We start from the raw sequence: 56,783 nt of genomic DNA on the forward strand, positions 1-56,783 counted from the left end.
TTTGACTGGGCGCGGCTTGTGCGGCCCGCCCCGGCCGCGCCGTTCCCCTTGCCCGGCCGCGCCGCCGCCCGCGCGGGCGCAGCAGCCACCCGGCCCGGGCCGCATGGCGTTCGTACTTTTCGGATTTATCGTTGGCTGGGCGAGAAGTCCGACATGCTCCGCATGTCGGTTCCTGGGCGGCCGGGCGCGGGACGTGCGGCGTGGCGTTGGAGCGCGTGCGGGGCCGAGGCCGGGCACGCCGCAAATTGGCGCGTTCGACATGCGCGACGCGCGCGGCAGCGCGTGCAGCGCGTGCGCGACACGTGCGCGGCAGCGCGTCGGCCGTGCGCGTGCGGCATACGGCGCGTCCGGCGTGCGGGCCGTTCCGGGAAGGAGCAACCCGACGCCACCGCGCACGCCGACGCTGAGAACGCGACGCGGCAGCGCACGCCGACACAGCCGCAACCCCGGCACCGACGCCGATCCGACAGCGCGGCGCCACCGCACGTCGGCACGACCGCAGCCCCGATGCCGGCAACGCGATGTCACGGCGCATGCCGGCAGCGTCGCGGCGCCGGCCGCGGTGCGGACGAGGAGCGCGTTGCCAGGCGTTCAGGACTCGTTGATGGCGGCCAGGAGTTGCGCGGGGGTCAGGGCGCCGGGGGCCTTGGCGGTGCGGGCGGCGTCCACCACCAGGCGGCGGACCGTCTCGTTGGCCGGGGCCGGGACGCCGTGGAGGCGGCCCAGCAGGACGATCTCGCCGTTGAGGTAGTCGGCCTCGACCGTGCCCGTGCGCCGGGTCAGGCTCTGCCACGTCGAGCCGCCGCCGCGCATGCTGCCCGCCACCGGGACCAGCTGGAGGATGTCCCCGCGCCGGGCCTTGTCCTCCTCCAGGGTGGCGAAGTCGATGCCCGCGGCCCTCAGGACCGTCTCGCCCTCGGCGCGCAGGATCGCCGCGGGCTCGTCGGCGCCCTCGACCTGGCCGCACAGGGCCTCGACGGCATTGCCCAGGTTCATCAGCAGTTTCGCGTACTTCTGGCGCATGATGTCCGGCCGCGCCTGCGACACGAAGCCGGCCTTCGACAGGTGGGCGGCGATCTCCCGGCCGGTGTCGTCGACGCCGCCCGGGAAACGGCCGATGTCGAGGATGCCCGGCACCGGGGCGCACTGGGCCACGACCACGCCGGGCTCCAGGTGGGCCGACGGGAGCATGACGCAGATGGCGTACACGTCGGGGAACAGGCGCAGGGCGGCGCGCTCGTTGGCCACGCCGTTCTGCAGGCAGACGACGGGGACGTCGCGCGGGAGCTGTTCCAGGACCGCCTGGGTGTCGTTGCTCTTCACGGCCAGGACCGCCACGTCGCCGGGTTGCCAGTCGACCTCGGCCGGGGTGGCGTGGGCCGGCAGGTGGTGCCTCGAGTCGCCGCCGGCCTCGCGCAGCAGCAGGCCGTCGCGGCGGATGGCGTCCAGGTGGGGGCCGCGGGCGACCAGCGCCACGGGCGCGCCCGAGCCGGCCAGCCGGCCCGCGACCACGCCGCCGACCGCGCCCGCTCCGATGATCACGAATCGCACGCCCCCGACGGTACCCACTGAACCGGCCGCAGCCACGTACGACCGTCGTTCGTAGTGGGCAGCCCGGCTGGCACGAATGGGGGACTCCGTCTACGAGATTGGCTAGTAGTGTTCCTCGCATCTGATCCACCTCCCTTCAGCTACAGCACCGAGAGGAATACGACAATGAGCGAGTACGGCGACTTCTCCATGGGCCAGGAGTCCAGCGAGCTGGAGCAGCTGCACCAGGCCTCCGGCGGCGAGCAGGACTTCCAGTCGCAGTTCGGGGTGTTCGAGGCCGACCACTCGGCGGCCGAGTCGACCGACTTCGAGACCGGCCGGCACGTCGAGTTCGAGGGCGCGGACGGCACCCGCTTCGAGTCGACCGACTTCACCAACTACTCGCACGACACCGAGGAGTCGGACCACGTCTTCGCCGCCGAGGGCAGCGAGTCGATGCACAGCGCCCAGTTCTCCGAGATCGACGCGCTGCGCGCGCAGATGGGCAGCAGCTTCGCGCAGGGTACGCAGATCAGCACCGGCGGCGACGGGTTCTCGATCGCCGGAAACTGACGATCGTCGCGCCACGCGGGCGCCGTGCCGCATCAGCCCCGGCCGGCGTCCGCGCGGCGTTGCGTGACAACGCGACAAACAGGACCAGGAATCGACGACCGTCGCGCCGCGTTCCGCGCGACGAGCAGAACTGGGAACTGACGACTGTCCCGCCCGGCCGCATCAGCTCCGACCCGCGTCCGTGCCACGTTGCGCGACGGGCAGGAGTCGTGACGGTCCGTTCTTGCCACCGCGGAGGCCGGGATTCCTGGCGGGAGCGACGGTCCGCAGGTGACGCGGGCCCGAGCCATGAGCTTTCTACAACGCCAGGAGCGTGCGCTCCAGGATCGCCAGCACCGGCGGGGCGGTCAGGGTCGCGCCACAGAGCGTGACGATGGCGGCGCGCGGGAGCCGGCGCAGGGGGCGGGGCGGGTCCAGCAGGCGGTGCATCCGCTCCAGGGCGTCGCCGCCGTGCAGGGGCAGGCCGGGCGCCGGTCCCGCCGAGCCGGCCATCGCGGCCAGGGCCCGGGCCAGGTCCACGCGCCGGGCGGTCCGCGCCGCGGTGTCGTCCGCGCACAGCTCGACCAGGCGGTCGACCTGCCGCGCGCCGAGGCGGAAGCAGGGCGCCCACGGGAACGCCTGGGCCAGCATCCGCATCCAGCGGGTCGCCTCGAAGTGGCGGCCCTCGTGGTGGCCGCGCTCGTGGGCGAGGACGGCCGACAGCTCCGGCGCGGCCAGGCGGTCCACGGCGGCCGACGTGATGACGATGTCGGCGGCGCGCCCGGGCAGTCGCGGGCCGGGCACCAGGTAGGCGGCCGGCTCGGGGTGCGTCACCACGGTCGCGCCCGGCACCCGCTGGCCGGTCCCCGCGGCCCGCACGAGCAGCCGCAGCCGGCTGCGCAGCGTGCGATGGGTGGCGTACAGCCGCCCGGCGCTGAGCACCAGCCGCACCCCGAGCGCCAGCAGCACCACGAGCCCCGCGAACGCGATGGCCCGCGCGCGGTGGTGGTCGTGGCGGCCCAGGAGCGCGTCGAGGCACATGTGCCAGGCCCCGGCCGCGAGGTCGTGCGCGCAGTCCCAGTAGAGCAGCAGCGTCAGCGCGGCCAGCAGGGCCGAGGCCAGAATCGCGGCGCTCAGCACCAGCCAGGCCGCGACGCCCAGCCGCGGCGAGCGGGTCACCCATCCGGCCGCGGCCAGCCGCGGGGCGCCGAGCGCGGCCAGCGCCAGCGCGAACCCGACCAGCAGTAACGGGCTCATCGCCCGGCGATCTTGCGCTCGTACGTGCTCAGCGCCGCGCGCAGGGCCGCGGCCTCGTCGAGGGTCATCCGGCCGACGAAGTGCGTGAGGGCCTCGAGGCGGTCGCCACTGTCGACGAGGACCTCGTGCATGGTCTGGGCCACGTACTGGTCGCGGGTCAGGGCCGGGCTGTACCGGTAGGCGCGGCCGTCGGGCTCGCGGGTCAGCCAGCCCTTGCGGAAGAGGGTGTCGAGCACCGTCATCACCGTCGTGTACGCGAGCTCGCGGTGCCAGGTCAGCTCCGTCATCGCCTCCCGGACGGTGGTCGGCCGCTCGCGCTGCCACAGCAGCTCCATGAGCGCCGCTTCCAAGTCCCCGAACCCCTGCACCGCAGCCCCTCCCCTGGCCCGCCCAACTATCGCGAATCGTACCCACGGGCGGCCCGGGCGCCAGTCGGCCGCGGGGCCACATCCTGGGAAGTGGCTACCGTCGCGGTTGCCGGCGAGTCGTAGGGTGCCTGCATGCAGGTGACTCAGTCCGCGAAGCTGGCCAACGTCTGTTACGACATCCGCGGGCCGGTCATGGCCGCCGCCAAGCGCATGGAGGCCGACGGCCACCACATCCTCAAGCTCAACATCGGCAACCCGGCGCCGTTCGGCTTCGAGGCGCCCGAGGAGATCCTGCAGGACGTGATCCTCAACCTGCCGGCCGCGCACGGCTACGGGGACTCCAAGGGGCTGCTGTCGGCCCGGCGGGCCGTGGTGCAGTACTACCAGCAGAAGGACGTCACCGGCGTCGACATCGAGGACGTGTACCTGGGCAACGGCGTCTCCGAGCTCATCGTCATGTCGCTGCAGGCGCTGCTCGACAACGGCGACGAGGTGCTCATCCCCTCCCCCGACTACCCGCTGTGGACGGCGTCGGTGTCGCTGTGCGGGGGGCGGCCCGTGCACTACGTGTGCGACGAGTCCAACGACTGGATGCCCGACGTCGAGGACATCGCGGCCAAGGTGACCCCGCGCACCAAGGCGATCGTGGTCATCAACCCGAACAACCCGACCGGCGCGGTCTACAGCCGGCAGATGCTGGAGCGCATCGCCGAGGTCGCCCGGCGCCACGACCTCATCGTGTTCTCCGACGAGATCTACGACAAGATCCTCTTCGACGGCGCCGAGCACGTCTCGACCGCGGCCGTCGCGCCGGACCTGCTCACGATCACGTTCAACGGGCTGTCCAAGGCGTACCGGGTGGCCGGCTTCCGCACCGGCTGGATGGTCCTGGCCGGGCCGAAGGCGCACGCGACGAGCTACATCGAGGGCCTCGACATACTGGCCAACATGCGGCTGTGCCCGAACGTGCCGACCCAGCACGCGGTGCAGACGGCCCTGGGCGGCTACCAGTCGATCAACGACCTGGTCCTGCCCGGCGGGCGGCTCCTGGCACAGCGCGACATCGCCTGGAAGATGCTCAACGACATCCCGGGCGTGTCGTGCGTGAAGCCGCAGGGGGCGCTCTACATGTTCCCGCGCATCGACCCCGGGGTGCACCCGATCAAGGACGACCTGCGCTTCGCCCTGGACTTCCTGAAGGCGGAGAAGGTGCTGGTCGTGCAGGGCACCGGGTTCAACTGGCACCACCCGGACCACTTCCGCATCGTGACGCTGCCGCGGGTGGCCGACCTCGAGGACGCGGTGACGCGGCTCGGGCGGTTCCTGAGCACGTACGTGCAGGACTGACGCGGCTTTCCGGGCGCACGAGCGCCCGGAACTTCTCGTTCCGGACATGTCGCCCGGCGAGGGATAAGTCCGAAATGCCGGCCGGTTCGGCCGCGAAGCGGCCGACATTTCGTCAGCGGAAGCGGTCTACCAGGCCCCGGTCGCCGACGGGCCGGCCTGGCCGCCGCGGCGGCGCAGGTATTTCTCGAACTCCTGCGCGATCTCGTCGCCCGTCAGCGGCTGCAGCCCCGCGTCGCCGGAGCGCTCCTCCAGCTCCCGCACGTATTCGGCGAGCTCGGCGTCCTGCTCGGCGGCCTGCTTGAGCCGCTCCTCCCACTCCGCGGACTCCTTGGCCAGGTCGCCGGTCGGCACCGGCAGGTCCAGGATCTCCTCGAGGCGGTGCAGCAGCGCCAGGGTCGCCTTCGGGCACGGCGGGTTGTTCGCGTAGTGCGGCACGTGCACCCAGAACGACACGGCCTCGAGGTCGGCGCGCACGCTCGCGTCGTGCAGGACGCCCACGATGCCGGTCGGGCCCTCGTAGCGGGTCGGGATCAGGCCGAGGCGCTCGATCGTCTCGGCCGAGGCGCCGGACGGGGCCGAGCCGCTCACCGGCAGCGGCCGCGTGTACGGCACGTCGGCGAGCAGCGCCCCGAGCAGCACCACGCGGCTGACCTCGAGGGAGTGGCACACCTCGAGGACCTCCTCACAGAAGGTCCGCCAGCGCATGCTCGGCTCGATGCCGCGGATCAGCACGATGTCGCGCTCGGCGTCGGGCGGGCTCGCCACCGAGAAGCGGGTGGTCGGCCACTCGATGCGCCGCGTCTCCCCCTCGGACATCACGACCGTCGGCCGGTTGACCTGGAAGTCGTAGAAGTCCTCGGGGTCGAGCGAGGCGATGGTCTCGGCACCCCACTCCTGCTCGAGATGCTCGACCACGGCGGTCGACGCATCGGCGGCGTCGTTCCACCCTTCGAACGCGGCAATCGCGACAGGGGAGCGCAGCACGGGCAGGCCGTCGAACTCGGTCACGGGTCCCAGCCTACGTGGATGCCCGCGCAATGGCTTGTTGGCCGCGCTGGGGAACCCAGATGAGAGTGGATACCCACCGCCGCCGGCGCCGGGGTGAGATGTCACGCCCAGTAGCAGGGCACTCAAGATCTCTCGGTAGCATCCGGGAATGCGAAACGGTCGCAGGTCCTGGCTGCTCGCCTTCTCGGCGTTCTTCCTCGTGTTCGGTGCCTGGTGCTTCGCGGCCCCCTTCGACGGGCCGGCCGACGAGGTTCAGCACACCATCCGGGCCGCCGGGGTCGCCTCCTTCGACCCGGGGCAGATCTTCGCCCGGCCGGCGACCGTCCCGGACGCGTTCGAGAAGCCCGGGATGGGGGCCTACCAGCGCGTACCGGTCGGCATGGACGCCCACGCCGTGTGCTTCGGCTTCAAGCCCAACGTGTCGGCGGCCTGCGCCGAGGGGCTCAAGGGCGGCCCGATCGGCGAGGTCAGCACCAGCGCAGGGCGGTACAACCCGCTCTACTACTTCGCCGTCGGCGTGCCGCTGCGGCTGTGGCCGAACTGGGGCGGCCTGGTCGTCGCCCGGCTGATCAGCGCGGCGATCTGCGCGGCCCTGCTGGCCTCGGCGTTCGTGTCGCTGCTGCGCTGGTCGCGGTTCGGGCTGGCGGCGGCGGCGCTACTCGGCGTGGCCACCCCGATGCTGGCCCACCTGGCCGGCGGCGTGAACCCGAACTCGGTCGAGATCGCGGCCGGCATCGCGTTCTTCGCCGCGGGCATACCGCTGCTGCTGGAGCCGCCCGACCTGACGAACAAGCGCTCGCTCGTCACGCTGCTGGGCATCAGCGCGGTGCTGCTGCTGACCCTGCGCTCGGCCGGGCCCGCCTGGTTCGCGTTCGCGTTGTTCGCGCTCGCGGTGCCGGTGCGGTGGAAGTGGCTGCGGGAGTACTGGGGGCTGCTGCGCGTCAAGCTGTGGACCGGCGGCGTGATCCTCGCCGCGGTGCTGTCCGCCGCGTGGATCGTCGGCATGAAGACCGGCGAGCTCGTCCCGCCGCCGCCCGGGCTGTACCAGTACAAGACCGGCGAGGCCATCGCGATCTACGCGAACAGCTGGTGGGTGTACATCGAGGGCATGATCGGCGTCGCGGGCTGGTTCGACGTGCTCATGTGGGCGCCGTTCTACGTGGTCTGGGCGCTGCTCGTGGGCGGGCTGGTCTTCCTCGGCGGGATCTTCGGGGACTGGACGACGCGGTGGCGGTACCTCGTCATCCTCCTCGGCGGCGTCGCGCTGCCCGGCATGCTCCAGGTGAGCCAGGCCAACATGACCGGATTCATCATCAACGGGCGGTACATGCTGCCGCTGCTGGCCGGCCTGCCCCTGCTGGCCGCGTGGACGCTCGAACGGCGGCTGTTCGACGCCGGGCAGACCCGCACCCTGACCCGCACGATGATCATCTTCCTGCTGCCGATCCACTTCGTGCTGCTCGTCTGGGCGATGGTGCGCTGGCAGCGCGGCCTGCCCAACAACGCCGGCGTCGGCTGGTTCAACCCCCTCGCCGGCAAATGGCACCCGCCGACCGGCTCGATCACCCCGCTGCTGATCATGGGCGTGGCGCTCATCTTCCTGGCCGTGGTGTTCTGGCGCGTCCCCCACGAGGAGGCGCCGGCCGCCCAGCCGGCCCCGAAAAGTGATGCAGGCGGTGACCTCCTGACCACGGAGGTTCCCACCCAGCGGGAGATCAGTACCGATACGTGGCGGGAATCGCGTCTGCCCGGGGCGGATTCGACGCCGGGCGCCCGATAGCCTCTGGGGTATGCCGGATCTACTGAAGACCCTCGCTGAGCGCGTGCTCCTCGCCGACGGCGCGATGGGCACCATGCTCCAGGCGGCCGAGCTCACCCTCGACGACTTCGAGGGGCACGAGGGCTGCAACGAGGTGCTCAACGTGACCCGCCCCGACGTCGTGCGGCAGGTCCACGAGGAGTACTTCGCGGCCGGGTCCGACGCCGTCGAAACCAACACGTTCGGGGCGAACCTGGCCAACCTCGGCGAATACGGCATCGAGTCGCGCATCCGCGAGCTGTCCCAGGCCGGCGCCCGCCTCGCCCGCGAGGCCGCCGACGCCCACAGCACCCCCGAGCGGCCCCGGTTCGTACTCGGCTCGATCGGCCCCGGCACCAAGCTGCCCACGCTCGGCCATGCCCCCTTCGCCACCCTGCGCGACGCGTACTTCGACAACGCCGCCGGGCTCATCGAGGGCGGCGCCGACGCGCTGATCATCGAGACCTGCCAGGACCTGCTGCAGACCAAGGCGGCGATCATCGGCGCCCAGCGGGCCTTCGAGTCCACCGGGCTCACCGTGCCGATCATCTGCCACGTCACCGTCGAGACGACCGGCACCATGCTGCTCGGCTCGGAGATCGGCGCCGCGCTCACCGCCCTGGAGCCGCTCGGCATCGACCTCATCGGCCTCAACTGCGCCACCGGGCCCGCGGAGATGAGCGAGCATCTGCGGTACCTCGCCCAGCACGCCCGAATCCCCGTGTCGGTCATGCCCAACGCCGGCCTGCCCCAGCTGACCGCGAACGGCGCCTACTACCCGCTCACCCCGGACGAGCTCGCCGAGGCGCTGCAGCGTTTCGTGCTCGACTACGGCGCCGGGCTCGTCGGCGGCTGCTGCGGCACGACCCCCGCCCACATCAACGCCGTCGCGAACCGGCTCGGCGCCCAGCACCCGGTCACCCGCCACCCGCAGATCGAGCCGGGCATCGCCAGCATCTACCACCACGTGCCGTTCCACCAGGACGCCAGCGTGCTCATGGTCGGCGAGCGGACCAACGCCAACGGTTCCAAGGCGTTCCGCGAGGCGATGCTCGCCGCCGACTACCAGACCTGCCTCGAGATCGCCCGCCAGCAGGCCCGCGACGGCTCGCACATGCTCGACCTCAACGTCGACTACGTCGGCCGCGACGGCGCCCAGGACATGCGCGAGCTCGCCGGCCGCTTCGCCACCGCCTCCACCCTGCCGATCATGCTCGACTCCACCGAGCCCGAGGTCATCGAGGCCGGCCTGGAGATGCTCGGCGGCCGCTGCATCGTCAACTCCGTCAACTTCGAGGACGGCGACGGCCCCGGCTCCCGCTACGCCCGGATGATGCCGCTGGTCCAGGAGCACGGCGCCGCCGTCGTCGCGCTCACCATCGACGAGGAGGGCCAGGCCCGCACCGCCGAGTGGAAGGTCCGCGTCGCCGCCCGCCTCATCGACGACCTCACCACGAAGTGGGGCATGCACGTCTCCGACATCCTCGTGGACTGCCTGACCTTCCCGATCACCACGGGCCAGGAGGAGGTCCGGCGCGACGGCATCGAGACGATCGAGGCGATCCGGGAGATTACCCGGCTGTACCCCGGGATCAACTTCACCCTGGGCATCTCCAACGTCTCGTTCGGCATCAACCCGGCCGCGCGCCAGGTGCTCAACTCGGTCTTCCTGCACGAGTGCCAGGAGGCCGGCCTCACCAGCGCCATCGTGCACGCGTCGAAGATCCTGCCGATGAGCCGCATCCCCGACGAGCAGCGCGAGGTCGCCCTCGACCTCGTCTACGACCGCCGCCGCGAGGGCTACGACCCGCTGCAGCGCTTCATCGAGCTCTTCGAGGGCGTCGACGTCGCCTCGGCCAAGGCGTCCCGCGCCGAGGAACTCGCCGCGCTGCCGCTCGAGGAGCGGCTCAAGCGGCGGATCATCGACGGCGAGCGCAACGGCCTCGAGGATGACCTTCTTTCCGCATTGCAAGAGCGAAGTGCGTTGTCGATCATCAACGACGTCCTCCTCGACGGCATGAAGACCGTCGGCGAGCTCTTCGGCTCCGGGCAGATGCAGCTGCCGTTCGTGCTGCAGTCCGCCGAGGTGATGAAGACGGCCGTCGCCTACCTCGAACCGCACATGGAGAAGTCCGAGGACGACGCCGGCAAGGGCCGCATCGTGCTGGCCACCGTCAAGGGCGACGTACACGACATCGGCAAGAACCTCGTCGACATCATCCTGTCCAACAACGGGTACGAGGTCGTCAACATCGGCATCAAGCAGCCGATCTCCGCGATCATCGAGGCCGCCGAGGAGAAGCAGGCCGACGCGATCGGCATGTCCGGCCTCCTCGTCAAGTCCACGGTGATCATGAAGGAGAACCTGGAGGAGATGAACACCCGCGGCGTCGCCGAACGCTGGCCGGTGCTGCTCGGCGGGGCCGCCCTCACCCGCGCCTACGTCGAGGACGACCTGCGCGCCCTCTACCACGGCGACGTGCACTACGCCCGCGACGCCTTCGAGGGCCTCGCCCTCATGGACCGGGTCATGACCGCCAAGCGCGGCGGCGCCCCCGTCATCGACGCCGAGCGCGAGGCCGCCCTGGCCGCCCGCCGGGAGCGCCGCGCCCGCACCGTCGAGGTCCGCGAGGACCTGCCGGCGCTGGACGACGCCTCGGTGAAATCCGACATCGACTACACCGCGCCGGTGCCGGTGGCCCCGTTCCTCGGCACCCGGGTCGTCAAGGGCATCCCCCTCGCCGACTACGCGGCCCTGCTCGACGAGCGGGCCACCTTCCTCGGCCAGTGGGGCCTGCGCGGCGCCCGCGGCGGCACCGGCCCCTCCTACGAGGAGCTGGTCGAGACCGAGGGCCGGCCCCGGCTGCGGTACTGGATGGACCGCCTCGCCTCCGACCGGGTCCTCGAGGCCGCGGTCGTCTATGGGTACTTCCCCTGCTACTCCGAGGGCAACGACCTCGTCGTGCTCGACGAGAACGGCCACAGCGAGCGGGCCCGGTTCTCCTTCCCGCGCCAGCGCCGCGACCGCCGCCTGTGCATCGCCGACTTCTTCAAGCCCCGCGACGCCGGCGAGCTCGACGTCATCGGCATGCAGCTGGTCACCGTCGGCCAGCCGGTGTCGGACTACACCGCGAAGCTCTTCGCCGAGAACGCCTACCGCGACTATCTCGAGGTGCACGGCCTGTCGGTGCAGCTGACCGAGGCCCTGGCCGAGTACTGGCACCGGCGCGTGCGCGAGGAGCTCGTCCTGCCCGGCGACCGCCCGATGGCCGACGAGGACCCGAAGGACCTCGACGGGCTGCTGCGCACCGAGTTCCGCGGCTGCCGGTACAGCTTCGGCTACCCGGCCTGCCCCGACCTGGAGGACCGCGCGAAGACGGTCGCCCTGCTGCGGCCGGACCGCATCGGGGTCTCGCTGTCGGAGGAGTTCCAGCTGGTGCCGGAGCAGGCTACCGACGCGATCATCGTGCACCACCCCGACGCGTCGTACTTCAACGCCAAGTAGCACCAGCCCTTTTCGAAGCCGACGCGCCCGGGGTCCACCGCGACCCCGGGCGCGTCGGCTGCTCGGGCGATTGCCGTTGCCGCGAGTCAGTTCACTCGAACACGTTGCGCACGGCATCCTAGGAGGCTAGGTTGAGCCCTATGACCATCAACCCGGGGGCGGCGGAGTTCCCGCATCGGCAGATCGGCGCCCAGATCCGCGCGCAGATCCAGCGCGGCGACTGGGCCCCCGGCGAGCGACTGCCGTCGATCCCAGCCCTGGCCGCGCAGTACGGCGTGGCCAAGCAGACGGTCCAGCGCACCATCGACCAGCTGCGCATCGAGGGCCTGCTGATCACCCGGCCGGGCTCGGGCACGTTCGTGCGCGGCACCAAGCGCCGGATGAACCGGCTCTCCCGCGGCCGCTACGGTTCCCAGCGCGGCTACCACGCGGAGCTCGCCGCGCGGTACCGTCAGCATCTCATGATCGTCGCGCAGCTGCCGGCCCCCGCGGACGTGGCCGAGGCGTTCGGCCTCGACGCGGGCGCGCCGCTGCTCGTGCGGCGGCACCTGGTGCGCACCGGTGACTCCCCGGTCGAGGTCGGCGCCTCCTGGTTCCGCCCCAACGACGTGCGCGGGACGTCGATCGAGCGCCCCGACGTGTTCGACCGGCCGCTGTTCCAGGAGGTCGAGGAGGAGCTCGGCCGCCGCTACGCCAGCGCCCGCGACCAGGTCAGTGCCCGGCTGCCGTCGCGGGAGGAGGCGGAGCTGCTGCAGATCCGGCCCGACACGCCGGTCCTGGTGCTGCTGCACGTGGCCTACGACGACGACCACAAGGTCATCGAGGTCGCCCAGGCGGCCTGGCCCGGCCCGATGACCCAGCTGACCGAGGAGTACCGCATCCCGGCCCCCCGCCCCGGCCTGCCCGACGACGAGCCCGGCCTGGCGCTGGGCTGACCACGAGTGCTGGTCGGACGCGATTCGCAGTGGGCGCGGCTGCACGCCGTGCTGCGCTCGGCCGCCCGCGACCAGGGCGGCGGACTGGTGCTGCGCGGCGAGGCCGGCATCGGCAAGACGGCGCTGCTGGCCCAGGCGGCCGACACGGCCCGGGCCGAGGGAATGCGGGTCGTCACGGCGGCCGGGGTCCAGGCCGAGGCCCGGATCCCCTACGCGGTCATCCACCAGTTGCTGCGCCAGGTCGGGGTGCGCTTCGACCCGGACGGGGAGTCCTCGCCGTACCGGATCGGCATGCGGGCCCTCGACCGGCTCGGGGACCTCGGCGAGCCGGTCCTGCTCGCCGTCGAGGACGCGCACTGGGCCGACGCGCCGAGCTGGGATGCGCTGACGTTCCTGGGCCGCCGCCTGGAGTCCGACCGGATCGCGCTGGTGATGACGATCCGCGACGGCGATGACGTCGAGCGGCGCCTGGCCGCCGCCGGGCTGCCCGAGATCCGGCTCGACCCGCTCGGGCCGGAGCCCGCCGCGGAGCTGCTCGACCGGATCGTCCCCGGCCTCTCCCCCGCCCTGCGGGCCCGGGTCCTCGACGGGGCGGCCGGCAACCCGCTCGGCCTGGTCGAGCTGGGCGAGGCCGCGGCCCGCTCCGGGGCCGCCGCGCTGCTGCCGGCCGCGCTGCCGCTGAGCACCCGGGTCGAGCGGACGTTCTCGGCCCTGGTCGCCGAGCTGCCGGAGCCGACCCGGGCCCTGCTGCTGACCGCCGCGCTCGACGACGGCGACGCGCTGGACGAGGTGACGGCCGCGACCGCGATCGTCTGCGGGCGGCCGGTCACGGGGGCCGACGCGGAGCCGGCGGTGAGTACGCGGCTGATGGCCGTCGATGAGCAGTACCGAATCCAGTTCCGTCATCCCCTGCTGCGCTCGGCGCTGGCGGGATCGGCCGCGGCGGAGGTGCGCCGGGCCACCCACGCCGCGCTGGCCCGGGTGCTCGCGGCCGAGCCGGACCGCCAGATCTGGCATCGCGCCGCGGCCGCCGCCGGCCCGGACGAGGCGATCGCGCGGGACCTGGCCAAGACCGCGATCCGGGCCCACCGCAGCCAGGCCGCCGGGGTCGCGCAGGCCGCGCTGGAACGGGCCGCGCAGCTCAGCGAGGACCACACCGAGCGCGTCCTGCGGCTGCTCTGGGCCGCGGAGATGGCCAGTCAGCAGGGCGACGGCGACACCGTGCGGCGGCTGCTGGCCCAGGTCGGCTCCGAGGAGCTGCAACCGGCCCACCGGGCGCGCTACTCGTGGCTGCACGAGTCCTTCGCCGGCGCGGGCTTCACCGGCACCACCCGGCTCGGGGTGTACCTCGATCTCATCGACGACATGCGCCGGACCGGCGACGCCAACCTCGCCCTGAGCTCGCTGATCGACCTGAGCCTGCGCATGCACTGGTCCAACCCGGGCGACGCGCTGCGCCGGCGCTACGTCGAGATCGCCGAGGCGCTCGACACGCCCGGCGACGACTACCGGGCCCTGGCCGCGATGGCCACCGCCGCCCCGATCGAGTGCGGCGTGGCGAGTCTGGAGCGGCTCGAGCGGCTGCGCCACCGGGTCGGCCTGAGCGCGGTGGCGCTGAGCGAGCTCGGCGTCGCGGCCTCCGGCGTCGGCGCGTTCCCGCTGTCGAATCACCTGCTGATCCCGAGCATCGCCGACCTCAGCCGGCAGGGCCGGCTGGGCCTGCTGGTGCACGTGCTCAACAGCCTCGCCTTCAACGCGGCCGCCCTGGGCGACGCCCGCTCCGCGCTGCGGCACGCCGAGGAGACGGTGAGCCTGGCCGCGGAGATCGGCCTGGGACAGGTCGGGCTGACCGGCCGGCTCAGCCTGGCGATGGCCGCGGCCCTGCGCGGCGACGGCGAGCGGGCCCGCGCGCTGGCCGACGGGGCCGAGGCGGTGTTCATCGCGGCCGGCACGCATCCGCTCGTGTCGCAGGTCCTGCGCGTGCGCGGCGTCGAGGCCCTGGCCGCCGGGCGCGCCGAGGAGGCGTTCCGCGAGCTGCGGCGCATGTTCGACCCGGCCGATCCCGCGTACCACCCGTACCTACGCCTTACCGCCGTCGGCCACCTCGCCGAGGCGGCCCTGCTCGCGGGCCTGCGGGCCGAGCTGGCCCCGGTCGTCGCGGACCTGGAGCCGGTGGCCGAGCAATGCCGCAACCCCGCGCTGCTGGCCGGGCTGCACTACGCCCGCGAGGTCCTGGCCGACGACCCCGCCACCCGGCCCGGCGACGACGCCGGGCCGGACCTCGCCGCGTGGCCGTTCGAGCGGGCCCGGCTGGCGCTGACCCGCGGGACCCGCCTGCGCCGCGGCCGGCAGAACCTCGAGTCCCGGCCGCACCTGCGGGGGGCGGCGGCCACGTTCGACGCGCTCGGAGCGACGCCGTGGGCGGACCGGGCGCGGGCCGAGCTGCGGGCCTCGGGCGAGTCGCTGCGCCGGCCGGTCGACGCGACGGCCGCCCTCACCGAGCACGAGCTGCAGGTCGCGCACCTGGCCGCGGCCGGGCTGAGCAACCGCGAGATCGGCGAGCGGCTGTTCCTGTCGCCGCGGACGATCTCCACCCACCTGTACCACATCTTCCCCAAGCTCGGCGTGAGGTCGCGGGGCGAGCTGGCCAAGGTGCTGCTGGATCCCTAGACCGGCTTGGCCTTCTGGGGCTGGAAGGTCTCGTGGCGGGCCAGCATCGCCACGAACTCGGCGATCTTCCGCTCGCGGGTCTCGGCCCGCTTGACGGCGTTGAGGCGGTAGATGAGCGCGAACCGGTTCGCCTTGGTGAGCACGTCGAACATGGCCTGGGCGGCCGGCGCCGCGGCGATCGCGGCCAGGAGATCGGCCGGTACCTCGGCCTCCGACGGCGGGGCGTAGGCGGCCGCCCACCGCCCGTCGGCCTTGGCCGCGTCCACCGCCGCGCGGCCCGCCGGTCGCATCCGGCCCTGCTCCTCGAGCCGGGCCACGTGCCCGACGTTGCGCTGCGACCAGGAGCTGCGGGCGGTACGCGGCGTGAAGCGGATCCAGGAGTGCTGCTCGTCGCCCTTGCGCGCCTGCCCGTCGATCCAGCCGACGCACAGCGCCTCGTCCACCGCCTGCTGCCAGGTCAGCGTGGTGATCGTCCCGCCCTTGCGGGTCAGGGCCAGCCAGACCCCCGCCGACACCGCGTGGTGCTCGGCCAGCCACGCCCGCAACGCCTCGGCGTCGGCGACGATCAGCTCCTGCAGTTGCGCTCCCGGCATCCCTGCAGGCTAGCGGCGCCGGCCACGGATCTCCGCGACCGGCGCCACACCTTCCTCAGGTGATCGGGTCCGGGGCGGCCGTCGCGGCCGGGGCCGGGGACGTGGGGGCGTCGGAGATGCGCGGGTCGCCCTCGTCGGCGAAGTAGTCCTCGCGCGTGGTGTCGTCGCCGCCGTCCGTCACCGAGGAGGCGCGCAGGATCAGGGTCACGATCGCGGCCACGGCCAGGTTGACGATCACCGCCACGAAGCCGACGTAGATGGTCTTCTTGGTGTCGAAGCCCCACTCGCTCAGCGGGAAGGCCGAGCCCGCGAAGTGCCGGTGCGTGGTCGGGTTCACCACCTTGTAGAGCATCCACAGGCCCAGGCCCATGCCGGCGACCCAGCCCGCGACCAGGGCGCCGCGGTGGAACCAGCGGGTGAACAGGCCCAGGGCCACCGCCGGGAGGGTCTGCAGGATGATGACGCCGCCGATGAGCTGCAGGTCGATCGAGAACTGCGGGTCGATGAAGACGACGAAGAGCAGGGCGCCGAACTTGACCAGCAGGCTCATCACCTTGGAGACCGTGGCCTCCTGGGCGGGCGTGGCGTCGCGCTTGAAGTACTCGCGGTAGATGTTGCGCGTGAAGAGGTTCGCGGCGGCGATGGACATGATGGCCGCCGGGACCAGGGCGCCGATGCCGACGGCGGCGTAGGCGACGCCCGCGAACCAGTCCGGGAAGATCTTGTCGAACAGCAGCGGTACCACGGTGTTGTTGTCGTTGGTGCCGTTGGCGTTCTTCAGCGGGGTCACGCCCGCGGCGATGGCCGCGAATCCGAGCAGCGCGATGAGGCCGAGCAGGAAGCTGTACGCCGGCAGCGCCGACATGTTCCGCTTGATCACGTCGCGGTTCTTGCTGGCGAGCACGCCGGTGATGCTGTGCGGGTACAGGAACAGGGCCAGCGCCGAGCCGAGGGCCAGCGTGAAGTACTGGATCTGGTTGTCGCCGGTGAGCAGGATGCCGTCGGCGGGCGACGGTGTCTTGGCGAACTTCGCGTCCGCGGCGTCGAAGATCGCGCCCCAGCCGCCGAGCTTCGCGGGCAGGTAGAAGACCGCGACCAGGATGACGACGTAGATCAGGATGTCCTTCACGAACGCGATCAGCGCCGGGGCGCGCAGGCCGCTGGAGTACGTGTAGGCGGCCAGGATCGCGAAGGCGATGATGATCGGCAGGTGCCGGGCCAGCGTGCCGGACCCGGTGACGCCCATCGTCTTGAGCACCGACTCGATGCCGACGAGCTGCAGCGCGATGTACGGCATCGTCGCCACGATCCCGGTGATCGCGATGACCAGGGCGAGCGTGGGCGACTGGAACCGGGCCCGCACGAAGTCGGCCGGGGTGACGAACCCGTGCCGGTGCGACACCGACCACATCCGCACCAGGACGAGGAACACGAGCGGGTAGATGATCACCGTGTACGGCACCGCGAAGAAGCCCGCCGCGCCCGAGGCGAACAGCAGGGCGGGCACGGCGACGAACGTGTAGGCGGTGTACAGGTCGCCGCCGACCAGGAACCAGGTGACCCAGCCGCCGAAGCTGCGGCCGCCGAGTCCCCACTCGTCGAGATGGTTGAGCGTGTCGGGGCGCCGCCAGCGGGCCGCGACGAAGCCCATCGCGCTCACGGCGAGGAACAGCACGACGAAGATGACGATCTCGGTGACATGATCACGCCACATGGCCGCTCACCGCCGCTTCGTCATCTGGTAGACGAGCGTGGTCACGCCGACGCCCAGCAGGATGAAGGCCAGCTGGAGCCAGTAGAACCGGGGGAAGCCGAGGATGCGGGGTCCGTCGGCGTTGAACACGAAAGTCAGCAGCGGTACCACGATCGGGATGAACAGCAGCCAGTTCCACGGGCTGCGGTCACTCGCCGGGGCCTTCCGCTCTTCAGGACCGGTCATGGCAGACCTCTCCTTCGACGGGGGTGTCCGGACCTGGGCGGCAGGTCCGTAATGATCGACGTAACCTGATCCCTGCCGCTCCCCGAGGGCCCGCGGGCCGCGAATCGGCGAGCGGTACGAACGATGCGCCTAACGGGCAAGCTCCAATTCGGACGCGTTGGCCCCCGTGACGACCACCCCGACGGCTGAGCCCATGAGCCCGGGCCGCGCGAGCACCGCCGCGAGGGCCGCCGCGCCCGCGCCCTCGGCCTGGGTGCCGGCGAGCCGGGCGAGCAGCCGCCGCGCGTCGCCGATGGCCGCGTCGCCGAGCAGGACGAAGTCGGCGAGGTGCTCGCGGAGGATCGCCTGCGGGCCGGCGAAGCCCCGCCCGGTGGCCAGTCCGTCGATCTCGGTGAGGTTTGCGCGGTACTGGCACGTGCCCGCCCGCCACGAGTCGTGCGCGGCGGGCGCGGCCTGGGACTGGACCGCGATCACCCGGCAGCCGGGCGCGAGCGCGGCGGCGACGAGGCAGGCGGCCGCGGCGCCGGTGCCCGAGCCGACGGGGACGACGAGCGTGTCGAGGTAGGGGTGGCGTTCGAGGAGCTCGCAGTACAGCGTGGCGACCCCGGCGATGAGGGCCGGCTCGTCGCCGGGGCTGACCAGGCGGCCCGGCAGGGTCCCGGCGTACTCCTCGGCGTCGCCCATGTTCGCGCCGTGGCGCACGACCGTCGCGCCCAGCGCCTCGACGGCCCGGACGCGCAGCTCGGCGGCGTGCTCGGGCATGACGATCGTGGCCTCGCGGCCGTACTCGCGCGCGGCGTACGCGATCGCCCGGGCGTGGTTGCCGGTGGAGTAGGTGACGATCGGGTCGTCGCCGTCGAGGGTCGCGAGGAGGTTCAGGGCGCCACGGACCTTGAAGGCGCCGGTGGGCTGGGCGTTGTCGTGCTTGACGACGACGCGGCGGCCGGCGGCCTCGTCCAGCAGCGGGTAGGACCAGGACGGGGTGGGCGGGAGGTGGCGGGTGACGATCTTCCGGGCCTCGAGCACGTCGCGCATGGTGAGCATGGGGTGAGCTTTCACCGGTACGACATATTGGTCCAATGCTTGTTCGACCGCTTTCTCATAGACATCATTGATGTGTGCTCGATGTGACGCGCCTGCGGGTGCTCGTGGCGGTGGCCCGGCACGGGTCGGTGACGGCGGCGGCCGAGGCGCTGCACTATGCGCAGCCGTCGGTGAGCCACCACCTCGCCCGGCTGGAGGCGGAGACCGGGGCGCAGCTGCTGCAGCGGGCCGGCCGCGGGGTGCGGCTGACGCCGGCCGGGCGGCTGCTGGCCGAGCGGGGCGAGGAGATCCTGGGCCGCCTCGACGCGGCGGAGGCGGAGCTGGCCGAGCTCAGCGGCCTGCGGGCGGGGCGAGTGCGGCTGGCGGCGTTCCCGTCGGCGCTGGGGTCGTTCGTGCCGCGCGCGGCGGCCCGGTTCACGGCCGCGCATCCGGACGTGGTGCTCGAGTTCGTGGAGGCGGAACCGCCGGCGGCTTTGGCCCTGCTGCGCACCGGGGAGGCCGACCTCGCCGTGGTGTTCGACTACGGCTCCACCGACGGCTCCGCCGACCGCGAGGTGCGGCTGACGCCGCTGTTCACCGAGGGTCTGCACCTGGTGACGAGGCCCGGCGCCGAGGGGCCGCTCGAGTCCTTCGCGCGCGCCCGGTGGATCGCGGGGTGCGCGCGGTGCCGGGAGAGCCTGGTGCGACGGTGCGCGGCGGCCGGGTTCGTGCCGGACATCGCGTTCACGACCGACGACTACGTCGCGGTGCAGGCGCTGGTCGCGGCCGGGCTGGGCGTGACGATCCTGCCGTCGCTGGCCTTGCGGGCGCACCGCTCGGCGTCCGTGTCGACGGCACCGCTGGCGGGCGAGGGGCGGCGGGTGAGCGCGGCGGCGTACGGTGTTCCCCCGGACCCACCCGCAACCGCGCGCCTCCTGGAGTTCCTGGTCACCACGGGTGACGAGGAAATGCGGGGAGTGACGACGGAAACGTGAATTTATCTCACGGGTGTATGGTGTCAAGAAGACGGAACGGCCACCACAACTAGGTAATCCGACTCACGGCGGCTGAGTTGCGCGGCGGATCCGATCTCCTCCCGGCCCGGCTGGAATGTTCCGCATGGGACAGACGGTCTACATCACAGGGTGCGGGTCGTTCCTGCCGGGAGCGCCGGTCGGCAACGACGAGATCGCGGACCGGCTCGGCGGCTCGGATCGGGCCACGGCCCGGCGGCGGGCGCGGGTGCTCGCGGCCAACGGGATTCGGCAGCGGTACTACGCGGTCGGCTCGTCATCCGGCGGCGCGGAGGCGGACGGTGAGCTTGACGGGACGCGGGAAGGGTTAGGCAACCGCGAGGCCGGACCGGGGCTGAGCAACGAGGAGCTCGCCGCCGCGGCGGTCGAGCGGGCCGTCAAGGACGCCGGGCTCGCGCTGGGCGAGATCGGGATGCTCGCGACCGGCACGACGATGGGCGACCAGCTCGTGCCCGGGTTCGCCGCGATGGTGCACGGGCGCGTCGGCGGCGGGCCGATGGAGCTGCTCAGCGCGGGCGGGGTCTGCGCCTCCGGGATGGCCGCGCTCAAGGCGGCCGCCGCGACCGTGGCGCTCGGGGAGCACGACGCGGCCGTCGTGGTCGGGTCGGAGCTCGTCAGCCGCGTGCTGGCCGAGCCGCGGTTCGGGGCCGGCGGGCGGGTCACGGCCGACGCCGAGTTCCTGCGGTGGACGCTCTCCGACGGGGCCGGGGCCGTCGTGCTGTCGTCGCGGCCGCGCACCGATCGGGCCAGCCTGCGGGTCGAGTGGGTGCGCAGCGTGTCGTACGCGCACGAGTATCCGGCCTGCATGCGCGCCGGCGAGGGGTGGCTCGACGCCGCCAGCGCCGCCGAGGCCGAGGCGGCGGGGGCGTTGCGGCTGCGGCAGGACGTCGGCGGGCTGCCCGGGCTGGTGCGGCTGGGAGTCGAGCAGCTGCGCGAACTCGTTGACATCCGAACGATCGATCACGCGCTGGTGCACTACTCGGCGAACACCTTCCGAGACCGGATATTTCGTGAAATGCCGGAAATCGCCGCCATCTGCTTCAGCAACCTCGACCAGTGCGGCAACACCGGCGCGGCCAGCATCTTCGTCATGCTCGAGGAGGCCTGGCGCACGCAGAAGTTCAAGCCGGGGGACAGAATTCTGCTCGCCGTGCCCGAATCCGGGCGGTTCACGATCGCGTTCGCGCTGCTCACCTGCGTCGGGCCGGCCCAGCTGCTCGACGACCTCGCCGAGGTCTGGGGCGAGCTCGAAGAGCGGCTTGCCGGCGTCCCGCTGGTCCGCCGGATCGAGGACGGCACGGCCACGATCAGCGACTATCGTGCCCTGCTCGTCAACCTCCGCCAGCAGGTGGTCGAGGGCGGGCGGTGGATCTCGCGGGCCGCCTCCAGCTTCTCGGCCGAGCGGTTCGAGCTGCGCAGCGCCGCGATCCGGCACGCCGCCGAGGAGCACCGGGACTTCCGGTTGCTCGAGCGCGACTTCGTCGCCGTCGGCGGGGACCTCGCCGAGATCACGGCGGCCGCCAAGAACCCGGGGTCCGAGGCGTTGTCCGCGTTCATCCTGCAGCAGGCCTCGCTGCCCGATCCGGTCGACCTGCTCGGCGCGATGTTCGTGATCGAGGGGCTGGGCGGCGTCAAGGCGCTCGGGTGGGCGCGGATGCTGCAGGAGCGGCTGGGGCTCACCGACGAGCAGGTGAGCTTTCTGCGGTACCACGGGCAGCACGACGGCGACCACCTGAGCGAGATGCATCGGCTGCTCGGCCCGGTCATGGCCGATCCCGCCGACTGTGCGCGGATCGTGCGCACGGCCCGGATCACGGCGCGGCTGTACGCCCTGCAGCTCGAGGAGATCCAGTGACCGACGACGGGATCTGGGACGAGCTGGCCGCCCGGGAGCCGATGGACCCGGCCACGCTCCGGCTCGTCATCGAGGACCAGCGGTCGGCGTCGCGGCGGTGGCTGTACCCCCTCCTGCGCCCCGTCTGCGGCGTGCTCGTCGCGGTCGTCGTCGTGGTGCGCCGGCTCGTGCCCGGGCGGCTCACCGCGCACGGGCTCATGGACGCGCTGTGCGTGTGGTTCCTGCGCCGGTGTGTCAGCCCGGCCGCGGGTGAGCTGCTCGTGCGGCACTTCATCGTCGAGACGAACCTGCTCGTGTTCGTCGCGCGCAACACCGGCCAGCCGCACGAGGTGACGCTGCGGCCGCGGGCGCTGCGCGAGCTCGGCGACCGCGCGGTCATCGAGCACGACGCGAACGTGTACGAGGTGCTCAAGGCCGTCGGGCAACGCCGGTCCGCGCTCGACACGAGCATGCTGAGCGTCGGGCCGGTCGACGCCGAGCCGGGCACCCGCCGGATCATGCGCCTGGACATCCAGTCGGCGCTGTGCCTGATGAACATCCCGTTCGCGTTGTGCCTGAGCGCGGCCGAGTACCGGCGGGCCGTGCACTCGCTGCGCCTCGACGCGCACCTCATGGCCGTGCTCGCCGACGTCACCGGCGATCCGGTGTTCCGCACCTGGGCGCCGGCGGGCGTCGCGGTGCGGGTCGACAGCCGGCTCGACGTGCCGCGGGCGGTCTATGAGCACGCGGTCGTCTGCGAGTACGCCCACGAGAGGTTGCGGCGGCCGGCCACCGTCCGACTGGTGGCCGGCGCCGCCGGCTAGAGGCGGACGCCCAGCAGGGCGTCGACCGCGGAGGCCATGATCGCCGGGGCCTCGCGGTCGTCGCCCGCGTCGGCGAGCGTCGCGTCGACCCAGGCGTCGACGGCGGCGAGGGCGCCGGGCGCGTCGAGGTCGTCTCCGAGGCGCTCGCGCAGCTGGGCGACGAGCTCCGCGCCCGACGGGCCGATGCCGGCCCGGGCGGCCTCGCGCCAGCGCGACAGGCGCTGCTGGCCGGCCTTGAGGACGTCGTCGGTCCACATGCGGTCGTTGCGGTAGTGGTCGGCGAGCAGGGCCAGGCGCACCGCCATCGGGTCGACGCCGTCGCCGCGCAGGCGGGACACGAAGACGAGGTTGCCCTTGCTCTTGGACATCTTCTCGCCCTCGAGGCCGATCATGCCCGCGTGCACGTAGTGGGTCGCGAACGGCGCCTTGCCGGAGAGGGCCTCGCCGTGGGCGGCGGAACACTCGTGGTGCGGGAAGAGCAGGTCGTTGCCGCCGCCCTGCACGTCGATGGTGTCGCCGAGCAGGCTCTGGGCGATGACCGTGCACTCGATGTGCCAGCCGGGGCGGCCGGGGCCGAGCTCGCCGCCGTTCCAGGCCGGCTCGCCGTCGCGGGCGCCGCGCCACAGCAGCGGGTCGAGCGGGTCGCGCTTGCCGGGGCGCTGCGGGTCGCCGCCGCGCTCGGCCGCCAGGCGCAGCATCTCGGTGCGGGACAGGTTGGACTCGGAGCCGAACCCGGGCGCCGTGGCGACGGAGAAGTACACGTCGCCGGTGCCGTCCTCGAGGGCGTAGGCGTGGCCGGAGGCGATGAGCGAGGCGACCTTGCGGGCGATCTGCGGGATGGACTCGACCGCGCCGACGTACCGCTTCGGCGGGATGATCCGCAGCGCCTCCATGTCCTCGCGGAACAGCGCCGTCTCGCGCATGGCGAGCACGATCCAGTCCTCGCCGTCGCGCTCGGCCCGCTCCAGCAGCGGGTCGTCGACGTCGGTGACGTTCTGGACGTAGTCGACCTCGTGCCCGGCGTCGCGCCACACCCGGTTGGCCAGGTCGAACGCGATCATCGTGGCCGCGTGCCCCAGGTGGGTGGCGTCGTAGGGGGTGATGCCGCAGACGTACATGGTCGCGGGGCGGCCGTCGAGCTCGACGGGGGCGATCTCCCGGCGCGCCGAGTCGAACAGGGCGAGCGGCGCGGCATCGCCGGCGGGGCGGGGCAGCGTGGGCAGCGCCGGTGCGGTCCAGGAGTCCATGACCAACAGCGTATCCGGGCTCACGCTTCCCGAGGGATGTGACGATCGTTGCCCTTGCGCTTGCACTTCCCGTAGCTGGAAGGGGTTCACTGGTGCCCATGACGACGGGCGTCCCGATCGGGGAGTTCTCGCGGCTGAGTCATCTGTCCGCGAAGACGCTGCGGTACTACCACGACATCGGCCTGCTCGTGCCCGCCGAGGTCGACGGGGAGACCGGGCATCGGCGGTACCAGCCGGGCCAGGTCGGCGACGCGCACCTCATCCGGCGGCTGCGCGGGCTGGACCTGCCGCTGGCCGAGATCCGCACGGTGCTGGCCGCGCCCGATGCCCGGGCCGGGACGCTGCGTCAGCACCTGGAGCGCATGGAGGCGGAGCTGGCGCGGACGCGGGACGTGGTCGCCTCCCTGCGGCGGCTGCTGGACGCGGCGCCGGCGGTCACGGTGCTGTACCGCACCCATGCCCCGGCGACTGTCCTGCGGGTCGCGGCCCGGGTCGCCCGCCCGGACGTGGAGGCGTGGTGCGGGGCGGCGTTCGGGGAGCTGTTCGGGGTGCTCGCGCGGGCGGGCGCCGATCCGGCCGGCCTGTCGGGCGCCACCTACTCGGCCGAGTTCTTCGAGCAGGACGCCGGGGAGATTTCGGCCTTCGTACCGGTCGTGCCCGGCGCCTTCGCCGGTGACCCGCGCCTGGGCACGCTGCCGGGGCGGCGGTATGCCGTGGCGGTGCACGCGGGGCCGTTCGGCGACTGTGACCTCACGTACGGGGCGCTGGGCGCGCACGTGGCGGTGCATGACACGGCGCTGGCGGAGCCGATTGTGGAGCAGTACCTGGTCGGGCCGCAGCACACGGACGACGAGGAGCGATTCCGCACCGAGGTGTGCTGGCCGGTCGCCTGAAACGGCCGCTCGGTCGCCTGCACGGCGGCCAGGTCGCCTGAAACGCCGGCCGGGCGCCCGGAACGCGAGCTGGGCTTGCCGGCGAGCGCTGGCCCGTCGAACAAACACCGGCCGAGCGCTGGCCCGTCGAACAAACACCGGCCGCCAGCCGGTCAAGCAAAGCACCGGCCGCCAGTCGGTCGAACAAGCACCGGCGCCGGCTGGCCGCATAAACGCTGGTCGCACGAAAGCGCTGGCCGGGCGCGTCGAGAACAGCGGCCGGTCGAGCAAACCGCCTTACCCCAGGACGAAAAGTCCGACACTCCGTGATCGGACTTTTCGGACTTATGCCCCGTCAGGAGATAAATCCGATATGTCGTGGCGCGCCAGCGCCCGACATATCGTTCGCAACCGAACGAAGGAGAGAGCACCGCAATGCCCGACATCACCCTCGCCAACGTCACCGTCGACTGCACCGGCAGCGCCAAGGACCTGGCCGCCTTCTACGCCGAACTCCTCGGCCGCGACCTGAACCCGGGCGCGTCCGAGTTCTTCGCCACCGCCGGGGACTCCCCCACGCTCATGTTCATCCGCGTGCCCGACCGCACGCCCGGCAAGAACAGCGTCCACCTCGACCTGCACACCGACGACATCGCGGCCGGCGTCGAACGGGCGGTGGCGCTCGGGGCCAGGCACGTGGGGGACTTCGACGAGTACGGCGCGGCCTGGGCCACGCTCGCCGACCCCGAGGGCAACCTGTTCGACATCGGCCGCCCGTCGAAGGACTGAATCGGGCGTATACGAAAAATCCGATATGTCGTGGCGCGCCAGCGCCCGACATATCGGGCCACACCAGCAGCAGGACTAGATGGGCGGCCAGGGAATCGCGTGGCGGTCCTCGTCCGGCGACGGGAACGTGCGCGCCCGCAGCAGGGCGTCGATGCGCACCCAGATCATGGCCACCTCGGCCGGGGTCAGGTGCTCCGCGAACGTCTCGGCGAGGCCGGCGGAGTACTGCGCCCGCAGCTTCTCCAGGACCTCGATCCCCTCGTCCGGGATCGGCTCGCCGGCCCAGCCCCAGATGATCGTGCGCAGCTTGTCCTCGGTGTGGAAGCAGATGCCGTGGTCGACGCCGTGGACCTTGCCGTCCACGGTGTCGATCACGTGGCCGCCCTTGCGGTCGGCGTTGTTCGCGACCGCGTCGAAGAGCGCGATGCGGGCCAGCCGCGGGTCGTCGGCGTGGGCGAGGACGAAGGGGCGGCCGCGCTCGTCGCGGGCCGACATGATCCGGCGCCAGTCCTTCGGGACCTTGTTCGCGGGCACGAACCCGAGCAGCAGGTCGTCGGTCTGCAGCTCGTCGTCGATCCAGAGCTGGCACATGCCGGGGCCGAGCGGACCGTCGCGCAGCAGGGTCGGCGGGACGATGCCCCAGCCGGTCGCCTCGGAGAGCAGCCAGGCCGAGTACTCCCGGCCGGCGAGGGTGCCGTCGGGGAAGTCCCACAGCGGGCGCTCGCCGCTGACCGGCTTGTATACGCACCGGGCCACGGTCTCACCCAGGGTGATGACGCAGCGCAGGGTGGCGTTGGAGGCGTCCATGAGCCGGCCCTCGAGCTCCAGCTCGCCGTGGCGCAGCAGCTCGAGCGCCTCGTCCTCGGGCAGGGCCGGCACGCCTGGCTACCGGCGGTAGCCGTTGTGCCGCGGGCAGAGGTGCCCGCGGGCGTCGAGGGGCTGGCCGCACAGCGGGCACGGCGGGCGGCCGGAGGCGACGACCCGCTTGGCCCGCTCGATGAACGCCTTCGTGGCCGCCGGCGTCAGCCGGACCCGCAGGCGGTCCCGGTCGGCGGTGGCGAGCTCCTCGTCCTCGTCCTCGTCGGGCTCCTCGGTCTCCTCGTCGCCGACCGCGATCGCCTCGATGATGACCGTGGCGCTGTCGACGTCGAACTGCAGGCCGAGGGTGCCGACGCGGAACTCCTCGTCGAGCGGGGTGTCGAGAGGCTCGTTGTCGGCGGTCTCGACGACCGTCTCGGTGGCGAGGTCGACGCCGAAGCGGCGGTGGGCCTCCTGCAGCAGCTCCTCGAGCTTCTCGGCCAGCAGGGAGACCTGCACCTTCTCCAGGGCGACGCTGATCAGCCGGCCGCCGCCGCGGGCCTGCAGAAAGAAGGTCCGCTCCCCCGGCGCACCTACGGTGCCGGCAACGAACCGCTCCGGCGGCTCGAATGCATACACGTGGTGGCTCATGCTGTCACCTCCGCTTCGCTCCGGCGCCAGCCTGAGCTGAATCAATGCCCATGATGAGCGGCCTCTCCGCTTCGCTCCGAACCGCTCATGCTGAGAACTCTATCCAGTCGTGGCGGGAACCGCCGCAGGCGGGCACAAGATCACACCGAACCGCCCGAACCGCCCCCGACGGCGGCATCCGAGGACGGCTCGCCCTCCGTCTTCTCCGGCGGCTGGAACCCGGACAGATCGCCGCCGGTGTCGTTGAGGCGCAGGACGAAGGAGCGCAGCGGGGTGTACCGGATGACGGTCACGGACGCGGGCTCGACCGCGAGGCGCTGGAACAGGTCCAGGTGCATGCCGAGCGCGTCGGCCGCGATCGCCTTGATGATGTCGCCGTGGCTGCACGCGAGCCACACCGCCTCCGGGCCGTGCGAGGCGGCGATGCGCGCGTCCCAGGAGCGGACCGCGGCGATCGCCCGGGCCGACATGGCGGCCATCGACTCGGCGTCGGGACCGGGGAAGACGGCCGCGGACGGGTGGGCCTGCACCGTCGCCCACAGCGGCTCCTTGGCCAGCTCCTTGAGCGGGCGGCCGGTCCAGTCGCCGTAGCGGCACTCGATGATGCCCTCGTCCTCGACCACGTCGGTCACGTCGGGCAGCGCGAGGGACAGGGTCTCCCGGCAGCGCGGCAGCGGGCTGCTGACGACGGCGGCGAGGGGGAGCTTGGCCGCGGCGAGGCGCTCGCCGACGGCGACGGCCTGGGCCCGCCCGACCTCGTCCAGCGCGACGGGCTGGTGCCCGGCGAGGACCCCGGTCGCGTTGGTCGTGGTCCGGCCGTGGCGCAGCAGCAGCAGGGTCGTCACGAGCTCAGTCCCGCCCGCTCCCACGCCTCGGCGAGCTGGCGGATGACGCCGATCGAGTAGTCGGCGTCGCCGAACACGATGGTGGAGATCTCCGTCACGCCGGCCTCCTGATACGCCTGCAGCCGCTCCGCCACGCGCTCGACGGGCCCGAGCAGCGAGGTGCGGTCGATGAACTCCAACGGTACGGCGGCGGCCGCGTCCCGGTGGCGCTTGGCGAGATAGAGGTCCTGGACCTCCTTGGCCGCCTCGCCGTAGCCCATCCGGGTGGCGAGGGCGTTGTAGAAGTTCTGCTCCCGCGAGCCCATGCCGCCGACGTAGAGGGCCGCGTAGGGGCGCACGAGCTCGGCGCACATCGCGACGTCGTCGCCGAAGACCACCGGTACCGAAACCGCCACCTCGAAGCCGTCCATCGTCTTGCCGGCCTTGGCCCGGCCCGCGGCGATCGAGCCCAGCGACTCGCCCGCGTATTCCGGGGAGAAGAAGATGGCCAGCCAGCCGTCGGCGATCTCGCCGGCCAGCTCGAGGTTCTTGGGGCCGACGGCGGCGAGGTAGACCGGCACGTGGTCGCGGACCGGGTGCAGGATGAGCTTGAGCGCCTTGCCGGGGCCGTCGGGCAGCGGCAGCGTGTAGAACTCGCCGTCGTAGTCGACGACCTTGCGGGTCAGGGCGAGGTTGACGATGTCGACGTATTCGCGGGTGCGCTTGAGCGGCTTGGCGAACCGCACGCCGTGCCAGCCCTCGGAGACCTGGGGGCCCGACACGCCGAGGCCGAGGCGGAACCGGCCGCCGGAGAGCTTGTCGATCGTGGCGGCGGTCATCGCCGTCATGGCGGGGGTGCGGGCCGGAATCTGGAAGACGGCGGAGCCCAGCTCGATCCGCTCGGTCTGCCCGGCGATCCAGGCGAGCATGCTCGGCGCGTCGGAACCGTAGGCCTCCGCCACCCATACGCAGGAGAAACCGAGACGGTCGGCCTCCTGGGCGATGGCCAGGTGACCGGCCGGGTCGTTCCATGACGACAGGTAACCGAGGTTCAACGCAAGCCGCACTACTGCCTCCCAGAGGTCCCCCGTGCGACCCTGCACGGTGCGGCACCAGGGTAGCCCCTGCCGCCGACGTGGCCCGCCTCCGCTACGTTGGCGCCATCCGGCCGTATCGTTCCATGCATGCAACAGCGACCGCTCGGCCGTAGCGGGCTGGCGGTATCCCGGCTGGCCCTCGGCACGATGACGTGGGGCCGTGACACCGACGCCGACGACGCGGCGGCTCAGCTCAAGACGTTCCGCGACGCCGGCGGGACGCTGCTGGACACCGCGGACGTCTACGCCGACGGCGAGGCCGAGTCGGTCATCGGTGCCCTGGTGGGCCGGCTGGTACCGCGCGAGGAGCTGGTCATCGCGACCAAGGCGGGCCTGCGCCCGGGGATGACCCGCCGCCGGGACGGCTCCCGCGGCCATCTGCTGAGCGCCCTCGACACGTCCCTGCAGCGGCTCGGGACCGACCACGTCGATCTGTGGCAGGTGCACGGGTACGACCCCGATTCACCGCTGGAGGAGACGCTCTCGGCGATCGACACGGCGGTGAGCAGCGGCCGGGCCCGTTACGCCGGGGTGTCGAACTTCTCCGGCTGGCAGACCGCCCGGGCCGCGACCTGGCAGGCGGCGTGGCCGGGGCGGGCGCCGCTGGTGTCCACGCAGGTGGAGTACTCGCTGCTGGAGCGGGGCATCGAGCGCGAGGTCATCCCGGCCTGCTCGGCGCTGGGCATCGGCATCCTGCCCTGGTCGCCGCTGGGCCGCGGGGTGCTGACCGGCAAGTACCGCACCGGCGTGCCGGCCGACTCGCGGGCCGCGTCGCCGCACTTCGAGCGGTTCGTGGCCCCGTATCTCGACGACCGCTGCGCCGGGATCGTGGAGGCGGTCGCGACCGCGGCGGGCGGCCTCGGCGTGTCGCCGCTGGAGGTGGCCCTGGCGTGGGTGCGGGACCGGCCGGGTGTGGTCGCGCCGGTGCTCGGGGCGCGCACGGTCGGGCAGCTGCTCGGGGCGCTGCAGACCGAGGAGATCGTGCTGCCGCGGGAGATCCGGGCCGCGCTCGACGACGTGTCGGCGCCCACCTCCGGCTACCCGGAGCGGCAGACGTAGACCGAGCGAATACCCTGGTCGGACCATGCTGCGCCGATTGCTGACCCTGGCCGGCGTGCTGTTGCTCACCGCGTGTGACGCCGGCGCGCCCGTCAGCCACCCCGACGCCACGATGCCGACCCCGACCTGGGCGCCCGCGCCGTCCACGAGTCCCGCCGGGACGACGATGGCGGTGCCGGAGCGCCCGACCGGGGTCGCGATCGGCACGACCGTGGCCGCGATTTCCGAAAACGCCGCATTTGTACTGCCTGAGGCCGCCCGATCCCCCGTCGCCGGACCGCCCCGGGGCGTCGTGAGCGTCGCCGGCGGGTTCCGCGTGGTCGCCGGGTCCTCGGTGCACAACCTGCCCGGCGGGGCGACGTGGGCGCTGCCGGGCGTGGGCGGGTCGATCGCCGTGCCCCGCGACGCCGACTGGACCGCCGTCGCGCTGCCCGACCGCGGCGATGTGATCATCCTCTCGGCCGCCGGGGAGGTGCTGCGCACCATCGGCACCGGCGGGCGCCCGGACGCCCTGGCCGCGGACGGCTCCCGCATCGCCGTGCTCGACACGTCGCAGTCCTCGATCACCGTGTTCGACGCCGCGACCGGCGCGCGGCAGGAGGCGCTGCGGGCCGGGGACGGGGCCGTGACGGTCGCGGCCGTCGGCGGCGGGCGGTTCGCGGTGATCGACGCGCGCGACGGGGAGCTGCTGGTCTTCGACACCGGGCCGCTGATCCTGCGCCAGCGCTACCCGGTGAAGGGCGGGGCGTGGGCGGCCGCGTACGACGAGAACCGGGGTGTGCTCTGGGTGACGCTCACGGCCCGTAACGAGGTGGTGGGCTTTCACCTCGGCGGTGGGACGCCGCTCGAGGTCGGGCGGCACCCGACGGTACGGCTGCCGCTGGCCCTTGCCGTTGACCCGGCCTCCGGGGCGCTGGCCGTCGCCGGGTCGGACGGCACCGGGGCGCAAGGGCTGGTGCAGCGCATTGCGGCGTAGCAGTATCGGTGCATGGACTACGAGTACGTGCCGCTGCGGTTGCCGTCGAATGTCGATCGGATGACCGCTAACGCACAGCTGACGATCCAGGCCGAGTACGGCGGCTGGGAGCTGGCGCGGGTCCGGCTCTACCCGGACGGCTCCCGCCAGGTGATGCTCCGCCGCCGTGTCACCAACACCACGCTCCCCGGGCTCAGCACGTAGTTGAACGCCGGCGTTCCGCATCCGCACGACGGAACGTAACGTTGTCAATGCTTGCTGCTGTGTGCGGGGTACGCCAGACTCACCCCGTGCTGCTGGTCTCGGTCACGCTCAGTGCCGCCGCGCTGGCCGCGGCCCTCGCCGGGCTCCTGCCCGCCGGGCTCGCGCTCGCCGTCGCCGGACTCGTCGCCGCCGCCCGCGCCGCCACCCTGCTGCTGCGCAGCGACATCGCCGCCTGGCACCGCCCGGTCTCCGCCGGCCTCGGCTTCTGCGGCGTGTCGACCGCCGCCGCCGGCATCGCCTCCGTGGTCGCCCCCGGCGCCATGCTCTCCGACGTGCCGCTGCCCGCCGAGCTGCCGCTCATCGGCCTGTTCTTCGTCGCCGGCACGCTGCTCGCCGGGCTGTTCCACCTGCCCGGGCAGGCCGCCACCTACGTCGGCCGGGTCCGGCGCCTGCTCGACGGCGTGGGCATCGGGGTCATCCTGTTCTTCATCGCCTGGCTCGTCGTCTTCGAGGCCGCCGGGCTCAAGGGCGCCGCCCTCACCGCCACGCTCGTGGCCGCCGTCGCCGTCGGCGCCGCCGTCGTGGGCACCATGCGCGCCGCGACCGTCCAGCCCGGCGCGCTGCTGCGCGGCCTCGGCGCCCTGATCATGATCGTCGCGCAGACGGCGCTCGTGCTGATCCTCGACTACCACCTCGAGCCCGGCTGGCTGCTGCTCGCCGGCGTGCCGCTCGTCGCCGGCCCGCTGCTCGCCGGCCGGGAGCTGCCGCCGGGCCCCGCCGAGGCCGGTGCGCCGACGACGGACGGGAGTTTCGCGCGGTACCCGCTGCTGGCCCTCCCGCTCGCCGGCGCGCTCGTCGCCGCCGCTTACCACCTCGTCGTCGCCGGCCGCTTCGACACCGTCTCGGCGGTCCTGGCCATCGTGAGTGTCGTGATCATCGCGGTGCGGGAGGCGCTCGCGGTCGCGGATGTGCGGCAGTACGCGCGCTGGCTCGCCGAACGCGAGGCCCGCTTCCGCGCCCTCGTGGCCGGCTCCGCCGACGTGACCATGATGCTCGACGACGCCCTGGTCGTGCGCTGGCAGTCCCCCGCCGCCGCGCGCCGCCTCGGCCTCGCCGACGCCGACGTCGTCGACCGGCCCCTGCTCGACCGCGTCCACCCCGACGAGGCCGCGGCCGTGGCCGCGGCCCTCACCGGCGGCGACACGCTCATCGAGGCCCGCATCGGCGACGGCTTCGGCATCTGGCGCGAGACCGAGTGGAGCGTCAGCGACCAGCGCACCGACCCGTCCGTGCGCGCCGTCGTCGTGCACGTGCGCGACATCAGCCGGCGCCGCCAGCTCGAGCACGCCCTGCACCAGGCGGCCCGCACCGACCATCTCACGGGCCTGGCGAACCGCACCGAGCTGCGGCGCCTGCTGGCCGAGCGCACCACGCCGGGCGTGCTCGTGGTGCTGGGCCTCGACGGGCTCGGCAGCGTCAACCAGCTGCGCGGGCACGAGATCGGCGACGCGGTGCTCGTCGAGGCCGCCCGCCGCCTGCGCGCCGCCCTGGCCCCCGGCGAGGTCGCGGCCCGCCTGACGAGCGACCAGTTCGCGGTGCTGACGGCCGGCGGCGCGGTCCACGCCCAGATGACCGCGAGCCGCCTGCTCACGCTGCTGTCGGACCCGTACCCGGTGCTGGGCGTCGCCTCGCACCTGTCCGCGTCGGCCGGCCTTGCCGAGCACGTCACCGCCGAGCACGTGGCCGCCGAGCACACCGCCGACCCCGGCGGCCGTGCCCTGCGCCGCGCCGAGCTCGCCCTGCAGCGGGCCCGGCAGCTCGGCCCGGCCCAGCCGCCGCAGTGGTACGACGAGGCGACCGCCGCCCAGCTGCGCCGCCGGCTCACCATCGAGCAGGACCTGCCGGGCGCCCTCGCCCGCGGCGAGCTCGACCTGCTCTTCCAGCCCGTCGTCGAGCTCCCGTCCGGCCGCGTGGTCGGCGTCGAGGCCCGCCCCCGCTGGCGCCGCGCCGGCCTCGGCCCGGTCACCGACGCCGAGTTCCTGCCCGTCGCCGACCAGCTGGGCCTGCACCACGAGCTCGGCGCCTGGCTGCTCGCGGCCGCGGGCCGCCAGCTCGGCCACCGCGACGGCGGCGGCCCGCCCCTGTGGCTGGCCGTGCCCGTCTCCCCCGCCCTGCTCGCCGCCGACGGCTTCGCGGACCTGCTCGCCGCCACCGGCATCCCGCCGTCGCGCCTCGTGGTCCAGTTCACCGTCCCGGAGCCGGAGCTGCCGGACCTCGTCGACCGCCTGACCGCGATCCGGACCCTGGGCGCCCGCACCGCCCTGGACGGCTTCGGCGTGCCCGCGACGACGCTGAGCCTGCTGCGCCGCCTGCCGCTGGACCTGGTACGCGTCGACCGGCGCACCTTCGCGGGTGCGGAGACCCCGGTGGTGGCCGCGGTGGTGAACCTGGCGCGGCAGCTGGGCGTGGAGGTGGCCGTGGACGGCGTACGCGACGACGCGGAGCTGGCCACGATCACCGCCGCGGGCTGCCGGCTGGCCCAGGGCTCCCTGTTCTGCGCTCCCTCGGTCCCGGAGCGCCTCGAGGCCTACCTCGACACCCGGCGCACCGTCCGCTAGCCCCGAGCCGGCGGTTTGGCCGGCGGTTTGGTCGGGGCCAGGCGCAGCACCGCCGCGAACTCGGGGGTCAGCCGGTGCGCGACGAGCTCGCCGCCGTCGCCGAACACCGGGCGGACGACCGCCGGGACCGGGATCGTGCGGCCCTCGGTGAGGCGCAGGAAGTCGATGTACGCGGCGATGAGCGCCGACAGCCCCGGACCGTCGGCCGGCGTGACGACCACGGTGTCGTCGCTGGCCGCGGCTTCCCGGACGGCTGCGGCGACCTCGGGATCCACGCGCTCGATCACCCGGATCAGCGCCAGCGCCGCGTCGGCGGTCAGCGCGGTGGGCACCGGGCTGCGGTCCCGCTCGGCGTCCTGCACCGAGGCGGGGCTCACCTCGACGTCGAGGGCGGCGGAGCGGGAGAGCAGGTCCCGCACGCGCAGCAGGTGCAGCCGGCGGCCGCTGAGATCGAAGAACTCCTTGACCAGCTCCGGCCGCGGGCCGACGAACTCGGACCGGTGCCGCCACCACCAGTCCTCCTTCTCGTCGTTGGTGACGATCACGAGGTCCAGGCCGCGCTCCCGCGCCGCCTCGCAGGACTGCCGGAAGATGAGGAAGTCGCCCGTGGCGCCCTCGGGGTGGGCGGTCTTGTCGGCGTCCAGGTATCCGGGCGGCCGCCGCTCGGCGACCCGCCGCGTGCCCTCGGCGACGAGCTCCGACCAGCGCTGCTCGCCGGGGTGTGGCAGCACCCGGCCGGCGAGGAGCACGAGCAGCCGCCGCATCACCGGGTCCTGCTCGACCGGGGTGGCGGCCTGCACGCGGCCGGTCTCGGTCCGCACGATCGCGATGTCGAGGTCGTCGAAGAGCTCCTCGATTGCCTGCTCGTGCCGGCGCAGGTCGGCGTCGTCGAGCGCGACGGTGCGGGCCCACCGCCGCATCGCCTCGGCCGCGGCGGCCCGGCTCTTCCCGAGTTCCTCGCGGGTCTCGCGGGCCACGCCGGACGGGTTGCCGATGGCGCTGATCCGGTTGCGGTGGAACTCGCGCAGGGCCTGGTGCGGCACGACCAGCCGGTCTCCGAGCCGCTCGAGGACCGCGAGGAGGTCCTCGGTCGTGCGGCGGTTGTAGCGGTACAGGCTCAGCAGCACGTTGGCGTCGACCGCGACGAGCGCGGACTTGAGGGCCTGGTCCTTGTCGGCGTCGCCGACGATCCGGTAGCCCTCGAAGCCGTCGAAGAGTCCATGCATCGACGGCCACAATATCCTCGGCACCCGGCGCATCGCGCATCGATGGTCGGCCGATCGGCCACGATCATTGCGGAATGCATGCGCCGAACGGGTGATCCGACTCGCCCGAGCGACCTCCTGCGTTGACCGCGGTCATTACCGTAGGCTCACGGAAACCGGCTTCCCGCGTCAGCCCCGGCGACGAGGAGTGTCATGAAGATCAGCCCCCGTCACGAACTCCTCGACGTGTGGCGGGCGGTGGCCAGGGAATCCATGCGCGACGGCCAATGGGTCTGGGGCGGGCGGGCCGGCCGCAACTGCGTGCACGACGCCGAGCAGCTGTTGTGCATCATGGCGCCGGCCGCCGCGCTGCGCACCTTCGCCCTCGACCGGCCCGACGAGACGGTCGACGACATCGCCGACGCGCTGCGGCCCCTCGGCGACGTGATCAGGATTCCGCGGATGCTGCTCGAGGTCGCCGCCGAATACCTGACGACGTACACCGACGAGGCCGGGCAACCGGCGTTCGGCGGCGGTTCGTACTTCCGCGCCCTGCCGGAGGGCGCCGGGGAGTCGACCGAGCCGACCGAGGAGCAGCGCGCCGTCGACACCGTCGGCGCCTACGCCGTCTCCGTCCGGCTGACCCTGGCCGTGCTGGGCTTCACCCGTGTCTTCCGCCGCTCCGTGAACCGCCAGGACGTGCGGGAGCAGATCGCCCGCACCGAGCAGCTGGCGAGCCTGCGGCTCACCGCGGCGCTGGTCGGCCTGCTGCGCAGCTTCTCCGTCTCCGTCTTCCCCGCGGACTCCCCGCACGGCCGGGTCCTCATGGACGTCGTCAACCAGGCCAAGCTCCCGGACCGGCGGATCCACGCGCTGCTGCAGGACCGGCTGGTCGACATCCGCGCCGTCCTGCGCGACATCTGGCTGGGCCCCTACGTGGACCAGCTCGACAACCCCAACATGCTCTTCGAGTGCGGCTGGTCGTGGGGCGTGCCGATGTCGGCGCCGCCGCAGGCGGACGTCGATCCGCTCGTCGGGCAGCCCGACGGGGTGGCCGTCGACGCACCGAACCTCGCCGCCACCGCCGTCGTGCTCGATGCGCTGCAGGAGCTGTGGTCGGACCGCACCCGCCTGCTCGGTCTCCTCTACGATGACCAGCAGCGTCTGGCCAGCGCCCTGCAGCTGCGCTGGGACATCACGCAACGGTACTGGACCCGGATCGCCTGCTTCGGTGATCGCCGCTGGCCCCTCGAGGACGTGCCGTGGCGAGCCTCGGACGGCATCGAGTCCGACTATCTCAGCCTGCTGGTGTGCTCCATCGTCATCCAGGACCTGCAGCGCAAGCCGGACGCGGAGGCCGCGAACCGGATCGCCGGCGTGCTGGCCGAGCTCGCCGGGCGGGCCCGGCTCACCCGCCGCGCCGGCCCCGGCGAGTGGATGACCCTGCACCATCCGGGGTTCCCGCTGCCGCTGGCGGGCTCCGAGGACTCGGGCGGGCCACGGCTCGTCTGGGACCTGTTCGACTTCGCCCCGCAGCTGCTCAAGCAGGCCGTGCTGGTCGGCGGCGCCGGGCCGGACATCGCGCTGCGGCTGCGGGTCGCCGACCTCGTGGACGAGGTCTGGGGCGAGCACATCCTGCGCCGGCGGCTGCGGCCCGGGCTCTGGGACCAGCCGGCCGGCGTCTACGACGAGTTCGCCTACCGGGCCGAGGAACCGTTCTGGAGCTTCACCGAGCGCGTCGTCAGCGCGCTGATCAGCGTGGCGCAGCTGGTCGCCGGGCCGCCCCTGCGCAGCGGCGGGCTCGCGGCCGCGGCCGCCGACCTGCTGGCCGAGGCCGACCACGTCTACGACCAGGAGCTCTTCTACGGCTCGACCCGGCCCGGCCCGCATCTGGAGCGGCACCTCACGAAGATCCGGGCGACCCTCGACCAGGCGCACGAGCGCTACGAGGAACGGCCCGGCACCGCGCTCGTGCTCGCCATGGCGGCGCTGCGGGACCTCGCCCAGCTCGACGCCGCCCGCCGGCACGACACCGGCTGGGGGGACTGAGTGCTGGCCTTCGCCTGCGCGGTGGACGGCGGCTCCGGCCGCTCCGTCACCGGCGCCAACCTGCTGTTCCGCAGTGCCCTGCAGGGCCGCGACGTCTGCTACCTCGACCTCGACCCGCCCACGGCGCGCGCGCTCTTCCGGGTGGAGGAGCCGCTGGGCGGTATCGACGACTCCGTCCACGAGTACCTCGAAAGCCGGGTGGCCGAGCCGCGGCGGATCGACGTCTGGAGCGAGTCGGAGCGCGAGACGTTGCGACGGCCGGACCGGGGCACCGGACGCATGGTGCTGCTGCCCGGCGGCCGCGCCGACGACGTCGCCGCCCACCCGTGGGCGATCGACCGCTTCACCGAGTTGCTGATGCGCCTCGAGGAGGAGTTCGACACCACCCTCGTGAGTCTTCCCGCCGGTCGCCGCCACAGCCTCGACATGGCACTGGCGGCCACCGCCGGGCCCCAGCTGCGCCGGGTCGAGGCCCGGTGGCTGGTCTTCCACCGATGGACCCGCCAGCACGTCGTGAACACCAGCGACTTCGTGCACGGCGAACGAGGGCTGCTGGACATCGGCGTCGCGCGCGGCCACGACCGCGACGCGTTGCTGCAGGCGACTCGGATGGTCCGCACCGGCGTGACCGAGCCGAGCGGGCCCGAGCTCGCGGGGCTGCGGCCGGCCCAGATCGCCTGGCTGCAGGGCGCCAACGAAAACCTGCAGCGCTTCGCCAGCCGCCGGGGCATCGGGCGGGTCAACCTGCTCGGGGCGGTCCCGCACGACCCCGTACTGCAGTGGCGCGAGCAGATCATCACCGATGACGACGTGAACCTCACCGGCGTGGCCAACCAGGCGACCGTGGACGCGTTCACGCTGCTGGCCGGGCGCCTGGCCGACGACGAGGTCTGGGCGGGCCTGTGAGCCGGCGCCTGGTCAGCATCGCCGTGTCGCGCTTCTCCGGGGGGCTCGACGACCTGCCGTTCGCCGCGCCCGCGGCCGCGAGCCTCACGGACGCGGCCGCGGCGCACGGGTACACCACCGTGTCCGACGGGACCGACCCGACCGCCGCCGAGCTCGCCCGGACCGTGCTCGCCGCCCTCGACGGGGCCACCGGCGAGGACGTGCTGATCGTGCACGTGGTCAGCCACGGGCGCGCGCACGGCGGGTCGGTGCAGGTGTACGGCTCCGACGGCAGGGCCAACTCGGGCACGAGCCTGGACAGCTGGATGGCCGACGCGACCGGGACCGACGAGCACGAGGACCCCTGGCGGCGCACCGACGAGGCCGGGACGCGGCCCTGGACGCTGTTCCTGGTGGACGTCTGCGGCGCCGGGCGGGCCGCGCGCGTGCAGTGGGAGTTCGACATCGCCGATGCCCAGCGACGGGCCTGGGTGATCGCCGGATGCCTGCCGGAGCGCCAGGGCTTCGGGGCGCGGTTCACCCGGGCCGCGGCCGCCGTGCTCGCCGACATCGGCCGGCTCGACATCCATCCCTCGATCCGGCACGTGCCGCTGGACCGCGTCGCGCAGGAGATCCGCGACGAGGTCGACCGGCTCGTCGCCGCCGAGGACGGCCTCGCCCAGACGGTCGTGGCGACCCGGGTGGACATCGCCTCCCGGGTCGCGTGGCCGCCGTTCTTCGACAACCCGCACTACCGGCCGACCGTCGCCGGCCTGGTCCGCGACGACCTGCGCGAGTTCGCGACCGCCGTCGAGGACCTCTTCGACGCCTGGCACTTCATGTCCCGCGCCTCGGGGCACCCGCCGAACGAGGCCCGGCCGATCGCCTCCGGCGGCACCTACCGCGGGCGCGGGCGGCAGCTGCGGGCGCTGAGCGCCTACCTGGAGGGCCGCGCCGGCCGTGCCAACCTGCGGGCCAACCTGCACCTGGTCACCGGCACGCCCGGGGTCGGCAAGTCCGCGCTGCTGGGCATGCTCGTCTGCGCCGCCCACCCGGTGCTGGCCGGCAAGACCCGCGAGCTGTGGTGGGCCCGCCGCGACGACCTCCCCGGCGTCGTGGCCGATCTCGCCGCCGTGCACGCGTACGAGCAGGACATCGTCGCCGTCCTCGGCCAGGCCGCGGCCCAGCTCGAGCTGCCGGACGCGCACCGGGCCTGGACCGTGGCCGAGTTCGTGGCCGCGATCCGCCACCGGCACCGGCCGCCGGTCCTCATCGTCGACGCGGTCGACGAGGCCGTCGACCCCGCGGCGCTCTCGCGCGCCCTGCGCGATCTCGCCGACGCCACCCGCGGCGACGGCACCCCGGCGGCCCGGCTGCTCGTCGGCGCCCGCAGCGGCCGGCACTGGCGGATGACCCAGCCGCTGCTGGAGCGGGCCGAGGCCGGTGGCGAGCTGACCGACCTGGACGACGAGCCCCGCGACGAGCTCGAGCGTGACCTGAGCGCGTACGTCGACGACCTGCTCCGGGCCCACCCCGGATACCGGGTCGACGGCCGCCACGACGTGCGCCGCATCCTCGCCGCGGGCATCGCCGAACGGCTGGCCGCGCCCGTCGCCGACGAGACGCAGCCGCGCTGGGGCGAGTTCCTCGTCGCCGGGCTCTTCGTCAACTACCTGTCCCGGCTCCCGCCGCCGCCCGGACCGGCCGCCGCCGCGGCCGTCGTCGAGATGGTCCCGCGCACGCTGCCCGGCGTGCTGGAGCTCGACCTGGCCGCACCCGAGCACCCGTGGTTCCACCCGACGCTCGTCACCCTGGCGCACAGCTTCGGGGCCGGCATGCCGCGGCGCATCGTCGAGGCCTGCGCCGGCGTCTTCGCCCCGGCCGAGGCCGGCCCCGCGTCGCGGCGGGACATCACCGACGCGCTGGAGCGCGGCCGCTTCTACCTGCGCCGCGACGTCGACAGCCGCGGCACGACGCTGTACCGGCTGTTCCACAAGGCGCTCACCGAGCACCTCCAGCGCGGCAACGGCACGAGCGCGGCGGCCGGACCGGGCCCGCGGCCGGCCCACGCGGCGCTGCTGCGCCGCCTGATCGCCACGGTGCCGGCCGGCGGTGGCTGGGCCGCCGCCGACCCGTACGTACTGCGCCACGCGCTCGACCATGCCGCCGCGGCCGGGGAGGCCGACCTCCTGCTCGCGGACGCCGACTTCATGGTCCACGCCGACCCGGACGTCGTCGCCCGGCATCTGCACCGCGCGGCCACGCCGGCGGGCGCGACCATGGCGACCGTGTACCGCACGTCCTACTGGCGGCACCGCCAGCTCGCCGACCGCCCGGACATCCGCCACGCGTTGCTGCTGTTCGACGCGGTCCGTCACGGCCGGGCCGACCTGACCGACCGGCTCGCCGCCGCGGGGGTGCCCGGACGGCTGGGTCAGTGGCGGCCCGTGTGGGCGACCGCCACGACGATCAACTCGGCGCTGCGGCACACGCTCGTCGGGCACACCGCCGCCGTACGGCACGTCGCCGGTCATCGCACCGCCGAGGGCGCCGATGTCGTGGTGACCGCCGGCGCCGACGGCACCGTGCGGGTCTGGGACGCCGACGACGGCGGCCTGCGCCATGTGCTCGCCGCGCCGGGCCGGACCCCGGTCACCGGGCTGTCGCTCGCGCGGGTCGACGGCGAGGACGTCGTGCTCATGGCCGCCGGCGCCGACGCGCTGGTGTGGCGCATCGCGGACGGCACGCTCCGCGGGGTGCTGACCGGCCATCGCCACCCCCTCGTCGCGGTGGCCGCCACGACCCTGCCGGACGGAACTCCCGTCGCCGTCACCGCCGACGCGGTCGAGGGCCTGCGGACCTGGGACCTGTCCACCGGGGCGCTCCGCCACGTCCTGGACGATCGCGGAGGGGTCGGCGTGCTGGCCCTCGCGACCGTGCACGGCGCGCCGCTGATCCTGGCCGCGTCGACGGTGGACGGCACGATCCAGGTCCGGAACCTGGCCGACGGCGGCAACCATGGCCTGCCCGAGCGCGCGCACGACCGGACCGTCCGCGCGATCGCGGGCCGGCGGGGCCGGCCGCTCGCGGTGAGCGCCGCGGTCGACGGCTCGGTGGCGGCCTGGGTCTCCGACCCCCTGCGCCCGCTCAAGCTCGAGGCCGGCCGCAGCTCCGCGGTGGCGGCCGTCTGCCTCGGCGATGGCCCCGGCGCGGTGGCCGTCACCGCGCACACCGACGGCAACGCCCGGGTGTGGTCGCTCGACGCCGATCGTCCCACCTTCGTCGCGGAGCCGTCAGCGGTGCTGGCCGGGAGCACCGACCTGCTCCAGGCCGTCTCCGGGCTGGAGCTGGAGGACGGGACGCTCCTCGCGGTGGCCGGCGGCGCCGACGGGACCGCGCGCGTCTGGGACCTCGACACCGGCGACGTCCGGCACGTGCTGACCGGGCACACCGGCGGGGTGACCGCGATCGACTGCGCGCGGCTCGCCGACGGGCGAGGTGTCGCCGTGACGGCCGCCGCCGACGGGACCGCGCGCGTGTGGGACCTGGCGGGCCGGCACCGCGAGGTCATGCCGGGATCGGCCGGGCCGGTCACCGTGATCGAGTGGTGCCTGCTGGCCGACGGGACCGCCGTGGTGGCCGGCGCCGGAGGCGATGCGACGGTCCGGCTGTGGAATGCCCGCAGCGGCGAGGCGCTCGCGTCGCTGCCGGGGCACGAGGACACCGTCACCGCCGTCGCGTTCGCCCGCCTCGGCGGCACGACGATCGCGGTGACCGTCGGCGCCGACGGCACGTACCGGACCTGGGACGTGCCCTCCGGAAGGCCCCGGCACGTCTTCCGCGCCCGGTCCGGCCGGCGGGCGTTGCCGCTGGTCCACCGCCGCGCCGACGGCACCGACCTGCTCGTCGTCACCACGCCGGCGCTGACCTTGGAACTGTTCGACCTCGCCGACGGCTCGTCGCGCGGCACCGCCGGCCGCTATCTCGCCCCCGAGGCGCCGTTCGCCGCGCTCACCCTCGCCGACGGCGCCGAGGTCGCCGTCGCCCAGTCCCGCGACGGGCGCGCGCAGGCCTGGAGTCTCGAGGACGGCGGCCGGATCCCGGTGCCGGGGCTGACCGGGCTGCCCCTCGGCGGTGCGACCTGGCGGGCCGGCGGCATGTCGCTCGCGACGATCCCCGCCGGGCGCGACCTCGGCCTCGTGCTGATCCGCGACGGCACGGCCGAGCGGCACACGCTGCCTCGCGCCTCGCGCGACGCGGTGCTGTCCTGCGGTGTCACCACGGGCGGGCGGCCGCTGGTCCTGCTCGCCGACGGCGCGGGCGTCACCACCTGGTGGCCCGACACGGGCACCGCCGAGCGGATCCCGGTGCCGTCGGGCGAGACGGTCGCCGCGGCGGCGCACGCCGTCGTCGACGGGCGCGACGCGGTGGCCATCGCCGCCGGCAACGCGCTGCACGTCGCCGCGCTCACGGGCGACACCGCCGCGCAGACGCTGGTGCTGCCCGAGCCCGTGCACACGGTCACCGCCGGCCCGGACGGCTCGCTGCTCGCGGGCTTCGGCCAGGACCTGTGCCGGCTCGTCCGGATCCACGACCGACCGACGGCGGAGGGGTGAACGGCGATGCGGATGCAGCCGACCGATGAGCTGCTGGCGATCTGGCGCGAGGTCATCAGGAACTCGTACCGGGGCGGTTTCGACTTCGACTGGCGATGGGGCGGCCGCGGGGACTCCAACTCCATCAGCGACGCCGAGCAGCTGCTGTGCCTGCTGTACCCGGCGACGCAGGTGGCCGGCATGGCGCTGGACAGCCCCGACGAGACCACCGACGGGGTGCTGCAGGCCGTCCAGCGCATCGGCGACTCCCGCGAGGTACCGCGGCGCCTGACCACCGTCATGCGGGAGTACTTCGGCCGCCACACCGACCCGGGCACCGGCCAGGCGCTGTTCGGCGGCGACGGGTACCTGGAGGCCGCCGAGCCCGGGGAGGCGGTGACGCCGCGGCAGAAGTCCATGGACCTGGTGTCCTCCTACTCGATCTCGGTCACCCTGTGCCTGGCCGTCATCGGCTTCGTGCGGGTCTTCCGCCAGCACGTCCGGCGCAACGTCCTGCAGCAGGATCTCGAGGACCTGGAGAACCTGGCGTCGCGACGGCTCTCCGCGGCCATGGTGGGCCTGCTGCGCAGCTTCGTCGTCGACGCCTTCGACGACGACTCGCCCGCGGGCGACGTGATGCTGGGCCGGACCAACCAGACCGCCCTGCCCCGGCGCCGGCTCCTCGAGCGGCTCCGCCTCGAGCTGCAGGACACCGCGGCCACGTTGCGCGACTTCAGGATCGGGTCGGGCGCGATCACCGACGAGGCCGCGACGAAGCTGTTCGAGTGCGGCTGGAGCTGGGGCGTCGTCCGGGACGCCCCGACCGTGCCCACCAGCGATCCGGTCGAGATCCAGCCCGACGGCGTGGCCGAGGACGAACCCTATCTGGTGTTCACCGTCGAGGCGATGCAGGCGATCGACGAGCTCGCCTCGGAACGGACCCGCCTGCTCGGCCTGCTCAACGACGAGCAGCAGCGGCTCGCGCAGGAGCTGCGCCGGCGCGGCGACGTCACCCGCGCGTTCTGGAGCACGATGGCGACCTTCGGCGACGGCGCCTGGCCGATCGAGGACGTGCCGTGGCGCACGAGCGACGGGTCCGAGTCCGACTACTTCACCGTGATGGTCGCCTGGCTGACGATCGGCGGCGTCGGTGCCCCGGCGACGCCGAACGGCTGGGCGCGGTTCGGCGCGGTGCTGTCGGAGCTGGCGACCCGTGGCCGGATCAACCGCAGGGCGATGGCCGGCGACTCCGCCCTGGTCCACCACCATCCCGGCTTCGTGGTGCGCCTCCCGGGCGCCGAGACCATCGGCCCCGAGGTCGGGCTGGCCTTCAACGACTACGCGCCGCTGCTGCTGGAGTGCACCGCCCGGGTCGCCGGCGAGACGCAGACCACCGAGCAGCGCCAGCGCCATCTCGACCTGGCCGACGCGATCTGGTCGCACCTGAGCCGGCGCCGCCACGCGGGGCTGATGCGGCTGTGGGACCAGCCGAACCAGGTCTTCGCCGAGCTGCCGGAGCTCGACGGGCCGTCGTGGTTCTACACCGCCCGGGTCGTGCGCGCCCTGGTGGTGACGGCCGGCAGCCTGACCGACCCGCCGCCGCCGAGCGAGCGGCTCACCGAATACGCGGCGGACCTGCTCGCCGAGGCGGAGCGCATGTTCGACCAGGAGATGCTGCGGGCCTCGACCCGCACCCCGGGCGACGTCATGCGGCACGACTTCGACGGCACCCGCAACGGGTTGCGGCGCGCCCGGGAGATCTTCAACGACCACCCCGGTGCCGCCACGGCGCTGATCCTCGACGCCATGCGCCGGCTCGACGCGCTCGGCGTCGCCCGCATGAACGCCGACTCCGACTGACACCGTGCCGTCCCCGAGCCGCCCTGGAGGGAACCCGATGCCGGACCAACGCCGCGTGCTCACCGTGCACGGCATCTCGAACCTGCGCGCCGCGCTGAGCCCGCCGCAGGCCGCCACCGCGATGGCCGTGGAGTTGCAGCCCCGGCTCGCCGAGGGCTACCGCGCCGCGGGCCTGGGGCACATGCCCGTGCCGGAGCTCGCCGCGGCCTACTACGCCCACCTGCTCGATCAGGGTGCGCAGTCGGCCGGCGTACCGCTGGAGGCCCTGGAGCCGCCGGAGCGGGCGATGCTGTGGCAGTGGCTGCGGGAGCTCGGCGCACCGGCAGAGGTCGCACAGGGGCCGGCGACCGCGCCGCTGCGCGCGGCGATGGACTGGCTCGCCCGGCGGCGCAACGTCGGCCCGCAGGCGCTCGCGCGGGTCATGACGGCGGTGCTGCGGGAGGTGTACGTGTACCTGACCCGGCCGGCCGTGCGCGCCCGGGTCCGGCAGGCCGTAGCCGGGGCCATCGAGCAGCACCGGCCGCGCGTGCTCGTCGCGCACTCGCTCGGCACCGTGGTGGCGTACGAGACGCTGCACGCCACCGGGGCCGAGGTCGACCTGCTGATCACGCTCGGCTCGCCGCTCGGGCTCCCCGGCGCCATCTTCGAGGCCCTGGAGCCGGAGCCGGCCGACGGGCGGGGCGGGCGACCGCCGGGCGTCGGCCGCTGGGTGAACATCGCCGACCCGGGCGACCTGATCGCGGTGCCGAAGCGCCTCGGTGACCGCTTTCCGGTGGACCAGCACGAGGAGGCGTACCTCGGGGTCGTCGACTTCCACACCCTGGGCGGCTATCTCGCGTGCGGGCTGACGGCCGCGGCGATCATGCCCTACGCCGGCTGACTCAGGTCAGGGCGGCGGTCAGCCCCGGCAGGGTCGCCCGCGTGACGGTGATCAGGCGGGTGCGCAGGTCGGTCAGCTCGGCCGGGGTCCAGCCCTTGGCGTCGCTCCTCGTCACCGTCAGGACGAGCTGCCACATCAGGTTCGCCTCGCGCAGGCCCAGGATCAGCGTCAGGTCCGTCGCGGCGCGTCTGCTCGAGTCCTTCGCGCGGTAGACGACGGCCTCGTCGCCCAGGCCGGGGGCCGCCTCCGGGGTGTCGTTGTTCTTCGCCTCCTGGGCGACCATCTGCTCGTAGTCGGCCGTGGTCAGCCGCGGGTCGGCGCGGACGGTGACGGTGCCGGAGACGCGCGCGAAGACCGTCGCCCGGGCGTTGCGGCGGGTCGTGGAGCAGTTCGCGGAGCCCATCTGGCCGTTCAGGGTGCGCCGCGGCCTGGGGGCCTCCTCCTCGGTGTCGTAGACGGTGCGCAACTCGGTCAGGTCGAGGTGGGCGCACAGGTCGTCGGGGGCCTTGGTGAAGTCGTAGCGGGCCGCGGGGGTGCTCGGGAGCGGCTGCGGGTCGTCGGGCTCGTTCGTGGTCACGGTCATGTAGGTCGCGAAGGCGGCGAAGGCCACCACCAGCACGGCCGCACCGGCCAGGGCCGCCCGCAGGCCACGGCGCCGGGCGGGAGCCGGGGGCACGGGCGACGGGACGACGACCGTGGGCTCGTCCACGACGTCAGGAAGGCCGGGAACGTCGGGAAGGCCGGGAACGTCGGGGACGTCGCCGGCGACCAGGTGCAGGGCGCCCTCGGCGACCACCAGCTCCGGCTGCTCCGCCACGACCGGGGCCAGGCCGAGGGCCTCGTGCAGCATCGTGGCCACCAGCGGGGTGCGGCTCGCGCCGCCGACCAGGAACAGGGCCGCCACCTGCGCCGGGCGGACGCCCTCGGCCAGCAGCAGTGCCCGGGTCATCGCGATCGTCGGCTCCAGGACCGGGCGGGCCAGCTCCTGCAGCTGCTCGCGGCCGAGCGGGGCCTCGCGGCCCGGAGCGGGGAGCATGACCACGGTGCCGCTGGCGCGCGACAGCATCTCCTTGGCCGAGCGCACGTCGTCCCACAGGCGCCGGCGGTCCGCCGGATTCGTCCACAATGGACCGTACGACCGCGTCAGGAACGCGACGACGGCCGCGTCGATGTCGAGGCCGCCGACGTCGCCCCGGCCCTCCGAGGCCACCTGGCGGAAGCCGGTCGCGGTGCGGCGCAGCAGGGTCACGTCGCACGTGCCGGCGCCGAGGTCGTAGACGAGCAGATGGGCGCCCTCGGGCATCGGCGTGCCGTGCCGGGCGGCGAAGGCGGCGGCCGCCGCGAGCGGCTCGGGGACGAGGTCGACGGCGCGCAGGCCGGCGCGGTGGGCGGCCTCGCGCAGCAGGGCGCGGCGGGCCGAGCCCCAGTCGGCGGGGTGGGTGAGCACGGCGTCGCGGACCGGGCCGAGCGGGCCCAGGACCCGGTCGGCCTCGGTCAGCACGCGGGCCAGGACGGCCGCGACGAGGTCGGCGACGGGCACCTCGGCGTCGGCGAGCAGGACCGTGCCGTCGTCGATGCGGCGCTTCGGGTTGGGCTCCAGGCGCTGCGGCGCGCTGCGGGCGAGGTGGGCGGCGTCGCGGCCGGTGTGCAGGCGGCCGTCCGGGCCGAGCAGGACGGCCGAGGGCAGCAGGGGCGAGCCGTCCAAGAGCAGCTGCTGCCGCCGGCCGTCGGGGCGGTGCAGGACGGCGACGGTGGTGGAGGTGCCGAAGTCGATGCCCAGCCGGGTCATGGATCGGGAGTGTAGGGCAGCCCCCGGGCCGGTAATTTTCACGCGTTTGCGTCGGGTTCGGCGGGTCTGTGACGGCGCATGTTGACCCCACTGTCGAAGCGCATCGACAGTGGTCGTTACAACGAACGGTCGGAAGAAGGGGTCGTACCGCCATGCGAAGAACCCGCACGCTCGCACTCGCCCTCGGGGCCGTGGTCGCCGTCGGGGCGGCCGGGGCCGTGGCCATCGCCCTGCCCGCGTCCGCCGCCGCCGGGTGCCGGGTCGGCTACCAGATCAGCAGTTCCTGGCCCGGAGGGTTCGGGGCCAACGTGACGATCACGAACCTCGGGGACCCGATCTCCAACTGGACGGTCGTGTGGTCGTACTCGGCCGGCCAGACGGTCACCCAGGCCTGGAACGCCACGGTCACCCAGAGCGGCTCCACGGTGACCGCGAAGAACGCCGGGTACAACGGCTCGGTCGCCACCGGCGCCAGCACGTCGTTCGGCTTCAACGGCTCGTGGACCGGCAGCAACCCGGTGCCGTCGAGCTTCACGCTGAACGGGACGGCCTGCACGGGTACCGTGACGAACTCCCCGACGCCGACCCCCTCGCGCACCAGCGCGTCCCCGACCCCCACGCCGACGTCGGGCAACCCCGGCGGCGTGCCCTCCGACGCCGCCTGGGTGGCGACGGGCGCCTGGGACCAGTGGACGAACAACGGGTACACCGTGATCAACGACGTCTGGGGCGGCGGCGCGGGGCCGCAGACCATCTGGGCGCGCACCGGGATGAACTGGGGCGTCGTGGCCGAGCACCCGCGCACGAGCGGGGTGAAGTCCTACCCGCACACCGGCAAGACGCTCAACCGGACCCTGAGCTCGCTGGGCTCGGTGCGCAGCACGTTCAACGTGTCCGTGGCCGCCGACGGCGACTACGAGACCGCGTACGACATCTGGGCGAACAACAACGCCTACGAGGTCATGATCTGGACCAACCAGCACGGCGCGGTCGGGCCGATCGCGGAGTCCTACGACTCCAACGGCGCGGTGCCCAACGCCCGCAACGTGAGCGTGGGCGGGCACACCTGGAACGTGTACCGCGGCTCGAACGGCGCCAACGCGGTGTTCTCGTTCGTGCGGACCGCCAGCACCGGCTCCGGCACCGTGGACGTGCTGGCCGTCATGAACTGGCTGCGCACCAACGGCTGGTGGGGCGATGTGACCGTGGGGCAGGTCCAGTTCGGCTTCGAGCTGAGCGGTACCGCCGGCAGGTCCAACTTCGTCTGCAACACCTTCACGCTCGACTACAGCTGACGCACCGGCCGGTTCCGCGGGGCGAGGACCCGCTCGCCCCGCGGAACCGCGCCGCGCTCAGGTGTTGACCGGGAAGCCCAGGGACAGGCCGCGCTGGCTCGGGTCGCTCCAGCGGGTCGTCACGACCTTGGCCCTCGTGAAGAAGTGCACGCCCTCGGTGCCGTGCGCGTGCACGTCGCCGAAGAGGGAGGACTTCCAGCCGCCGAAGGAGTAGTACGCCATCGGCACCGGGACGGGCACGTTGACGCCGACCATGCCGACCTGGATCTCGCGGCAGAAGCGGCGCGCGGCGCCCCCGTCGGCGGTGAAGATCGCGGTGCCGTTGCCGTACGGGTTGGCGTTGATCAGGGCCACGCCCTCCTCGTACGACGCGACGCGCACGACCGACAGGACGGGGCCGAAGATCTCGTCGGTGTAGACGGACATGCCGGGCTCGACGCCGTCGAGCAGGGTCGGGCCCACGAAGAAGCCCTCGCCCTCGGCGTCGTAGGCGCCGTCGCGGCCGTCGACGACCACCCGGGCGCCCGCGGCCTCGCCCGCCGCGATCGCGGACGTCACCCGGTCCCGGGCCGCGGCCGAGACCAGCGGGCCCATGTCGCAGCCGCGGCGGCCGTCGCCGGTGCGCAGGCTGCGGGCCCGCTCGGCGATCCGCTCGACCAGGTCGTCGGCCGTCTCACCGACGGCGACGACCACCGAGATGGCCATGCAGCGCTGGCCGGCCGAGCCGAAGCCGGCGTTCACGGCCTGGTCGGCGGCCAGGTCGAGGTCGGCGTCGGGCAGCACCAGCATGTGGTTCTTGGCGCCGCCCAGGGCCTGCACGCGCTTGCCGTGGCGGCTGGCGGTCTCGTGGACGTACGACGCGACCGGGGTCGAGCCGACGAACGACACGGCGGCCACGTCGGGGTGCTCGAGCAGGGCGTCGACCGCCTCCTTGTCGCCGTTGACGACGTTGAAGACGCCGTCGGGCAGGCCGGCCTCCTGCCACAGGCGGGCCAGCCACAGGGCGGCGGTGGGGACCTTCTCGCTGGGCTTGAGCACGACGGTGTTGCCGGCCGCGATCGCGATCGGGAAGAACCACATCGGGACCATCGCCGGGAAGTTGAACGGGCTGATGATCACGACGGGGCCGAGCGGCTGGCGCAGGGAGTGCACGTCGACGGCGGTCGAGGCGTTCTCGGTGAAGCCGCCCTTGAGCAGGTGGGGCATGCCGCAGGCGAACTCGACGACCTCGCGGCCGCGGGCGACCTCGCCGCGGGCGTCGTCGAGGACCTTGCCGTGCTCGGCGGTGATGATCGCGGCGAGCTCGTCGGCTCGCTCGTTGAGCAGCTCCCGGAAGCGGAACAGCACCGTGGCGCGGCGGGCGAGCGAGGTCTCGCTCCAGTCGGCGAACGCGGCGGTCGCGGATTTCACGGCGGCGTCGGCCACGGCCCGGTCGGCCAGGCCGACGCGGGCGGTCTCGGCGCCGGTGGCCGGGTCGGTCACCGGGGCGGTGCGGCCGGTGGGGGCCACCTCGGCCCCGGAGATCCAGTGCGGAACGGTGGTCACGTGGCGGCTCCCAGGCAGCGGCGGATGTGGGCGTGGACGGCGAGGACACGTTCGGCGCCGCGGACCATCGCGGGGTCGACCATGCGGCCGGTCGCGGTGACCGCGACGGCGCGCCCGCCGGCCCCGGCGGCGGCGAGGCTGTCGAGCAGCGCCTGTGCGGCGGCGACCTCCCCCGGGTCCGGGGCGAACCCGGTCAGGATGGGCTCGACCTGCTTCGGGTGGACGGCGGTGCGGCCGAGGAAGCCCATCGCCCGGCCGGCGCGGCAGGAGGCGATCAGGCCGTCGGTGTCGGCGAGGTCGGTCCAGGCCGACATCATGGGCGCGGGCAGGCCGGCCGCGCGGGCGGCGACGACCACCCGCGAGCGGGCCCAGGCGAGGCCGGCGTCGGAGGTGACGCCGAGGTCGCTGCGCAGGTCCGCCTCGCCGAGGGCGAGCGCGGCGACCTGCGGGGCGCGGGCGATGTCGGCCGCGGCCTCGATGCCGACGGCCGACTCCAGCAGGGCGTGCACGGGGACCGGGCCGAGCGCGGCGACGACCCGCGCGACCTCGGCGGGCGACTCGACCTTGGGTACCCGGACCGAGTGCAGCCCGGCGACGTCGGCCAGGGCGGCCAGGTCGTCGTCGCCGCCCGGCGTGCCGACCCCGTTGACCCGCACCGAGATCCGGGCCCGGGCCGGCGGGTCGAGCCCGAGCAGCCAGGCGCGGACCGCGGCGCGGGCGGCGTCCTTGCCGCCGGCCGGGACCGCGTCCTCGAGATCCAGGATCACCACGTCCGCGGGGCCGGCCAGCGCCTTGCCGAACAGCGCCGGCCGGTCCCCGGGGACGTAGAGGGCGACCAGATCGGGCGTCACGATCCCGTGGGGCGGTGCAGGTAGCGGCCGCGCGGCTCGCCGGTGACCACACCGTCGGTGAGCACCCGCATGCCGCGCACGAACGTGTCGGTGACGGCGGCGCTGAGCTCGAAGCCCTCGAACGGCGTGTACTCCTGGGCCGAGAGCGAGTCGGTGGCGCGGATCGTCCACGGGCGGTCGTCGTCGAGCAGGCACAGGTCGGCGTCGAGGCCCTCCTTGATGGCACCCTTCGACGGCAGGCCGTAGCGCTGGGCCGGGTTCCACGCGGTGAGCGCGGCGATCCGGTCCCAGCCGAGGCCGCGCTTGCGTCCCTCGCTGACCAGGGCGGGCAGGAGGTACTCGGCGCCGCCGAAGCCGGACTTGGCCAGGAAGACGTCGTCGCGGTCGGCGCCGAACTTCTGCTCGTCGCGGCAGCAGGCGTGGTCGGAGACGACCCAGTCGAGCTCGCCGGCGAGCAGGTGCTCCCACAGCGCCTCGACGTCCTCGCGCGGGCGCAGCGGCGGGTTCACCTTGCCGCCGATGCCCGAGGCCGTGTGGATGTCGGCGACGAGGTGCCCGATGGTGACCTCGCGGCGGAAGTCGATGTGCGGGAACGTCTTGGCCATGAGCAGGGCGGCCGCGACGGCCTTCGCCGAGCTCAGGTGCAGCAGGTTGATCTTCGGCAGGCCGGTCTCGTGGGCGAGGTAGGACGCGATCGAGATGGCCAGGCCCTCCGAGTGCGGCGGGCGGGAGGCGGAGTAGGCCTCGAGCCCGGTGAGGGTGCCGTCCTCCTCGACCAGCTTCGTGTAGGCCGCCATGATCTCGGCGGTCTCGCAGTGCAGGCTCAGCGAGATCGCCTCGGCCTTGTCGGGGAACTGCTCGCGGGCCTTCTGGATGCCGCGCATCACGAACTCGAAGTGGGCGATGTCGTACCGCTCGCCCTCGGGGGTCATCAGGAACTTCGACTGGTCCGAGGACCGGCCGTGCAGGCCGTGGCTGCCGTAGAACATGAAGATCTTGAACGAGGTGACGCCGTGCCGCTCGACCAGCATCGGGATCTCGTCGATGTGCTCCTTGCTCATCGGGGCGAGATGGAAGGCGTAGTCGATGAAGGCGTTGCCCTCGGAGAGGCCGAGCACCTCGGGGAAGACCTCGGCGTAGGGGCCGCCCTTGTTGAGGTAGTACTGGCCGGTGCGCATGTAGTTCAGGCCGGTGGTGACCCCGCCCTGGGCCGCGGCCCGGCTCTCGACCTCGGTGTCGACGTCGAGCGGGTTGTAGATGCCCCAGTGCTGGTGGGCGTCGACGACGCCGGGGAAGGCGAGCTTGCCGACGCCGCCGACCACCTCGGCGGCGTCGGCGGTGTCCAGGCCCGCGGCGACCGCGACGATCTTGCCCTCGGCGATGCCGATGTCGGCCGGGACCGGCTCGGGAGCGTCGTGGGAGACCACCCGGACGTTTTGGACGATCAGGTCGTAGTGGGTCATGGTTGATGTCCTTCCGGGTTCACGGGTGGAGCAGGGTGCGCACGTCGGCGAGCGTGTCGAGGGCGAGGACGGCGGCGCGCAGCCGCTCGGCCTCGCCGGCCGGGAGGGCCGCGCCGGCGTTGTCGGCGAACTTGCGCCCGACCTCCTCGTCGGTCAGCGGCCACTGGTCGCCGCCGCGGTTGGCGAGCACCTCGACGGTCTCGGTGCGCCCGTCGCGCAGCCGCGCGGTGAGCACGGCCGGGAACTGGTGCGGGAAGATCGCGTCGCAGCGCGGGTCGGCCACGACGCTCACCTTCGCCATCAGCTCGCGGCGGGCCGGGTCGGCCGCCAGCGCGTCGGTGTAGTCCTCCAGCGCCGCGCCCAGGCCGCCGCCGCCGAACAGGCCGACGGTGACCGCGTACGGGGCCGAGAACTGCGCCTGGTAGCCCGTCGCGGGCGCGCGCTTGACCTCGATCGGCTCGCCGATGGTCCGGATGACCGGCCGAGGCACGCCGACCTCGACGGCCTCGACGTCGGCCGGGCGCACGCCGCGGCGGCGCAGCTCGGCGGCCGCGTCGACGGTCGTGTGGGTGAAGTGGTTGGCCGGGTAGGGCTTGAAGAAGATGCCGGGGACCGCCCACCGCTCGCCGAGCCCGTCGGTGACCTGGCCGGCGTCGAACGTGCCGTGCAGGAAGGCCTGGAAGAAGCCGAACCGGCCCTCGAGCGCCGTCGGCGGGCCGGTGAGGCCGCGGCGGGTCAGGTCGGCGGCGGTGACGGCGCTGTGCGCGGCCCACCCGCAGTGCAGCCGCTTCACGGTGCCGCCGGTGCGGTTGGCCTCGATGATGCCGGAGGCCATCGAGGCGGCGACGCCGAGCGCGGACTGGATGCCGTCGGCGTCGAGGCCGTGCAGCATGGCCGCGGCGACCGCGCCGCCGAGCGCGCCGCAGATCGAGGTGGCGTGCTGGCCGTGCTCGAAGAAGGTCGAGTTGCCCGCGACCGGGTCGTAGCCGGCCATGCCGATGCGCACGCAGGTCTCGAGGCCGACCGCCACCGCGGCGAGCAGCGCGGCGCCCGGCGCGCCGACGGCCTCGGCCGCGGCGAGCGCGGCGGGCACGACGCCGGCGCTGGGGTGCAGGACCGACGGCAGGTGCGTGTCGTCGTAGTCGAGGGAGTGCGCGAGCGTGCCGTTGACGAGCGCCGCCAGGGCCGCCGGCACCCGCTCGGCGACGCCGATCGCGGTGGCCTCGGCCCGGCCGCCCTGGTCGGCCACGTAGCCGATGACGGCGCGGCTGGAGTCGAGGTCCTGGGCCCGCAGCGCCAGGCCCAGCGTGTCGAGGACCCGCAGCCGGGTGCTGGCCAGCACCGCGTCCGGCAGCCCGCCCGGACGCGTCTCGGCCGCCAGCTCGGCGATCCGGCGGGAGAGCGTGGGCTCAGCCACGGGAGACCACCGCCAGCGGGCGGACCGGCGAGCCGGTGGCGCCGTACAGCTTCAGCGGCGACAGCACGAACGTGAACCGGTGCACACCGGCCGCCGCGAGGTCGTCGAGCACCATCGCCTCGATGATGTAGATGCCCCGCTCGACCAGCAGCACGCGGTGGGCCGGGAGGAGGCCGTGTCCGGCGCCGGGCTTGAGGCACTCGAAGGCGATGGTGTCGGCCCCGACGGCGTGCGGGCGGTGCTCGGCGAGCCAGGTCGCGCCGTCCTCGCTGACGCCGGGCACGCCGGTGTGCTGCCCGACGTAGGCCGCGTAGTCGTCGAAGTGCCGGCCCCAGCCGCTGCGGATCAGTACGACATCGCCTTCTTGGATCGTGACGCCCTGGACCTTCGCGGTCAGCTCGAGGTTGGCCGGGGTGATCTCGTAGCCGCCCTCGAGGCCCTCGGGCGAGCCGAGCGCGGCCGGGACGTCGAGCAGCACCCCGGGGCGCACCATCGGCTCGATGGTGTGCACGCCGAGCGCGTCGAAGCGGCCGCCGACCGACGCCTCGCGGGCGTCGGACCCGTCGGCCAGCCGGCCGTCCTGGCTCACGTGGGCCAGCGCGTCGATGTGGGTGCCGACGTGCGTGCCCATCGAGATCATGTCGTTCGCGGCCGAGCCGCCGTCGCCGCGGACCATGTCGCCGTGCCGCCGGGGCAGGGCGTGCCAGTACGGCGGGTGGTTGGGCGACTGCGGCATGCCGATGCGCAGCGTGCGGCCGAGGTCGTGGACCTCGACGCCGGCACTGACCGCGGCGATCAGCGGGTCGACGGACACGGGTTCTCCTCGCTCTTCGGGAATCGTCATGCCACGACCTGCCGTTTGCGCAGGTCCGCGACCCGTTCGGGGTCGTAGCCGAGGTCGGCCAGGACCTCTTCGGTGTCGGTGCCGAGGGGGCGCCCGGTGAAGCGGATGGATCCGGGGGACGCCGACATCCGCCACATCACGTTGTGCATGAGCACCGGGCCGAGCTCGTCGTCGTCGACCTCCGTGAGCATGCCGGTGGCCCGGACGTGCTCGTCCTCGACGAGGTCGCGCGCGGAGTAGATGGGCGCGACCGCCGCCCCGGCCTCGGTGAAGGCGCGCACCACCTCGGCGCGGTCCCGCTCGCGGACCCAGCCGCCGACGTAGGCGTCGATCTCGTCGGCGTGCCCGGCCCGGCCGCGGCCGGAGGCGAACCAGGGCTCGTCGATGACCTCGGGGTGCCCGACGAGGCGCATCACCCGCTCGGCGATGGACTGGGCGCTGGAGGACACCGCGACCCAGTGCCCGTCGCGGGTCTCGTACGTGTTGCGCGGCGCGTTGTTGGTCGAGCGGTTGCCGTGCCGGGTCTCCACGACGCCGAGCTGCTGATAGGCGGTGGGGCCGGGGCCGACCGCCGTCGTCAGCGGGCTGAGCAGGTCGAGGTCGATCACCTGACCCTCGCCGGTGCGCTCGCGGTGCAGCAGGGCCATCGTGATCGCCGTCGAGGCGGCGAGGCCGCAGATGCTGTCGGCGAGGCCGAACGCCGGGAGCGTGGGCGGGCCGTCGGCGGGGCCGGTGAGGTACGCGAACCCGCTCATCGCCTCGACGAGGGTGCCGAAGCCGGCGCGCTGCGCGTAGGGGCCGGTCTGCCCGAAGCCGGTGACGCGGGCGACCACGAGCCGCGGGTTGCGCTCGTGCAGCACGTCCGGACCGAGGCCCCACTTCTCCAGCGTGCCCGGGCGGAAGTTCTCGACGAGCACGTCTGCGGTGGCGACGAGATCGAGCAGGACCGCGGCGCCCGCGGGGTCCTTGATGTTCAGCGCGACCGCGCGCTTGTTGCGCGAGATCTCCTTCCACCACAGGGCGACGCCGTCCTTGCTCGGCCCGTGGCCGCGCATGCCGTCGCCCTTGAGCGGGTGCTCGATCTTGATGACGTCGGCGCCGTAGTCGCCGAGGAGCTGACAGGCCAGCGGGCCGGCGAGGATGGTCGACAGGTCGATGACCCGCACGCCGGCGAGGGGGCCGGTGGCCGCCGCGCTCACCACGAGAGGATCCCGGTGCCGAGCAGCCGGCCGAAGGTCATCGCCGGGGTGGCGAGCATGCCGCCGCAGAAGGAGTTGCCCATGAACGCGCCTGAGCCGAGCAGCTCGCCGAGCGCGTAGAGGCCGGGCACGGCGGTGCCGTCGGGGCGCACGACGCGCAGCCCGGCGTCGACGGCCAGGCCGGCGGTCGAGGTGATCGACATGCCCTGCACGCGGATCGCGTAGAACGGCGCCTCGGCGAGCGGCAGCGGCCGGAACCGGCGCCCGAGCGGGTCCTCGCCGTCGCGATTCGCGTTGTACTCCTCGACGGTGGCGACCAGGTTGTCCGGGTCGATGCCGGCGGAGGCGGCCAGCGTGCGCAGGTCGTCGGCGACGTGGAACATGGGGTGGCGCCCGGCGTGCGCGCGCACGTCGTCGGCGCTCCAGCCGGGGATCATCGGCGGCGCCTCGCGCAGCATCCGCCCGTCGAACACGATGTAGCGGCGCAGGTCGGTCTGGCGCAGCAGCGCGTGCTCGCGCACGTCGACGCTGGGCTCGTCCTCGGCCACGAACCGGCGGCCCTCGACGTTGACGTAGATCTCCCAGGGCATGCGCATCTCGGGCCAGTGCACGGGCCGGCACAGCACCGGCGCCGGGAAGTCGTCGTGCTCGAGGACCGAGCCGAACGAGCACAGGTAGAGGTCGTGGTTGCGGGTGTAGCCGCCCGCGTCGACGCCCAGCCGGTGCCCGGCGCCCCTCGCGAAGCGGTAGGAGGCGTCGGCGTACGCCGGGACGCCGTTCATCTTCTCGAACAGCGCGGGGTCCGCGTTGTAGCCGCCGGTGGCGAGCACGACGTTGGTGCCGTGGTGCTCCTCGCCGTCCGCGGTGACGACGCCGGTCACGCGGCCACCCTGCGCCTCGGGGTCCTGGACGAGCCCGACGACCTCGGTGCCGAAGCGGGCGGTGACCGCGCCGCTGTCGATCAGCTCGCGGAACGGTGCGCGGACCGCGGCGAGAATGGAGCGGCCGAGGTCGGGGCCCCAGTAGTACCGGTCCTGGCTGTAGTGCTCGTGGTTCTGGCCCCGCACCGGGTGCTCGGGCAGCACCGGCATGGCGAGGTCGTCGAGGAGCCAGTCGATGGTCGCGGCGGCGTTCGAGACGGCCAGCCAGACCAGCTCGCGGTCGGCGGTGTCCTTGCTGATCCGGACGATGTCGGCGAGGTGCGACTCCGGCGTGTCCTCGATGCCCTTCGAGCGCTGCAGGCGGGTGCCGGCCGCGCTGAGCTGGCCGGTGGCCAGGTGCAGGGCGCCGCCCTCCTCGGGCGCGGCGTCGATGACCAGCACGCGCGCGCCGTTGCGCGCGGCGAAGATCGCGGTGGACATGCCGCCGGCGCCGGCTCCGACGACGATGACGTCCCAGCGTGTCCCTGGGGTGGTGTTCACCAGAACTCCTAGGTCGGGGTGTGGGGGGCCGGGGGGGCCGGCGGGCCCCCCCGGGGTGGGGGGGGGGGGCCGGCGGGGGGGTTTTTTATAGGTTGGGATTTTTGAGCGATTGGTGGGTAGGTTTTTTTTTTTT

General features: G+C 73.6%; 43 protein-coding genes. 21 read left to right on the plus strand and 22 right to left on the minus strand.

All coding sequences use genetic code 11. The annotated features are described in order from the left end of the window. Positions 1–591 precede the first annotated feature (591 nt). On the minus strand, positions 592–1,551 hold the full coding sequence (locus ABT369_RS53490) for a ketopantoate reductase family protein (RefSeq protein ID WP_350625675.1): 960 nt from the start codon (positions 1,549–1,551) through the stop codon (positions 592–594). A 165-nt stretch (positions 1,552–1,716) separates the two neighbouring features. Here ABT369_RS53490 and ABT369_RS53495 point away from each other — a divergent pair, with 165 nt between their 5' ends. Continuing rightward, a complete protein-coding gene (locus ABT369_RS53495; RefSeq protein WP_350625677.1) occupies positions 1,717–2,103 on the plus strand; it encodes a hypothetical protein in 387 nt (128 codons plus the stop codon). Positions 2,104–2,400: 297 nt separating this feature from the next. Here the strand turns inward: ABT369_RS53495 and ABT369_RS53500 are convergent, their stop codons facing one another. Together ABT369_RS53500 and ABT369_RS53505 are read right to left on the minus strand one after the other, a co-directional pair. Further along, the gene (locus ABT369_RS53500; protein ID WP_350625679.1) at positions 2,401–3,339 is read right to left on the minus strand and encodes a M56 family metallopeptidase; all 939 of its coding nucleotides are present in this window, start codon (positions 3,337–3,339) and stop codon (positions 2,401–2,403) included. Next, complete coding sequence (locus tag ABT369_RS53505; RefSeq protein ID WP_350625681.1) at positions 3,336–3,707, minus strand: BlaI/MecI/CopY family transcriptional regulator; 372 nt, start codon at positions 3,705–3,707, stop codon at positions 3,336–3,338. The genes ABT369_RS53500 and ABT369_RS53505 overlap by 4 nt, the downstream gene beginning before the upstream one ends. A gap of 132 nt (positions 3,708–3,839) precedes the next feature. On the opposite strand from ABT369_RS53505, the gene ABT369_RS53510 reads away from it, so the two are divergent. Beyond that, entirely contained in the window at positions 3,840–5,054 is a 1,215-nt protein-coding gene (locus tag ABT369_RS53510) for a pyridoxal phosphate-dependent aminotransferase (protein WP_350625683.1), read from the plus strand. A 126-nt stretch (positions 5,055–5,180) separates the two neighbouring features. Here ABT369_RS53510 and ABT369_RS53515 read toward each other — a convergent pair whose 3' ends face one another. Then, positions 5,181–6,062 (minus strand): PAC2 family protein, encoded by an 882-nt coding sequence (locus tag ABT369_RS53515; RefSeq protein ID WP_350625685.1) that lies wholly within the window; start codon positions 6,060–6,062, stop codon positions 5,181–5,183. A 148-nt stretch (positions 6,063–6,210) separates the two neighbouring features. Between ABT369_RS53515 and ABT369_RS53520 the strand changes: the two genes are divergently transcribed. The 4 genes from ABT369_RS53520 (at position 6,211) to ABT369_RS53535 (ending at position 14,970) form a co-directional block, all read left to right on the plus strand. Then, entirely contained in the window at positions 6,211–7,842 is a 1,632-nt protein-coding gene (locus ABT369_RS53520; RefSeq protein WP_350625687.1) for a glycosyltransferase family protein, read from the plus strand. A gap of 10 nt (positions 7,843–7,852) precedes the next feature. After that, positions 7,853–11,365: a methionine synthase gene (metH, locus tag ABT369_RS53525; protein ID WP_350625689.1), complete on the plus strand. Its 3,513-nt coding sequence runs from the start codon at positions 7,853–7,855 to the stop codon at positions 11,363–11,365. A gap of 140 nt (positions 11,366–11,505) precedes the next feature. Next, a complete protein-coding gene (locus ABT369_RS53530; protein ID WP_350625691.1) occupies positions 11,506–12,300 on the plus strand; it encodes a GntR family transcriptional regulator in 795 nt (264 codons plus the stop codon). A 6-nt stretch (positions 12,301–12,306) separates the two neighbouring features. Beyond that, positions 12,307–14,970, plus strand: coding sequence for a helix-turn-helix transcriptional regulator (locus ABT369_RS53535; protein ID WP_350625693.1), 2,664 nt, complete (start codon positions 12,307–12,309; stop codon positions 14,968–14,970). Here the strand turns inward: ABT369_RS53535 and ABT369_RS53540 are convergent. The 4 genes from ABT369_RS53540 to ABT369_RS53555 form a co-directional block, all read right to left on the minus strand. Then, positions 14,967–15,563, minus strand: coding sequence for a YdeI/OmpD-associated family protein (locus ABT369_RS53540; protein ID WP_350625695.1), 597 nt, complete (start codon positions 15,561–15,563; stop codon positions 14,967–14,969). The genes ABT369_RS53535 and ABT369_RS53540 overlap by 4 nt on opposite strands. 55 nt (positions 15,564–15,618) lie before the next feature. Next, positions 15,619–17,277 (minus strand): monocarboxylate uptake permease MctP, encoded by a 1,659-nt coding sequence (mctP, locus tag ABT369_RS53545; RefSeq protein ID WP_350625697.1) that lies wholly within the window; start codon positions 17,275–17,277, stop codon positions 15,619–15,621. Between the two features lie 6 nt (positions 17,278–17,283). Further along, positions 17,284–17,502, minus strand: a complete 219-nt coding sequence (locus ABT369_RS53550; protein WP_350625699.1) for a DUF3311 domain-containing protein — start codon at positions 17,500–17,502, stop codon at positions 17,284–17,286. A 129-nt stretch (positions 17,503–17,631) separates the two neighbouring features. After that, positions 17,632–18,546 carry a threonine ammonia-lyase gene (locus tag ABT369_RS53555; protein ID WP_350625701.1) on the minus strand — a complete coding sequence of 305 codons (915 nt, stop codon included), beginning with the start codon at positions 18,544–18,546 and terminating at the stop codon, positions 17,632–17,634. Between the two features lie 74 nt (positions 18,547–18,620). Between ABT369_RS53555 and ABT369_RS53560 the strand changes: the two genes are divergently transcribed. The 3 genes from ABT369_RS53560 (at position 18,621) to ABT369_RS53570 (ending at position 22,217) form a co-directional block, all read left to right on the plus strand. Continuing rightward, complete coding sequence (locus tag ABT369_RS53560) at positions 18,621–19,520, plus strand: LysR family transcriptional regulator (RefSeq protein ID WP_350625703.1); 900 nt, start codon at positions 18,621–18,623, stop codon at positions 19,518–19,520. Positions 19,521–19,644: 124 nt separating this feature from the next. After that, positions 19,645–21,414 carry a 3-oxoacyl-[acyl-carrier-protein] synthase III C-terminal domain-containing protein gene (locus ABT369_RS53565; protein ID WP_350625705.1) on the plus strand — a complete coding sequence of 590 codons (1,770 nt, stop codon included), beginning with the start codon at positions 19,645–19,647 and terminating at the stop codon, positions 21,412–21,414. Continuing rightward, positions 21,411–22,217 carry a DUF6999 family protein gene (locus tag ABT369_RS53570; RefSeq protein WP_350625707.1) on the plus strand — a complete coding sequence of 269 codons (807 nt, stop codon included), beginning with the start codon at positions 21,411–21,413 and terminating at the stop codon, positions 22,215–22,217. Before ABT369_RS53565 ends, ABT369_RS53570 begins: the two co-directional genes overlap by 4 nt. On the opposite strand, the gene mshC is transcribed toward ABT369_RS53570, so the two are convergent. Continuing rightward, entirely contained in the window at positions 22,214–23,464 is a 1,251-nt protein-coding gene (gene mshC, locus ABT369_RS53575; RefSeq protein ID WP_350625709.1) for a cysteine--1-D-myo-inosityl 2-amino-2-deoxy-alpha-D-glucopyranoside ligase, read from the minus strand. The two genes, ABT369_RS53570 and mshC, sit on opposite strands and share 4 nt — an antisense overlap. A 98-nt stretch (positions 23,465–23,562) precedes the next feature. On the opposite strand from mshC, the gene ABT369_RS53580 reads away from it, so the two are divergent. After that, positions 23,563–24,357, plus strand: coding sequence for a MerR family transcriptional regulator (locus tag ABT369_RS53580; protein WP_350625711.1), 795 nt, complete (start codon positions 23,563–23,565; stop codon positions 24,355–24,357). Between the two features lie 414 nt (positions 24,358–24,771). Beyond that, positions 24,772–25,125, plus strand: coding sequence for a VOC family protein (locus ABT369_RS53585; protein WP_350625713.1), 354 nt, complete (start codon positions 24,772–24,774; stop codon positions 25,123–25,125). Between the two features lie 75 nt (positions 25,126–25,200). On the opposite strand, the gene ABT369_RS53590 is transcribed toward ABT369_RS53585, so the two are convergent. The 4 genes from ABT369_RS53590 to ABT369_RS53605 all read right to left on the minus strand — a co-directional run bounded on the left by ABT369_RS53590 (position 25,201) and on the right by ABT369_RS53605 (position 28,465). Next, the gene (locus ABT369_RS53590; RefSeq protein WP_350625715.1) at positions 25,201–26,004 is read right to left on the minus strand and encodes an SCO1664 family protein; all 804 of its coding nucleotides are present in this window, start codon (positions 26,002–26,004) and stop codon (positions 25,201–25,203) included. 6 nt (positions 26,005–26,010) lie between these two features. Beyond that, positions 26,011–26,574 (minus strand): DUF3090 domain-containing protein, encoded by a 564-nt coding sequence (locus ABT369_RS53595; RefSeq protein WP_350625717.1) that lies wholly within the window; start codon positions 26,572–26,574, stop codon positions 26,011–26,013. Between the two features lie 140 nt (positions 26,575–26,714). Beyond that, positions 26,715–27,419, minus strand: a complete 705-nt coding sequence (locus ABT369_RS53600; RefSeq protein WP_350625719.1) for an MSMEG_4193 family putative phosphomutase — start codon at positions 27,417–27,419, stop codon at positions 26,715–26,717. Then, positions 27,416–28,465, minus strand: coding sequence for an LLM class F420-dependent oxidoreductase (locus ABT369_RS53605; protein WP_350625721.1), 1,050 nt, complete (start codon positions 28,463–28,465; stop codon positions 27,416–27,418). The genes ABT369_RS53600 and ABT369_RS53605 overlap by 4 nt, the downstream gene beginning before the upstream one ends. Positions 28,466–28,582: 117 nt before the next feature. Between ABT369_RS53605 and ABT369_RS53610 the strand changes: the two genes are divergently transcribed. From ABT369_RS53610 to ABT369_RS53625, 4 genes are all read left to right on the plus strand, one after another. Beyond that, positions 28,583–29,554, plus strand: coding sequence for an aldo/keto reductase (locus ABT369_RS53610; protein WP_350625723.1), 972 nt, complete (start codon positions 28,583–28,585; stop codon positions 29,552–29,554). A 25-nt stretch (positions 29,555–29,579) separates the two neighbouring features. Continuing rightward, positions 29,580–30,530 (plus strand): YncE family protein, encoded by a 951-nt coding sequence (locus ABT369_RS53615; protein WP_350625725.1) that lies wholly within the window; start codon positions 29,580–29,582, stop codon positions 30,528–30,530. 12 nt (positions 30,531–30,542) lie between these two features. Next, positions 30,543–30,734 (plus strand): DUF5703 family protein, encoded by a 192-nt coding sequence (locus ABT369_RS53620; RefSeq protein WP_350625727.1) that lies wholly within the window; start codon positions 30,543–30,545, stop codon positions 30,732–30,734. 86 nt (positions 30,735–30,820) lie between these two features. Beyond that, positions 30,821–33,352, plus strand: coding sequence for an EAL domain-containing protein (locus ABT369_RS53625; protein ID WP_350625729.1), 2,532 nt, complete (start codon positions 30,821–30,823; stop codon positions 33,350–33,352). On the opposite strand, the gene ABT369_RS53630 is transcribed toward ABT369_RS53625, so the two are convergent. Continuing rightward, the gene (locus tag ABT369_RS53630; protein ID WP_350625731.1) at positions 33,349–34,578 is read right to left on the minus strand and encodes a PIN-like domain-containing protein; all 1,230 of its coding nucleotides are present in this window, start codon (positions 34,576–34,578) and stop codon (positions 33,349–33,351) included. The genes ABT369_RS53625 and ABT369_RS53630 overlap by 4 nt on opposite strands. 192 nt (positions 34,579–34,770) lie before the next feature. Between ABT369_RS53630 and ABT369_RS53635 the strand changes: the two genes are divergently transcribed. From ABT369_RS53635 to ABT369_RS53655, 5 genes are read left to right on the plus strand one after another with little or no spacing between them, the layout of a single operon-like run. Then, positions 34,771–36,606, plus strand: coding sequence for an SCO2524 family protein (locus ABT369_RS53635; protein ID WP_350625733.1), 1,836 nt, complete (start codon positions 34,771–34,773; stop codon positions 36,604–36,606). Then, positions 36,607–37,512: an SCO2523 family variant P-loop protein gene (locus ABT369_RS53640; RefSeq protein ID WP_350625735.1), complete on the plus strand. Its 906-nt coding sequence runs from the start codon at positions 36,607–36,609 to the stop codon at positions 37,510–37,512. It abuts the gene before it with no gap. Next, entirely contained in the window at positions 37,509–42,107 is a 4,599-nt protein-coding gene (locus tag ABT369_RS53645) for an AAA family ATPase (protein ID WP_350625737.1), read from the plus strand. Before ABT369_RS53640 ends, ABT369_RS53645 begins: the two co-directional genes overlap by 4 nt. 6 nt (positions 42,108–42,113) lie before the next feature. Next, on the plus strand, positions 42,114–43,946 hold the full coding sequence (locus ABT369_RS53650; RefSeq protein ID WP_350625739.1) for an SCO2524 family protein: 1,833 nt from the start codon (positions 42,114–42,116) through the stop codon (positions 43,944–43,946). 37 nt (positions 43,947–43,983) lie between these two features. Then, entirely contained in the window at positions 43,984–44,826 is an 843-nt protein-coding gene (locus ABT369_RS53655; protein ID WP_350625741.1) for a hypothetical protein, read from the plus strand. Position 44,827: 1 nt separating this feature from the next. On the opposite strand, the gene ABT369_RS53660 is transcribed toward ABT369_RS53655, so the two are convergent. Next, positions 44,828–46,615, minus strand: a complete 1,788-nt coding sequence (locus ABT369_RS53660) for an Hsp70 family protein (protein WP_350625743.1) — start codon at positions 46,613–46,615, stop codon at positions 44,828–44,830. Between the two features lie 152 nt (positions 46,616–46,767). Here ABT369_RS53660 and ABT369_RS53665 point away from each other — a divergent pair, with 152 nt between their 5' ends. Next, a complete protein-coding gene (locus ABT369_RS53665) occupies positions 46,768–47,910 on the plus strand; it encodes a glycoside hydrolase family 12 protein (RefSeq protein WP_350625745.1) in 1,143 nt (380 codons plus the stop codon). Positions 47,911–47,967: 57 nt separating this feature from the next. On the opposite strand, the gene ABT369_RS53670 is transcribed toward ABT369_RS53665, so the two are convergent. The 7 genes from ABT369_RS53670 to ABT369_RS53700 are packed head-to-tail and all read right to left on the minus strand — an operon-like array spanning position 47,968 to position 56,650. After that, positions 47,968–49,455: a CoA-acylating methylmalonate-semialdehyde dehydrogenase gene (locus ABT369_RS53670; RefSeq protein WP_502891942.1), complete on the minus strand. Its 1,488-nt coding sequence runs from the start codon at positions 49,453–49,455 to the stop codon at positions 47,968–47,970. Then, entirely contained in the window at positions 49,452–50,306 is an 855-nt protein-coding gene (locus ABT369_RS53675; protein WP_350625747.1) for an HpcH/HpaI aldolase/citrate lyase family protein, read from the minus strand. Before ABT369_RS53675 ends, ABT369_RS53670 begins: the two co-directional genes overlap by 4 nt. Then, positions 50,303–51,769, minus strand: coding sequence for a dihydroorotase (locus ABT369_RS53680; RefSeq protein ID WP_350625749.1), 1,467 nt, complete (start codon positions 51,767–51,769; stop codon positions 50,303–50,305). Before ABT369_RS53680 ends, ABT369_RS53675 begins: the two co-directional genes overlap by 4 nt. A 19-nt stretch (positions 51,770–51,788) precedes the next feature. After that, a complete protein-coding gene (locus ABT369_RS53685) occupies positions 51,789–53,186 on the minus strand; it encodes an MmgE/PrpD family protein (RefSeq protein WP_350625751.1) in 1,398 nt (465 codons plus the stop codon). Next, positions 53,179–54,030, minus strand: coding sequence for a cyclase family protein (locus ABT369_RS53690; RefSeq protein ID WP_350625752.1), 852 nt, complete (start codon positions 54,028–54,030; stop codon positions 53,179–53,181). Before ABT369_RS53690 ends, ABT369_RS53685 begins: the two co-directional genes overlap by 8 nt. Then, positions 54,027–55,229: a CaiB/BaiF CoA transferase family protein gene (locus ABT369_RS53695; protein ID WP_350625754.1), complete on the minus strand. Its 1,203-nt coding sequence runs from the start codon at positions 55,227–55,229 to the stop codon at positions 54,027–54,029. Before ABT369_RS53695 ends, ABT369_RS53690 begins: the two co-directional genes overlap by 4 nt. Beyond that, on the minus strand, positions 55,226–56,650 hold the full coding sequence (locus ABT369_RS53700) for an FAD-dependent oxidoreductase (RefSeq protein WP_350625756.1): 1,425 nt from the start codon (positions 56,648–56,650) through the stop codon (positions 55,226–55,228). Before ABT369_RS53700 ends, ABT369_RS53695 begins: the two co-directional genes overlap by 4 nt. Between the last annotated feature and the right edge of the window lie 133 nt (positions 56,651–56,783).

Origin of the sequence: Dactylosporangium sp. NPDC000244, assembly GCF_040300725.1 — a bacterium.
In the GTDB taxonomy this organism is placed as follows: Bacteria; Actinomycetota; Actinomycetes; order Mycobacteriales; family Micromonosporaceae; genus Dactylosporangium.

Excerpts from the sequence above, each read along its gene's own strand:
- metH (WP_350625689.1), top strand. The coding sequence starts at position 7,853 with ATGCCGGATCTACTGAAGACCCTCGCTGAGCGCGTGCTCCTCGCCGAC.
- ABT369_RS53510 (WP_350625683.1), top strand. The coding sequence starts at position 3,840 with ATGCAGGTGACTCAGTCCGCGAAGCTGGCCAACGTCTGTTACGACATC.
- ABT369_RS53595 (WP_350625717.1), bottom strand. The coding sequence starts at position 26,574 with ATGAGCCACCACGTGTATGCATTCGAGCCGCCGGAGCGGTTCGTTGCC.
- ABT369_RS53500 (WP_350625679.1), bottom strand. The coding sequence starts at position 3,339 with ATGAGCCCGTTACTGCTGGTCGGGTTCGCGCTGGCGCTGGCCGCGCTC.
- ABT369_RS53550 (WP_350625699.1), bottom strand. The coding sequence starts at position 17,502 with ATGACCGGTCCTGAAGAGCGGAAGGCCCCGGCGAGTGACCGCAGCCCG.
- ABT369_RS53610 (WP_350625723.1), top strand. The coding sequence starts at position 28,583 with ATGCAACAGCGACCGCTCGGCCGTAGCGGGCTGGCGGTATCCCGGCTG.
- ABT369_RS53690 (WP_350625752.1), bottom strand. The coding sequence starts at position 54,030 with ATGACGATTCCCGAAGAGCGAGGAGAACCCGTGTCCGTCGACCCGCTG.
- ABT369_RS53585 (WP_350625713.1), top strand. The coding sequence starts at position 24,772 with ATGCCCGACATCACCCTCGCCAACGTCACCGTCGACTGCACCGGCAGC.
- ABT369_RS53555 (WP_350625701.1), bottom strand. The coding sequence starts at position 18,546 with ATGCTCACCATGCGCGACGTGCTCGAGGCCCGGAAGATCGTCACCCGC.
- ABT369_RS53620 (WP_350625727.1), top strand. The coding sequence starts at position 30,543 with ATGGACTACGAGTACGTGCCGCTGCGGTTGCCGTCGAATGTCGATCGG.
- ABT369_RS53650 (WP_350625739.1), top strand. The coding sequence starts at position 42,114 with ATGCGGATGCAGCCGACCGATGAGCTGCTGGCGATCTGGCGCGAGGTC.
- ABT369_RS53615 (WP_350625725.1), top strand. The coding sequence starts at position 29,580 with ATGCTGCGCCGATTGCTGACCCTGGCCGGCGTGCTGTTGCTCACCGCG.
- ABT369_RS53660 (WP_350625743.1), bottom strand. The coding sequence starts at position 46,615 with ATGACCCGGCTGGGCATCGACTTCGGCACCTCCACCACCGTCGCCGTC.
- ABT369_RS53520 (WP_350625687.1), top strand. The coding sequence starts at position 6,211 with ATGCGAAACGGTCGCAGGTCCTGGCTGCTCGCCTTCTCGGCGTTCTTC.
- mshC (WP_350625709.1), bottom strand. The coding sequence starts at position 23,464 with ATGGACTCCTGGACCGCACCGGCGCTGCCCACGCTGCCCCGCCCCGCC.
- ABT369_RS53665 (WP_350625745.1), top strand. The coding sequence starts at position 46,768 with ATGCGAAGAACCCGCACGCTCGCACTCGCCCTCGGGGCCGTGGTCGCC.
- ABT369_RS53635 (WP_350625733.1), top strand. The coding sequence starts at position 34,771 with ATGAAGATCAGCCCCCGTCACGAACTCCTCGACGTGTGGCGGGCGGTG.
- ABT369_RS53655 (WP_350625741.1), top strand. The coding sequence starts at position 43,984 with ATGCCGGACCAACGCCGCGTGCTCACCGTGCACGGCATCTCGAACCTG.
- ABT369_RS53630 (WP_350625731.1), bottom strand. The coding sequence starts at position 34,578 with ATGCATGGACTCTTCGACGGCTTCGAGGGCTACCGGATCGTCGGCGAC.
- ABT369_RS53580 (WP_350625711.1), top strand. The coding sequence starts at position 23,563 with ATGACGACGGGCGTCCCGATCGGGGAGTTCTCGCGGCTGAGTCATCTG.
- ABT369_RS53540 (WP_350625695.1), bottom strand. The coding sequence starts at position 15,563 with ATGCCGGGAGCGCAACTGCAGGAGCTGATCGTCGCCGACGCCGAGGCG.
- ABT369_RS53680 (WP_350625749.1), bottom strand. The coding sequence starts at position 51,769 with ATGACCCACTACGACCTGATCGTCCAAAACGTCCGGGTGGTCTCCCAC.
- ABT369_RS53495 (WP_350625677.1), top strand. The coding sequence starts at position 1,717 with ATGAGCGAGTACGGCGACTTCTCCATGGGCCAGGAGTCCAGCGAGCTG.
- ABT369_RS53530 (WP_350625691.1), top strand. The coding sequence starts at position 11,506 with ATGACCATCAACCCGGGGGCGGCGGAGTTCCCGCATCGGCAGATCGGC.
- mctP (WP_350625697.1), bottom strand. The coding sequence starts at position 17,277 with ATGTGGCGTGATCATGTCACCGAGATCGTCATCTTCGTCGTGCTGTTC.
- ABT369_RS53565 (WP_350625705.1), top strand. The coding sequence starts at position 19,645 with ATGGGACAGACGGTCTACATCACAGGGTGCGGGTCGTTCCTGCCGGGA.